The 57,172-nt window shown below is 70.8% G+C and carries 54 protein-coding genes (2 of these 54 only partly in view); 45 read left to right on the plus strand and 9 right to left on the minus strand.

The genetic code is table 11. From position 1 onward, the window contains the following. The 3 genes from alaS to mltG form a co-directional block, all read left to right on the plus strand. Positions 1-1,407: the 3' portion of an alanine--tRNA ligase gene (alaS, locus tag QF037_RS38225; RefSeq protein WP_307033258.1), read on the plus strand. It extends 1,266 nt beyond the left edge of the window; only the last 1,407 of its 2,673 coding nucleotides appear in the window; its start codon lies beyond the left edge, outside the window; the stop codon is at positions 1,405-1,407. A 2-nt stretch (positions 1,408-1,409) separates the two neighbouring features. Then, positions 1,410-1,874, plus strand: a complete 465-nt coding sequence (gene ruvX / locus QF037_RS38230) for a Holliday junction resolvase RuvX (protein ID WP_307037572.1) — start codon at positions 1,410-1,412, stop codon at positions 1,872-1,874. A 122-nt stretch (positions 1,875-1,996) separates the two neighbouring features. Beyond that, a complete protein-coding gene (gene mltG / locus QF037_RS38235; RefSeq protein ID WP_307033260.1) occupies positions 1,997-3,730 on the plus strand; it encodes an endolytic transglycosylase MltG in 1,734 nt (577 codons plus the stop codon). A gap of 58 nt (positions 3,731-3,788) precedes the next feature. Here mltG and QF037_RS38240 read toward each other — a convergent pair whose 3' ends face one another. Next, positions 3,789-4,232, minus strand: a complete 444-nt coding sequence (locus tag QF037_RS38240; RefSeq protein ID WP_307033262.1) for a spore-associated protein A — start codon at positions 4,230-4,232, stop codon at positions 3,789-3,791. Positions 4,233-4,427: 195 nt separating this feature from the next. On the opposite strand from QF037_RS38240, the gene QF037_RS38245 reads away from it, so the two are divergent. The 9 genes from QF037_RS38245 to nusB all read left to right on the plus strand — a co-directional run bounded on the left by QF037_RS38245 (position 4,428) and on the right by nusB (position 11,927). Next, on the plus strand, positions 4,428-5,267 hold the full coding sequence (locus QF037_RS38245) for a shikimate dehydrogenase (RefSeq protein WP_307033264.1): 840 nt from the start codon (positions 4,428-4,430) through the stop codon (positions 5,265-5,267). Between the two features lie 47 nt (positions 5,268-5,314). Further along, positions 5,315-5,665: a hypothetical protein gene (locus QF037_RS38250; RefSeq protein ID WP_307033266.1), complete on the plus strand. Its 351-nt coding sequence runs from the start codon at positions 5,315-5,317 to the stop codon at positions 5,663-5,665. Positions 5,666-5,836: 171 nt separating this feature from the next. Beyond that, a complete protein-coding gene (gene aroC / locus QF037_RS38255; RefSeq protein ID WP_307033268.1) occupies positions 5,837-7,021 on the plus strand; it encodes a chorismate synthase in 1,185 nt (394 codons plus the stop codon). Then, positions 7,018-7,533 (plus strand): shikimate kinase, encoded by a 516-nt coding sequence (locus QF037_RS38260; protein WP_307033270.1) that lies wholly within the window; start codon positions 7,018-7,020, stop codon positions 7,531-7,533. Before aroC ends, QF037_RS38260 begins: the two co-directional genes overlap by 4 nt. Next, entirely contained in the window at positions 7,530-8,621 is a 1,092-nt protein-coding gene (gene aroB / locus QF037_RS38265) for a 3-dehydroquinate synthase (protein WP_307033273.1), read from the plus strand. The genes QF037_RS38260 and aroB overlap by 4 nt, the downstream gene beginning before the upstream one ends. Before the next feature lie 164 nt (positions 8,622-8,785). After that, the gene (locus tag QF037_RS38270; protein ID WP_307033275.1) at positions 8,786-9,628 is read left to right on the plus strand and encodes a Pro-rich N-terminal domain-containing protein; all 843 of its coding nucleotides are present in this window, start codon (positions 8,786-8,788) and stop codon (positions 9,626-9,628) included. Between the two features lie 137 nt (positions 9,629-9,765). Beyond that, positions 9,766-10,872: an aminopeptidase P family protein gene (locus QF037_RS38275; protein ID WP_307033277.1), complete on the plus strand. Its 1,107-nt coding sequence runs from the start codon at positions 9,766-9,768 to the stop codon at positions 10,870-10,872. Between the two features lie 51 nt (positions 10,873-10,923). Further along, positions 10,924-11,490: an elongation factor P gene (gene efp / locus QF037_RS38280; RefSeq protein WP_046260055.1), complete on the plus strand. Its 567-nt coding sequence runs from the start codon at positions 10,924-10,926 to the stop codon at positions 11,488-11,490. Between the two features lie 2 nt (positions 11,491-11,492). Beyond that, positions 11,493-11,927 (plus strand): transcription antitermination factor NusB, encoded by a 435-nt coding sequence (nusB, locus tag QF037_RS38285; protein ID WP_046260054.1) that lies wholly within the window; start codon positions 11,493-11,495, stop codon positions 11,925-11,927. A 179-nt stretch (positions 11,928-12,106) separates the two neighbouring features. On the opposite strand, the gene bldD is transcribed toward nusB, so the two are convergent. Continuing rightward, positions 12,107-12,607: a transcriptional regulator BldD gene (gene bldD / locus QF037_RS38290; RefSeq protein ID WP_067366005.1), complete on the minus strand. Its 501-nt coding sequence runs from the start codon at positions 12,605-12,607 to the stop codon at positions 12,107-12,109. A gap of 253 nt (positions 12,608-12,860) precedes the next feature. Here bldD and pyrR point away from each other — a divergent pair, with 253 nt between their 5' ends. The 14 genes from pyrR (at position 12,861) to QF037_RS38360 (ending at position 29,500) form a co-directional block, all read left to right on the plus strand. Further along, positions 12,861-13,436 carry a bifunctional pyr operon transcriptional regulator/uracil phosphoribosyltransferase PyrR gene (gene pyrR, locus QF037_RS38295; RefSeq protein ID WP_307033280.1) on the plus strand — a complete coding sequence of 192 codons (576 nt, stop codon included), beginning with the start codon at positions 12,861-12,863 and terminating at the stop codon, positions 13,434-13,436. A gap of 79 nt (positions 13,437-13,515) precedes the next feature. After that, positions 13,516-14,493: an aspartate carbamoyltransferase catalytic subunit gene (locus QF037_RS38300; protein ID WP_307033282.1), complete on the plus strand. Its 978-nt coding sequence runs from the start codon at positions 13,516-13,518 to the stop codon at positions 14,491-14,493. A 5-nt stretch (positions 14,494-14,498) separates the two neighbouring features. Next, complete coding sequence (locus QF037_RS38305) at positions 14,499-15,785, plus strand: dihydroorotase (RefSeq protein ID WP_307033284.1); 1,287 nt, start codon at positions 14,499-14,501, stop codon at positions 15,783-15,785. After that, positions 15,782-16,402, plus strand: a complete 621-nt coding sequence (locus QF037_RS38310; RefSeq protein ID WP_307033286.1) for a PH-like domain-containing protein — start codon at positions 15,782-15,784, stop codon at positions 16,400-16,402. Before QF037_RS38305 ends, QF037_RS38310 begins: the two co-directional genes overlap by 4 nt. Beyond that, positions 16,399-17,556, plus strand: a complete 1,158-nt coding sequence (gene carA, locus QF037_RS38315) for a glutamine-hydrolyzing carbamoyl-phosphate synthase small subunit (RefSeq protein WP_307033288.1) — start codon at positions 16,399-16,401, stop codon at positions 17,554-17,556. The genes QF037_RS38310 and carA overlap by 4 nt, the downstream gene beginning before the upstream one ends. Next, positions 17,549-20,857: a carbamoyl-phosphate synthase large subunit gene (gene carB, locus QF037_RS38320; protein WP_307033290.1), complete on the plus strand. Its 3,309-nt coding sequence runs from the start codon at positions 17,549-17,551 to the stop codon at positions 20,855-20,857. The genes carA and carB overlap by 8 nt, the downstream gene beginning before the upstream one ends. A 61-nt stretch (positions 20,858-20,918) precedes the next feature. Further along, a complete protein-coding gene (locus QF037_RS38325) occupies positions 20,919-22,025 on the plus strand; it encodes a quinone-dependent dihydroorotate dehydrogenase (RefSeq protein WP_307037574.1) in 1,107 nt (368 codons plus the stop codon). After that, complete coding sequence (pyrF, locus tag QF037_RS38330) at positions 22,022-22,861, plus strand: orotidine-5'-phosphate decarboxylase (protein ID WP_307033292.1); 840 nt, start codon at positions 22,022-22,024, stop codon at positions 22,859-22,861. The genes QF037_RS38325 and pyrF overlap by 4 nt, the downstream gene beginning before the upstream one ends. A gap of 317 nt (positions 22,862-23,178) precedes the next feature. Beyond that, positions 23,179-23,502 carry an integration host factor gene (locus QF037_RS38335; RefSeq protein WP_003977346.1) on the plus strand — a complete coding sequence of 108 codons (324 nt, stop codon included), beginning with the start codon at positions 23,179-23,181 and terminating at the stop codon, positions 23,500-23,502. A 50-nt stretch (positions 23,503-23,552) separates the two neighbouring features. Beyond that, positions 23,553-24,110, plus strand: a complete 558-nt coding sequence (gmk, locus tag QF037_RS38340; protein ID WP_307033294.1) for a guanylate kinase — start codon at positions 23,553-23,555, stop codon at positions 24,108-24,110. 65 nt (positions 24,111-24,175) lie between these two features. Further along, positions 24,176-24,448 carry a DNA-directed RNA polymerase subunit omega gene (gene rpoZ, locus QF037_RS38345; RefSeq protein WP_003982715.1) on the plus strand — a complete coding sequence of 91 codons (273 nt, stop codon included), beginning with the start codon at positions 24,176-24,178 and terminating at the stop codon, positions 24,446-24,448. A gap of 138 nt (positions 24,449-24,586) precedes the next feature. Beyond that, positions 24,587-25,789 (plus strand): bifunctional phosphopantothenoylcysteine decarboxylase/phosphopantothenate--cysteine ligase CoaBC, encoded by a 1,203-nt coding sequence (gene coaBC, locus QF037_RS38350; protein ID WP_307033306.1) that lies wholly within the window; start codon positions 24,587-24,589, stop codon positions 25,787-25,789. Between the two features lie 240 nt (positions 25,790-26,029). Then, positions 26,030-27,238, plus strand: coding sequence for a methionine adenosyltransferase (metK, locus tag QF037_RS38355; RefSeq protein WP_307033308.1), 1,209 nt, complete (start codon positions 26,030-26,032; stop codon positions 27,236-27,238). A 108-nt stretch (positions 27,239-27,346) separates the two neighbouring features. Beyond that, a complete protein-coding gene (locus tag QF037_RS38360; protein ID WP_307033310.1) occupies positions 27,347-29,500 on the plus strand; it encodes a primosomal protein N' in 2,154 nt (717 codons plus the stop codon). A gap of 223 nt (positions 29,501-29,723) precedes the next feature. Here QF037_RS38360 and QF037_RS38365 read toward each other — a convergent pair whose 3' ends face one another. Beyond that, entirely contained in the window at positions 29,724-30,266 is a 543-nt protein-coding gene (locus QF037_RS38365; protein ID WP_307033312.1) for a hypothetical protein, read from the minus strand. A gap of 253 nt (positions 30,267-30,519) precedes the next feature. Between QF037_RS38365 and fmt the strand changes: the two genes are divergently transcribed. Together fmt and QF037_RS38375 are read left to right on the plus strand one after the other, a co-directional pair. After that, positions 30,520-31,452 carry a methionyl-tRNA formyltransferase gene (fmt, locus tag QF037_RS38370; RefSeq protein ID WP_307033314.1) on the plus strand — a complete coding sequence of 311 codons (933 nt, stop codon included), beginning with the start codon at positions 30,520-30,522 and terminating at the stop codon, positions 31,450-31,452. A 99-nt stretch (positions 31,453-31,551) separates the two neighbouring features. Continuing rightward, positions 31,552-32,979, plus strand: a complete 1,428-nt coding sequence (locus QF037_RS38375) for an RsmB/NOP family class I SAM-dependent RNA methyltransferase (protein WP_307033317.1) — start codon at positions 31,552-31,554, stop codon at positions 32,977-32,979. Positions 32,980-33,061: 82 nt separating this feature from the next. Here QF037_RS38375 and QF037_RS38380 read toward each other — a convergent pair whose 3' ends face one another. Beyond that, entirely contained in the window at positions 33,062-35,203 is a 2,142-nt protein-coding gene (locus QF037_RS38380; protein ID WP_307033319.1) for an MMPL family transporter, read from the minus strand. Between the two features lie 134 nt (positions 35,204-35,337). On the opposite strand from QF037_RS38380, the gene rpe reads away from it, so the two are divergent. From rpe to QF037_RS38415, 7 genes are all read left to right on the plus strand, one after another. Continuing rightward, positions 35,338-36,024, plus strand: a complete 687-nt coding sequence (gene rpe / locus QF037_RS38385; RefSeq protein WP_307033322.1) for a ribulose-phosphate 3-epimerase — start codon at positions 35,338-35,340, stop codon at positions 36,022-36,024. Between the two features lie 78 nt (positions 36,025-36,102). Beyond that, the gene (locus QF037_RS38390) at positions 36,103-37,146 is read left to right on the plus strand and encodes a sugar-binding transcriptional regulator (protein WP_266895071.1); all 1,044 of its coding nucleotides are present in this window, start codon (positions 36,103-36,105) and stop codon (positions 37,144-37,146) included. Positions 37,147-37,305: 159 nt separating this feature from the next. Next, positions 37,306-37,689: a ribonuclease domain-containing protein gene (locus QF037_RS38395; RefSeq protein WP_307037577.1), complete on the plus strand. Its 384-nt coding sequence runs from the start codon at positions 37,306-37,308 to the stop codon at positions 37,687-37,689. Next, entirely contained in the window at positions 37,686-37,985 is a 300-nt protein-coding gene (locus QF037_RS38400) for a barstar family protein (RefSeq protein ID WP_307033324.1), read from the plus strand. Before QF037_RS38395 ends, QF037_RS38400 begins: the two co-directional genes overlap by 4 nt. 131 nt (positions 37,986-38,116) lie before the next feature. Then, a complete protein-coding gene (locus QF037_RS38405; RefSeq protein ID WP_307033327.1) occupies positions 38,117-39,556 on the plus strand; it encodes a GuaB1 family IMP dehydrogenase-related protein in 1,440 nt (479 codons plus the stop codon). 326 nt (positions 39,557-39,882) lie between these two features. Then, a complete protein-coding gene (locus QF037_RS38410; RefSeq protein WP_307033329.1) occupies positions 39,883-41,340 on the plus strand; it encodes an amino acid permease in 1,458 nt (485 codons plus the stop codon). 10 nt (positions 41,341-41,350) lie between these two features. Beyond that, a complete protein-coding gene (locus QF037_RS38415) occupies positions 41,351-41,803 on the plus strand; it encodes an Lrp/AsnC family transcriptional regulator (RefSeq protein WP_046260034.1) in 453 nt (150 codons plus the stop codon). Positions 41,804-41,946: 143 nt separating this feature from the next. On the opposite strand, the gene QF037_RS38420 is transcribed toward QF037_RS38415, so the two are convergent. Continuing rightward, on the minus strand, positions 41,947-42,687 hold the full coding sequence (locus QF037_RS38420) for a GntR family transcriptional regulator (RefSeq protein ID WP_307033332.1): 741 nt from the start codon (positions 42,685-42,687) through the stop codon (positions 41,947-41,949). Positions 42,688-42,945: 258 nt separating this feature from the next. On the opposite strand from QF037_RS38420, the gene QF037_RS38425 reads away from it, so the two are divergent. The 6 genes from QF037_RS38425 (at position 42,946) to QF037_RS38450 (ending at position 49,541) form a co-directional block, all read left to right on the plus strand. Further along, positions 42,946-44,091 (plus strand): ABC transporter substrate-binding protein, encoded by a 1,146-nt coding sequence (locus QF037_RS38425; RefSeq protein WP_307033334.1) that lies wholly within the window; start codon positions 42,946-42,948, stop codon positions 44,089-44,091. After that, positions 44,088-44,972: an ABC transporter permease gene (locus QF037_RS38430; protein ID WP_307033336.1), complete on the plus strand. Its 885-nt coding sequence runs from the start codon at positions 44,088-44,090 to the stop codon at positions 44,970-44,972. The genes QF037_RS38425 and QF037_RS38430 overlap by 4 nt, the downstream gene beginning before the upstream one ends. Continuing rightward, on the plus strand, positions 44,960-45,772 hold the full coding sequence (locus QF037_RS38435) for an ABC transporter permease (protein WP_307033338.1): 813 nt from the start codon (positions 44,960-44,962) through the stop codon (positions 45,770-45,772). Before QF037_RS38430 ends, QF037_RS38435 begins: the two co-directional genes overlap by 13 nt. A 2-nt stretch (positions 45,773-45,774) precedes the next feature. Further along, positions 45,775-46,833, plus strand: coding sequence for an ABC transporter ATP-binding protein (locus QF037_RS38440; RefSeq protein WP_307033340.1), 1,059 nt, complete (start codon positions 45,775-45,777; stop codon positions 46,831-46,833). Next, positions 46,830-48,236, plus strand: a complete 1,407-nt coding sequence (locus tag QF037_RS38445; protein ID WP_307033342.1) for an HAD-IA family hydrolase — start codon at positions 46,830-46,832, stop codon at positions 48,234-48,236. The genes QF037_RS38440 and QF037_RS38445 overlap by 4 nt, the downstream gene beginning before the upstream one ends. 105 nt (positions 48,237-48,341) lie before the next feature. After that, positions 48,342-49,541, plus strand: coding sequence for an MFS transporter (locus QF037_RS38450; protein ID WP_307033344.1), 1,200 nt, complete (start codon positions 48,342-48,344; stop codon positions 49,539-49,541). On the opposite strand, the gene QF037_RS38455 is transcribed toward QF037_RS38450, so the two are convergent. Next, positions 49,510-50,049: a Repetin gene (locus tag QF037_RS38455; RefSeq protein ID WP_307033346.1), complete on the minus strand. Its 540-nt coding sequence runs from the start codon at positions 50,047-50,049 to the stop codon at positions 49,510-49,512. The two genes, QF037_RS38450 and QF037_RS38455, sit on opposite strands and share 32 nt — an antisense overlap. Before the next feature lie 289 nt (positions 50,050-50,338). Between QF037_RS38455 and QF037_RS38460 the strand changes: the two genes are divergently transcribed. Both QF037_RS38460 and QF037_RS38465 read left to right on the plus strand, forming a co-directional pair. Next, positions 50,339-51,127 (plus strand): carbon-nitrogen hydrolase family protein, encoded by a 789-nt coding sequence (locus QF037_RS38460; protein WP_307033348.1) that lies wholly within the window; start codon positions 50,339-50,341, stop codon positions 51,125-51,127. Between the two features lie 43 nt (positions 51,128-51,170). Continuing rightward, on the plus strand, positions 51,171-52,886 hold the full coding sequence (locus QF037_RS38465; RefSeq protein ID WP_307033349.1) for a flavin monoamine oxidase family protein: 1,716 nt from the start codon (positions 51,171-51,173) through the stop codon (positions 52,884-52,886). Here QF037_RS38465 and QF037_RS38470 read toward each other — a convergent pair. Together QF037_RS38470 and QF037_RS38475 are read right to left on the minus strand one after the other, a co-directional pair. Further along, positions 52,847-53,278 carry a hypothetical protein gene (locus QF037_RS38470; RefSeq protein WP_307033351.1) on the minus strand — a complete coding sequence of 144 codons (432 nt, stop codon included), beginning with the start codon at positions 53,276-53,278 and terminating at the stop codon, positions 52,847-52,849. The genes QF037_RS38465 and QF037_RS38470 overlap by 40 nt on opposite strands. Positions 53,279-53,381: 103 nt before the next feature. Continuing rightward, a complete protein-coding gene (locus QF037_RS38475; RefSeq protein ID WP_307033353.1) occupies positions 53,382-54,068 on the minus strand; it encodes a DUF5995 family protein in 687 nt (228 codons plus the stop codon). Positions 54,069-54,240: 172 nt separating this feature from the next. Between QF037_RS38475 and QF037_RS38480 the strand changes: the two genes are divergently transcribed. Beyond that, positions 54,241-55,362, plus strand: a complete 1,122-nt coding sequence (locus QF037_RS38480) for a glycoside hydrolase family 6 protein (protein WP_307037579.1) — start codon at positions 54,241-54,243, stop codon at positions 55,360-55,362. Between the two features lie 10 nt (positions 55,363-55,372). Here QF037_RS38480 and QF037_RS38485 read toward each other — a convergent pair whose 3' ends face one another. Then, positions 55,373-56,584, minus strand: coding sequence for an MFS transporter (locus QF037_RS38485; RefSeq protein ID WP_307033355.1), 1,212 nt, complete (start codon positions 56,582-56,584; stop codon positions 55,373-55,375). Between the two features lie 131 nt (positions 56,585-56,715). Between QF037_RS38485 and QF037_RS38490 the strand changes: the two genes are divergently transcribed. Beyond that, positions 56,716-57,172: the beginning of an ROK family transcriptional regulator gene (locus QF037_RS38490; RefSeq protein ID WP_307033358.1), read on the plus strand. Its footprint extends 716 nt past the window's final position; only the first 457 of its 1,173 coding nucleotides appear in the window; it begins with the start codon at positions 56,716-56,718; its stop codon lies beyond the right edge, outside the window.

Here is a 57,172-nt window from a genome sequence, read left to right on the forward strand (position 1 = left end):
GACGGCTTCCGGCGTCTGATGAAGGAGCAGCGGGAGCGCGCCAAGGCCGACGCGCAGGCCAAGAAGACCGGCCACGCCGGCGCCGGCGCCTACCGCGAGATCGCGGACAAGGTCGGCGAGACCGAGTTCATCGGCTACGCGGACACTGACGGCGAGTCCACGATCGTCGGCATCCTCGTCGACGGCACCTCCTCCCCGGCCGCCACCGAGGGCGACGAGGTCGAGATCGTCCTGGACCGCACCCCGTTCTACGCCGAGGGCGGCGGCCAGATCGGCGACACCGGCAAGATCAAGGTCGACTCCGGTGCCGTCATCGAGATCCGCGACTGCCAGAAGCCGGTCCCGGGCGTCTACGTCCACAAGGGGGTCGTCCAGTTCGGTGAGGTCACCGTCGGTGCCAAGGCCCACGCCTCGATCGACTCCCGCCGCCGTACGGCCATCGCCCGCGCCCACTCGGCCACCCACCTCACCCACCAGGCCCTGCGCGACGCGCTCGGCCCGACGGCCGCCCAGGCCGGTTCCGAGAACCAGCCCGGTCGCTTCCGCTTCGACTTCGGCTCTCCGTCCGCCGTTCCCACGGCCGTCATGACCGACGTCGAGCAGAAGATCAACGAGGTGCTCGCCCGCGACCTCGATGTGCACGCCGAGATCCTGAGCCTCGACGAGGCCAAGAAGCAGGGCGCCATCGCCGAGTTCGGCGAGAAGTACGGCGAGCGCGTCCGCGTCGTGACCATCGGCGACTTCTCCAAGGAGCTGTGCGGCGGCACCCATGTGCACAACACCTCGCAGCTCGGCCTGGTCAAGCTGCTCGGCGAGTCGTCGATCGGCTCGGGTGTGCGCCGTATCGAGGCCCTCGTCGGCGTCGACGCCTACAACTTCCTCGCCCGTGAGCACACGGTCGTCGCCCAGCTCCAGGAGCTGATCAAGGGCCGCCCGGAGGAGCTCCCGGAGAAGGTCTCCGCCATGCTCGGCAAGCTGAAGGACGCCGAGAAGGAGATCGAGAAGTTCCGCGCCGAGAAGGTCCTGCAGGCCGCGGGCGGTCTCGCCGAGTCCGCCAAGGACGTCCGCGGCATCGCCCTCGTCACCGGTCAGGTCCCGGACGGCACCACCGCCGACGACCTGCGCAAGCTGGTCCTCGACGTACGCGGCCGCATCCAGGGCGGCCGGGCCGCCGTCGTGGCGCTGTTCACCACGGTCAACGGCAAGCCGCTCACGGTCATCGCCACCAACGAGGCCGCCCGTGAGCGTGGCCTCAAGGCCGGCGAGCTGGTCCGCGCGGCCGCCAAGACCCTCGGTGGCGGCGGTGGCGGCAAGCCGGACGTCGCCCAGGGCGGCGGCCAGAACCCGGCTGCGATCGGCGAGGCCGTCGAGGCCGTCGAGCGTCTGGTCACGGACACCGCGAAGTGACGATGCGCAGAGGCCGCCGACTCGCCATCGACGTCGGGGACGCCCGCATCGGGGTCGCCTCGTGCGACCCCGACGGGATCCTCGCCACCCCGGTGGAGACGGTCCCAGGCCGGGACGTCCCGGCCGCCCATCGACGGCTGAAGCAGATCGTCGAGGAGTACGAGCCGATCGAGGTCGTCGTCGGACTCCCTCGCTCCCTCAAGGGGGGCGAGGGCCCGGCCGCGGTGAAGGTCAGGGCCTTCGCCCAGGAGCTCGCCAAGGGCATCGCGCCGATACCGGTGAGGCTGCTGGACGAGCGGATGACCACGGTGACGGCCAGCCAGGGACTGCGCGCCTCGGGTGTGAAATCCAAGAAGGGCCGCTCCGTCATCGACCAGGCCGCCGCGGTGATCATCCTCCAGCAGGCGCTCGAATCCGAACGGGTGTCAGGTAAAGCACCCGGAGAGAGCGTCGAAGTGGTCATCTGATCGCGATACGGTAACGTTCCGCGCGACTGCGGCGCTGTTCGAACAGATGCCGCACAGAGAGAGGCGGAACTGATGCCGGGCCACAAGCCGCGCGACCGCCGCCTCGCGGCTCGAGGGGATCGATGACTGAGTATGGCCGGGGCCAGGAAGGCTCCGAACCGTGGCATCCGCAGGACCCGTATTACGGGGACGGCGGATGGGAAGGGCAGCAGGGCCACGCCGGCCAACAAGCTGCCTACGGCGGCCAGCCGCAGCACTATCCGCAGCAGCCGCAGCAGCCGCAGCAGCCGCAGCAGTCGGAGTACGGCGACTGGGGCGCCGGCCAGCAGGGCGATCCCGGTCAGGCGCAGCAGCAGTACCCGCAGCAGTACGACCAGCAGCAGTACGACCCGAATCAGAACTACGACCAGCAGCAGTACGCGCCCCAGCAGCACCAGCAGCCCCAGCAGCAGTACGACAACAACGGCTGGGGCACCGGGACGCACACGCACGTCCAGTACACGGACCCGTCGGACCCCTACGGTCAGCAGGCCGCCGCGTACGGCACCGGGGAGCAGCCGGACTACTACGGCACCCCCGACGCCTACCCGCCGCCGGAGCCGCCGAGTCGCCGGCGCACCGAGCCGGAACCGCAGCGGACGGACTGGGATCCCGGCCCCGACCAGGGCGAACACGCCTTCTTCGCGGGCGGCGGTGACGACGAGGACGATACCGAGGACACCGACGACCAGGGCGGACGCGGCGACCGCAGGGGCCGCGGCGGCAAGAAACCGAAGAAACGGCGCAGCGGCTGCGCGTGCCTGGTGGTCCTGCTGGTGTTCGGCGGCGGGGTCGGTGGCGTGGGCTATTTCGGCTACCAGTTCTACAAGGATCGTTTCTCCTCGGCTCCGGACTTCGCGGGTGACGGAACGAGTTCGACGGTGGCCGTCACCGTCCCGAAGGGTGCCAACGGCGCGGAGATCGGGCGGCTCCTTGAGAAGGCCGGCGTCGTGAAGAGCGTGGACGCGTTCGTGTCCGCGTTCACCCAGAACGACAACTCGGGCAGCATCCAGGCCGGCTCCTACCTCCTGAACAAGGAGATGTCCGCCGAGAGCGCCGTGGCGCTGATGCTCGACCCCAAGAGCAAGAACAACCTGATCGTCACCGAAGGCCAGCGCAATTCAAAGGTCTACGCGGCTATCGACAAGCGCCTCGACCTCGACAAGGGCACCACGGCGAAGGTCGCGAAGCAGAAGTACAAGGAGTTCGGGCTGCCCGACTGGGCGCTGGGCCACTCCGAACTGAAGGACCCGCTCGAAGGGTTCCTCTACCCCTCCGCCTACGCGGCCAGCAAAGGGCAGAAGCCGGAGACCGTCCTCAAGGAGATGGTCTCCCGGGCGAACGACACGTACGAGGAACTCGGCCTGGAGAAGAAGGCGGAGGGCCTGGGCCTCGACGGTCCCTGGGAGCTGCTCACCGTGGCGAGCCTCGCGCAGGCCGAGGGCACCAGCCACGACGACTTCCGCAAGATGGCCGAGGTCGTCTACAACCGGCTCAAGCCCGGGAACCCGCAGACGTACGGCTCCCTGGAGTTCGACTCCACGTACAACTACATCAAGAACCAGAGCAAGATCGATCTGACGGTCGCCGAGCTGAAGCAGTACAACAACCCTTACAACACGTACTACGTCAAGGGACTGCCCCCCGGGCCCATCGACAACCCCGGTGCGGAGGCGCTCAAGGGAGCGCTCAACCCGACGAAGCAGGGCTGGTACTACTTCATCTCGCTGGACGGCAAGACCAGCAAGTTCACCAAGACGCTCGCGGAGCACGACAAACTGGTCCAGCAGTTCAACGCGTCGAGGAACGAGGACTGACAACGGTTGGGCCCCGGGGCGGGAGTCCACCCCGGGGCCCAACGGTTCGGCCGCTCCGTCAGCCGCACCAGCCCAGCGGGCTCGTGTACGTGTCGGTGTACGGAGACGAAGAGCTCCACCAGCGGGTCGACCCCATGTACTGCACGCACTTGCCCGCGGCCTTCACGCGCACGGGGCCTGCGTAGGAGTTGTAGTTGCCGGGGTCGTTGATCCAGGCGCCGCCCTCGGCGCGGATGCCGACGTTGACGGGGTTGCCGATCTGCTCGCCGGTGACGACGGTGACCGCGCAGTTGTAGCCGGTCGAGGAGTTGTAGAGCAGGTACACGATCGCCTGCGGCCCGCCGGTCTCCAGGTACAGGCCAAGCTCGTGGGACGACTGGACGTAGTAGCCCGAACCGCAGACGGTGACCGGGTTGCTCGCCGCCTGTGCCGAGCCCGTGAACGCCAGGGAGATGCCCAGGGCGGCGCAGATCGCCACGACTGCTCTCAGAACGTGTCTCATGGTGGTTGGAGTGTCCTCACTGACAAAGGATCAAGACGCGAGGGACGATACGATCCGGAGGGGTCGTCAGACAGCGGGTTTCCGGACGCCGGGTGGCGATTTTCGGATAATTGGTCGACTGGGGGCCGACGTCGGGAAACGGACCGAATCCGCAGACGCCGCAGGGCGGATTCGCGAGGCTCAAGGACAGGTTCAATGACAGCTCGGGCCACTGACACCCGCCGGGCCGCCGTGCTCGGTTCGCCCATCGACCATTCCCTCTCGCCGGTGCTGCACCGCGCCGCGTACGAGGAACTGGGGCTCACCCACTGGTCGTACGACCGCTTCGACATCGATGAGGCCGCCCTGCCCGGGTTCGTCGCGGACCTGGGCCCGGAGTGGGCCGGGCTGTCGCTGACCATGCCGCTGAAGCGGGCCGTCATCCCGCTGCTCGACGAGGTCAGCGAGACCGCCTCCTCGGTCGGGGCGGTCAACACCCTCGTGTTCACCGAGGACGGCCGCCGCGTCGGCGACAACACCGACATCCCCGGGATGGTCGCCGCCCTGCGTGAACACGGCATTGAACAGGTGGATTCCGCCGCGATCCTCGGTGCGGGCGCCACCGCGTCCTCCGCGCTGGCCGCGCTGGCCCGGGTCTGCGCCGGTGAGGTCGTGGTCTACGTCCGCAGCGAGGCCAGGGCCGCCGAGATGCGGCAGTGGGGCGAGCGACTTGACGTCGAGGTGCGTACCGAGGACTGGGCCGACGCCGCCGACGCGCTGCACCGCCCCCTGGTGATCGCCACCACCCCGGCCGGCACGACGGACGCCCTGGCCGCCGCTGTACCCGAGCGGCCCACCACCCTCTTCGACGTGCTCTACGAGCCGTGGCCCACCGAGCTCGCGGCCCGCTGGTCCATGTTCGGCGGGGCCGTGGTCAGCGGACTCGACCTGCTGGTGCACCAGGCGGTGCTGCAGGTCGAGCAGATGACGGGCTGTGCCCGGGCCCCGCTGGCGGCCATGCGAAAAGCGGGCGAGCGCGCGCTGGCTGCCCGCTAGGATCCTCCGGGTTCCGCAGGGGGCGGAACCGGGAGGGGAGTACAGACGTGTCCGCAGGCGTGCAGCTGGCATCCGGCAAGAGCGAGATATTCGAAGCCGTACTGAAGTTCATGCCCGACTGGGTGCAGATCACGGTGATCGCCCTGGTCGTGCTCGCGGTGTTCGTGTCCTGGGGCGTCAAGCTCAAGCGCAAGATCGACTACCGGCGGGCCGTGCGCAACGGGCAGCCGGTCCACGCGGCGGCGCAGTACGGGCAGCGCAGCGGCGCCGACCATCTCGGTGCGTACGCGCCCCAGCAGGCGCCGATGCTGCCGCAGCCGGCGCCCGCCCAGCAGAGCGGTGCCGACTTCCTGGGGGCCTACGCGCCGCAGAACCGGCAGGGGAACGGTTCCGTCTGAGCCGTTGCGGTGCGCATCCGTCCGCCTGATGGACCAGCGGCGGGAGGAGCGTGCCGGACATGGGAGGATCGAAGGTGGCGGGCCGGGGCCGCGCACCCGGTCGCGCCATTGCCGTACGCGAGGACGCGTGTACGCAGGGCAGTACGAGGGCGCGAGCACTGAGGAGCACCGTTGAGCAGGTTGCGCTGGCTGACCGCGGGGGAGTCCCACGGCCCCGCACTCGTCGCGACGCTGGAGGGTCTTCCCGCCGGCGTGCCGATCACCACGGAGATGGTGGCGGACCACCTTGCCCGGCGCCGCCTCGGTTATGGACGCGGCGCGCGGATGAAGTTCGAGCAGGACCAGGTCACCTTCCTCGGCGGCGTCCGGCACGGCCTCACCCTCGGCTCCCCGGTCGCGATCATGGTGGGCAACACCGAGTGGCCCAAGTGGGAGCAGGTCATGGCTCCCGACCCCATCGACCCGGAGATCCTGGCCGGACTCGCGCGCAACGCGCCGCTGACCCGCCCGCGCCCCGGCCACGCCGACCTCGCCGGCATGCAGAAGTACGGCTTCGACGAGGCCCGCCCGATCCTGGAGCGCGCCTCCGCCCGCGAGACCGCGGCGCGTGTGGCGCTGGGCGCGGTGGCCCGGTCGTACCTCAAGGAGACGGCCGGCATCGAGATCGTCAGCCACGTCGTCGAGCTGTGCTCCGTGAAGGCCCCGCAGGGTGTGTACCCGACCCCGGCCGATGTCGAGAAGCTGGACGCCGACCCGCTGCGCTGCCTGGACGCGGACACGTCGAAGGCGATGGTGGCCGAGGTCGACCAGGCCCACAAGGACGGTGATACCCTCGGCGGCGTGGTCGAGATCCTGGCCTACGGCGTCCCGGTGGGCCTCGGCTCGCATGTGCACTGGGACCGCAAGCTGGACGCCCGCCTGGCCGGTGCGCTCATGGGTATCCAGGCCATCAAGGGCGTCGAGCTCGGTGATGGTTTCGAGCTGGCGCGGGTGCCCGGCTCCAAGGCGCACGACGAGATCGTCAACACGCCCGAGGGCATCCGCCGCGTCTCCGGCCGCTCCGGCGGCACCGAGGGCGGTCTGAGCACGGGCGAGCTGCTGCGCGTACGTGCCGCGATGAAGCCGATCGCGACCGTCCCGCGCGCCCTGCAGACCGTGGACGTCACCACCGGCGAGGCCGCCCAGGCCCACCACCAGCGCTCCGACGTCTCCGCGGTGCCCGCCGCGGGCATCGTCGCCGAGGCCATGGTCGCCCTGGTCCTCGCGGACGCGGTGGCGGAGAAGTTCGGCGGCGACTCGGTGCCCGAGACCCGCCGGAACGTCCGGTCGTACCTCGAGAACCTGGCCATCCGATGACCCGTCCGCAGGTGGTGCTCGTCGGCCCGATGGGCGTGGGCAAGTCCACCGTCGGGCAGCTGCTGGCCGCGCGGCTGGGCGTCGGCTACCGGGACACGGACGACGACATCGTCGCCGAGCAGGGCCGGACCATCGCCGAGATCTTCGTCGACGAGGGTGAGCCGGTCTTCCGGGCGATCGAGAAGGCCGCCGTGCGCCGGGCGCTCACCGAGCACGACGGTGTCCTCGCCCTCGGCGGCGGCTCGATCCTCGACGAGGACACCCGCGCGCTCCTCGCCGGACAGCGGGTCGTCTACCTCTCGATGGACGTCGAGGAGGCGGTCCAGCGCACCGGACTCAACGCCGCCCGTCCGCTGCTCGCGGTCAACCCGCGCAAGCAGTGGCGCGAGCTGATGGAGGCCCGGCGGCACCTGTACGAGGGGATCGCCACGGCGGTCGTCGCCACGGACGGCCGTACGCCCGAAGAAGTCACCCAAGCCGCCCTGGACGCACTGGAGTTGAAGGAAGCATGAGCGAGGCAGCGACGCGGATCCAGGTCGGCGGCACCGCGGGCAGCGAGCCGTACGAGGTCCTGGTGGGCCGTCAACTCCTGGGCGAGCTCGGCGCGTTGATCGGTCCCAAGGCCAAGCGGGTCGCGGTCGTCCACCCCGAGGCGCTCGCCGAGACCGGTGAGGCGCTGCGGGCCGACCTCGCCGAGCAGGGCTTCGAGACGGTCGCCATCCAGGTGCCCAACGCCGAGGAGGCCAAGACCGCCGAGGTCGCCGCCTACTGCTGGAAGGCGCTGGGCCAGTCCGGCTTCACCCGCACCGACGTCGTCGTGGGCGTCGGCGGCGGCGCGACCACCGACCTGGCCGGTTTCGTGGCCGCGACCTGGCTGCGCGGCGTGCGCTGGATCGCGATCCCCACCACCGTCCTGGCGATGGTGGACGCGGCCGTCGGCGGCAAGACCGGCATCAACACCGCCGAGGGCAAGAACCTCGTCGGGGCCTTCCACCCGCCGGCCGGTGTGCTGTGCGACCTGGCCGCGCTGGAGTCCCTGCCGGTCAACGACTACGTCTCCGGACTCGCGGAGATCATCAAGGCGGGCTTCATCGCCGATCCGGTGATCCTGGACCTCATCGAGTCCGACCCCGAGGCCGCGCGCACCCCGGCGGGCCCGCACACGTCCGAGCTGATCGAGCGGGCCATCCGGGTCAAGGCCGAGGTCGTCTCCGCGGACCTGAAGGAGTCGGGGCTGCGGGAGATCCTCAACTACGGCCACACGCTGGCCCACGCCATCGAGAAGAACGAGCGGTACAAGTGGCGGCACGGCGCCGCCGTCGCCGTGGGCATGCACTTCGCGGCCGAACTCGGCCGTGTCGCGGGCCGGTTGGACGACGCCACGGCGGACCGTCACCGCACGGTCCTGGAGTCGGTCGGCCTGCCGCTGCACTACCGCTACGACCAGTGGCCCAAGCTGCTGGAGAACATGAAGGTCGACAAGAAGTCCCGCGGCGACCTGCTGCGCTTCATCGTCCTGGACGGACTGGGCAAGCCCACCGTCCTGGAGGGCCCCGACCCGGCCGTGCTGCTCGCCGCGTACGGCGAGGTGGGCGAGTAGTCCGTACAGGCGCCATCCGTCCGATTTGCCTTACGGGCACGGGCACTTAGGGCCGTCCCCGGCCGTTCACCAAACGGCGGCCGGGGACGGTACCGTTCGGTAAGGAGCGGGGTTCGTGCCCTGCTGCCAGCGCCAATTGCCTGTACGAGACGGAGTGGCACCGGATGCAGCACGCAGTGGGTTCTCCGCTGCCGCCGCCCCACCAGCCGGGGCACGGACCGGCCGTCGGCTGGTCGCCGGCCGCACACCACCCGGGTGCCCCCCACCCGGGTGCACACCAGGCATCCGCCTCGGTGCCCCCGCCGCCCCCGGCACCGGGCTTCGCCCCACAGCCTCCCCATCCGCCGGTTCCTCCGGCCCCGGACACCACCGGCCATGTGCCGCTGCCCCCCGGCGGCCCCGTCGCCGTCCCCGCGACCCCGTCCGCCGCGGTCGCGCCCGACCCGGCCGGCACGACCCTCGCGGTGCTGCTGATCGGCCCGGCGGGCGCCGGCAAGACGAGCGTCGCCAAGTACTGGGCGGACCACCGCAGGGTCCCCACCGCCCACATCAGCCTCGACGACGTCCGCGAATGGGTCCGCTCGGGCTTCGCCGACCCCCAGTCCGGCTGGAACGACCACTCCGAGGCCCAGTACCGCCTCGCCCGCCGCACCTGTGGCTTCGCCGCCCGCAACTTCCTCGCCAACGGCATCTCCTGCATCCTCGACGACGCCGTCTTCCCGGACCGGCCGGTCGTGGGCCTCGGCGGCTGGAAGCGGCACGTGGGTCCGGGGCTGCTGCCGGTGGTCCTGCTGCCGGGCCTGGAGATCGTCCTGGAACGCAACGCGGAACGCTCCGGCAACCGCCGCCTCACGGACGAGGAGGTCGCCCGCATCCACGGCCGCATGGCGGGCTGGTACGGCTCCGGCTTGCCGATCATCGACAATTCCCAGTTGGACGTCCCCCAGACGGCGCGGGTACTGGACGACGTATTGGCCCGGTCCATTGCAAGCCCGCCTAGCTGGTGACACCTAAGGAGCGCGGGGAACTGCGCGACCAGCCCCCACCCGCCGTCAGTCGGCATGCAACCTTCTAGAGGCACCCCGTCCCCCGAACGGCACCCTCCCAACCAGCACAACTCGGACACCGCTCCTACGCTCGTGTCATGTCAGAGGTCTACGCAGCCCGCCGCACAAGGCTGAGGGAACGCTGCAACGCGGTCGGCAGCACGTCGGCCCTCATCTCCCGCCCCGCCAACGTGCGCTACCTCGCGGGCGCAGCCCCGCTCGGCGCCGTCCTGCTCCTCGGCAAGACCGAGGACCTGCTGGTGTGCTCCGGCCCACCGGACGACCGTCCCTCGGAGGGCCGCCCGGACGAGGCGCTGAGAGTGCACATCCTCCCCGGCGCCGGAGGCGACCCCGCCGTCGCCGCCGGTGACCTCGCCGCCGCACAGGGCGGCGATTCCGTCGCGGTGGAGGAGCACCATCTCACCGTCGCCCGGCACAGAGCCCTCCGCTCGGTCGTCCCGCGGCTGCGGCTCACCGACCTCGGCGGAGCCGTCGAGCAGCTCCGGATCATCAAGGACGAGGAGGAGATCTCCTGCCTCCGGATCGGCGCGGAGATCGCCGACCAGGCCCTGGGGGAGCTCCTGGAGTCCATCCTCGTCGGCCGCACCGAACGGCACCTTGCTCTGGAGCTGGAGCGGCGCCTCGTGGATCACGGCGCCGACGGCCCCGCCTTCCCCACCTCCGTCGCCACCGGCCCGTATTCCGGCCGGCGGGCCCACCGCCCCACCGACCGCCGAGTCGAGGAGGGCGACTTTCTCTCCGTGTGCCTCGGGGCGACGTACCGCGGCTACCGCTGTGAGATCGGCCGTACGTTCGTGATCGGTACGTCGCCGGCGGACTGGCAGATCGAGCTGTACGACCTCGTCTTCGCTGCCCAGCGGGCCGGACGGGAGGCTCTCGCACCGGGCGCGGCCTACCGTGACGTGGACCGTGCGGCCCGGCAGGTACTGGACTCCGCGGGGTACGCGGAGGCCCTTCCGGTGCTGACCGGACACGGCGTGGGACTCGAAATCGAGGAGGACCCGCAGCTGGCCCCCGCAGCCATGGGTAAACTGGACGCTTGCGTGCCGGTCACCGTCGAACCGGGGGTCCACCTCCCGGGCCGGGGCGGTGTCCGGATCGATGACACGCTCGTCGTACGCCCCGAGGCGGACGGCGGACCCGAGCTACTCACCATCACGACCAAGGAGCTGCTCGCCCTCTAGTCAGGTGCGTGCGCCGGGGTCGTCCACGTCAGTCCAGGAGATTCCGCAACCGTGGCTTCCACGAACGACCTCAAGAACGGCCTTGTGCTCAAGCTCGAAGGCGGCCAGCTCTGGTCCGTCGTCGAGTTCCAGCACGTCAAGCCCGGCAAGGGCCCGGCCTTCGTGCGCACCAAGCTCAAGAACGTGCTGTCCGGCAAGGTCGTCGACAAGACGTTCAACGCCGGCGTCAAGGTCGAGACGGCCACTGTCGACAAGCGCGACATGCAGTTCTCGTACATGGACGGCGAGTACTTCGTCTTCATGGACATGGAGACCTACGACCAGCTGATGATCGACCGCAAGACGGTCGCCGACGCCGCGAACTTCCTCATCGAGGGCTTCACGGCCACCGTCGCGCAGCACGAGGGCGAGGTGCTCTTCGTCGAGCTGCCGGCCGCCGTCGAGCTCGTGGTCCAGGAGACCGAGCCGGGCCTGCAGGGCGACCGCTCCACCGGTGGCACCAAGCCCGCCACCCTGGAGACCGGTCACCAGATCAACGTGCCGCTCTTCATCACCACCGGTGAGAAGATCAAGGTCGACACCCGCACGAGCGACTACCTCGGCCGGGTGAACAGCTAACCGTGGCTGCCCGCAACACGGCCCGCAAGCGCGCCTTCCAGATCCTCTTCGAGGGCGACCAGCGCGGCGTCGATGTCCTGACGGTCCTGGCGGACTGGATCCGGCTGTCCCGGGACGACACCCGGCAGCCGCCGGTCAGCGAGTACACGATGCAGTTGGTCGAGGGCTACGCGGAGCACGCGAAGCGCATCGACGAGCTGATCGCGCAGTACTCGGTCGGCTGGACGCTCGACCGGATGCCGGTCGTGGACCGCAACATCCTGCGTCTCGGCGCGCACGAGCTGATCTGGGTCGACGCGACCCCCGACGCCGTCGTGCTGGACGAGATGGTGCAGCTGGCGAAGGAGTTCTCCACGGACGAGTCGCCGGCGTTCGTGAACGGCCTGCTGGGCCGTTTCAAGGACCTGAAGCCGTCTCTGCGTCGCGACGAGGCGTAGGAGGCCGCCAGGTCGCCAGAGGTACGACATGCCAGAGGGCCCGCAGCGTGACTGCTGCGGGCCCTCTGGCATCCCGGTGCCCCTGGGGCCCCCGAGGGCCGCAGAAAGCCGCCGGGGTGGCCGGAACCGTGAAGTTCCGGCCACCCCGGCGGCACGTTTCTGCTGAGGCGGGAAGCGGCTCAGCCCTCGTCGTGGGAGACCGCGCGACGCGCGTCGGCGTCCAGGACGCCCCAGCTGATCAGCTGCTCGGTGAGGACCGAGGGCGACTGGTCGTAGATGACGGCGAGTGTGCGCAGGTCGTCCTGGCGGATCGAGAGCACCTTGCCGTTGTAGTCACCGCGCTGCGACTGGATCGTCGCGGCGTAGCGCTGCAGGGGGCCCGCCTTCTCGGCCGGCACATGGGCCAGCCGCTCCAGGTCGAGGACCAGCTTCGGCGGCGGCTCGGCGGCTCCGCCCGGCGTGGTGCCCGGCAGCAGCTCCTGGACGGGTACGCCGTAGAAATCCGCCAACTCGGCGAGACGCTGTACGGTCACGGCGCGGTCGCCACGCTCGTACGAACCGACCACGACCGCCTTCCAGCGTCCCTGGGACTTCTCCTCGACACCGTGGAGGGAAAGGCCCTGCTGGGTGCGGATGGCCCGGAGCTTGGCCCCGAGCTGTTTGGCGTATTCGCTGGACATATAGCTCCCCGGACACTGGATCAACGCGACTGGGGTTGTTTCCTGCCGCGCGTCTGGTAACTCACTGTGAGGTTACGCAGCGTGACTCTTGTGCGTCAAGCCGAATGGTCCACACCGACTCTTCCGTGCCCGCGGTGGCTGATTGGGCCAAGGGGGTGAACGGGGTGGTCGTCCGGGCCTGCTAACGTGGATGGCGCAATTCCGACGTCCTTTAAGGTCCGTCCCGTGAGGCGGAGAAGGAGGTCCGTTTCATATGGACAAGCAGGACAACCAGCAGGACGCACCGTCCGATGCCCGGCCCGTTCTCGAAGGCCCCGACATCGCACGCGTGCTGACCCGCATCGCCCACGAGATCGTCGAGCGCGCCAAGGGCGCCGACGACGTGGTGCTCCTCGGCATCCCGACCCGCGGCGTCTTCCTCGCCCAGCGGCTCGCCACCAAGCTCGAGGAGATCACCGAGCGCAAGATTCCGGTCGGTTCGCTCGACATCACCATGTACCGGGACGATCTGCGCATGCACCCGCCGCGTGCGCTGGCCCGCACCGACATCCCCGGTGACGGCATCGACGGCCGTCTCGTCGTCCTCGTCGACGACGTGCTCTTCTCCGGCCGCACCATCCGCGCCGCCCTCGACGCCCTGAACGACATCGGGCGTCCGCGCGCGGTGCAGCTCGCGGTCCTCGTCGACCGCGGCCACCGCGAACTGCCCATCCGCGCCGACTACGTCGGCAAGAACCTCCCCACGTCGTTGCGGGAGACGGTCAAGGTCCTGCTCGCCGAGGAGGACGGTCGCGACACCGTGCTGCTCGGCGCCAAGCAGACCCCGTAGCGAGACGGCGAGGGACGCCTGACTTCGGCGTGCCCGCACTTGCCCGTAATCTCCCGAACTTCCCTACGGAGCCTGACAGATGCAGCGTCATCTCATCTCGGCCGCCGACCTCACCCGCGACGACGCCGTCCTGATCCTCGACACCGCCGAGGAGATGGCCCGGGTCGCCGACCGGCCGATCAAGAAGCTGCCGACCCTGCGCGGCCGCACGATCGTCAACCTCTTCTTCGAGGACTCCACGCGCACGCGTATCTCCTTCGAGGCCGCGGAGAAGCGCCTCTCCGCGGACGTCATCAACTTCACGGCCAAGGGGTCGAGCGTGTCCAAGGGCGAGTCCCTCAAGGACACCGCCCAGACCCTGGAGGCCATGGGCGTCGACGCCGTCGTCATCCGGCACGGCGCCTCCGGAGCCCCCTACCGGCTCGCCACCTCCGGCTGGATCGACGCCGTCGTGATCAATGCCGGTGACGGCACCCACCAGCACCCCACCCAGGCCCTGTTGGACGCCTTCACCATGCGCCGCCGCCTCATCGGCAGGGACGCCGGCCTCGGGCAGGACCTGTCCGGCAAGCGCATCACGCTCGTCGGCGACGTCCTGCACAGCCGGGTCGCCCGCTCCAACGTCGACCTGCTGCACACCCTCGGCGCCGAGGTCACCCTCGTCGCCCCGCCCACCCTGGTGCCGGTCGGCGTCGAGTCCTGGCCGTGCGAGGTGTCGTACGACCTGGACAGCACGCTCTCCAAGTCCGACGCGGTGATGATGCTGCGCGTCCAGCGCGAGCGCATGAACGCCGCGTTCTTCCCGACCGAGCGCGAGTACTCGCGGCGCTACGGCCTCGACGGCGAGCGCATGGCGAAGATGCCCGAGCACGCCATCGTGATGCACCCCGGACCGATGGTCCGCGGCATGGAGATCACCGCCGAGGTCGCCGACTCCGACCGCTGCACCGTCGTCGAGCAGGTCGCAAACGGAGTCTCCATCCGGATGGCCGTTCTGTACCTGCTGCTGGGTGGCAACGAGCCCGCCGTCAGCCACACCCGTATCGAGGAGAAGTAAGAGACATGAGCAAGATCCTGATCCGTGGTGCGAAGGTGCTCGGCGGCGAGCCGCAGGACGTCCTGATCGACGCCGGCGTCATCGCCGAGGTGGGCACCGGTCTGCCGGACGAGGGCGCCGAGGTCGTCGAGGCGGGCGGCAAGGTCCTCCTCCCTGGCCTCGTCGACCTGCACACCCATCTGCGCGAGCCCGGTCGCGAGGACTCCGAGACCGTCCTGACCGGCACGCGCGCGGCGGCCTCCGGTGGCTACACGGCCGTCTTCGCCATGGCCAACACCTTCCCGGTCGCCGACACCGCCGGTGTGGTCGAGCAGGTCTACCGGCTCGGCCAGGAGCACGGGCACTGCGATGTGCAGCCCATCGGTGCCGTCACCGTCGGCCTGGAGGGCCGCAAGCTCGCCGAGCTGGGGGCCATGCACGAGTCGGCGGCCGGTGTGACCGTGTTCTCCGACGACGGCAAGTGCGTGGACGACGCGGTGATCATGCGCCGGGCGCTGGAGTACGTGAAGGCCTTCGGCGGGGTCGTCGCCCAGCACGCGCAGGAGCCGCGGCTGACCGAGGGCGCCCAGATGAACGAGGGCGTCGTCTCGGCCGAGCTGGGTCTCGGCGGCTGGCCCGCGGTGGCCGAAGAATCGATCATCGCCCGGGATGTCCTGCTCGCCGAGCACGTCGGTTCCCGCGTCCACATCTGCCACCTGTCGACCGCCGGCTCCGTCGAGATCGTCCGCTGGGCCAAGTCCCGCGGCATCGACGTCACCGCCGAGGTCACCCCGCACCACCTGCTCCTCACCGACGAACTGGTGCGCACGTACAACCCGGTCTACAAGGTCAACCCGCCGCTGCGCACCGAGCGCGACGTGTTCGCCCTGCGCGAGGCGCTGGCCGACGGCACGATCGACATCGTCGCCACCGACCACGCCCCGCACCCGCACGAGGACAAGGACTGCGAGTGGGCCGCGGCCGCCATGGGGATGGTCGGCCTGGAGACCGCGTTGTCAGTGGTGCAGGAGACCATGGTGGACACCGGACTCCTCACCTGGGCCGGGGTCGCCGACCGCATGTCCTTCAAGCCCGCGCAGATCGGGCGGGCCACCGGTCACGGCCGCCCCGTCTCGGCAGGTGAGCCCGCCAACCTCACGCTCGTCGACACGGAATACCGTGGGGACGTGGACCCCGCGGGCTTCGCCTCGCGCAGCCGGAACACCCCGTACGAGGGGCGTGAGCTGCCGGGCCGTGTGACGCACACCTGGCTGCGGGGCAAGGCCACGCTCGTCGACGGGAAGCTCACGTGACACCTGTAATCCTGCTGGCCGCCGAGCAGAAATCGGCTGAGGTCACCGACTGGGCCGCCCGAGTCGGGTGGCTCGTCGGACTCGCGCTGTTCGTCGCGCTCATCTACTGGCTGATGCGCGAGGGCTGGAAGTGGCGCGGCACGCTCCAGGGCGACCTGCCCGAGCTGCCCGCCCGCCCGTCTCCCACCACCACCCTCAACGGAGGCGGCAAGCCGCCCCTGCTTGGAATGCCGTCCGAGCCCGGTGCGGCGAGACTGACGATGAGCGGCCGCTACCACGGCTCCACCACCGCCGGGCAGTGGCTCGACCGCATCGTGGCGCACGGCCTCGGTACCCGCAGCCGGGTCGAGCTCACGCTGACGGACGCGGGACTGGACGTCGTACGCCCCGGCGCGGCCGACTTCTTCGTCCCCGCCGCCGCACTGCGCGAGGCCCGGCTCGACAAGGGCATCGCCGGCAAGGTCCTCACCGAGGGCGGGCTGCTGGTCGTGACCTGGGAGCACGGCGACCGGCTGCTCGACTCCGGGTTCCGCTCCGACCGCGCGGCCGAGCACAACGAGTGGGTCGACGCCATTAACTCCATGATCAACAAGACGGAAACGGAAGGCGCACGATGACGACCTCCACTAAGGGGAACGCCTCGCAGAGGAAAGGGGCGCTTCCCGCGGTACTCGTCCTGGAGGACGGCCGGATCTTCCGCGGCCGTGCCTACGGGGCCGTGGGGGAGACCTTCGGCGAGGCGGTGTTCTCCACCGGCATGACCGGCTACCAGGAGACCCTCACCGACCCGTCCTATCACCGCCAGGTCGTCGTGATGACCGCCCCGCACGTCGGCAACACCGGCGTCAACGACGAGGACGCCGAGTCGCAGCGGATCTGGGTCGCCGGCTACGTCGTGCGCGACCCCGCGCGCGTGCCCTCCAACTGGCGCTCGCGCCGCTCCCTGGACGAGGAGCTCACCCGGCAGGGGGTCGTCGGGATCTCCGGCATCGACACGCGCGCGTTGACCCGCCACCTGCGTGAGCGCGGCGCCATGCGCGTCGGCATCTTCTCCGGCGACACGCTGCCCGACGACGCCACCATGCTCGCCGAGGTCCGCCGGGCCCCCGAGATGAAGGGCGCGAACCTCTCCGCCGAGGTCGCCACCAAGGAGACGTACGTCGTCCCCGCGATCGGCGAGAAGAAGTTCACCGTCGCCGCCGTCGACCTCGGCATCAAGGGCATGACCCCGCACCGCATGGCCGAGCGCGGCATCGAGGTGCATGTGCTGCCCGCCACGGCGACCGTCGAGGACGTGTACGCCGTGAACCCGGACGGCGTGTTCTTCTCCAACGGCCCCGGCGACCCGGCCACCGCCGACCACCCGGTCTCCGTCATGCAGGCGGTCCTGGAGCGCAGGACGCCGCTCTTCGGCATCTGCTTCGGCAACCAGATCCTGGGCCGCGCCCTCGGCTTCGGCACGTACAAGCTGAAGTACGGCCACCGCGGCATCAACCAGCCCGTGCAGGACCGTACGACCGGCAAGGTCGAGGTCACCGCGCACAACCACGGCTTCGCCGTCGACGCCCCGCTCGACAAGGTGTCCGACACCCCCTACGGCCGCGCTGAGGTCTCCCACGTCTGCCTCAACGACAACGTGGTGGAGGGCCTCCAGCTGCTCGACCAGCCGGCCTTCAGCGTCCAGTACCACCCCGAAGCGGCAGCGGGCCCGCACGACGCCGCCTACCTGTTCGACCGCTTCGTATCTCTGTTGGAGGGCCAGCGTGCCTAAGCGCACCGATATCCAGTCCGTCCTGGTCATCGGCTCCGGCCCGATCGTCATCGGCCAGGCCGCCGAGTTCGACTACTCCGGCACCCAGGCGTGCCGCATCCTGCGCGCCGAGGGGATCAGGGTCATCCTGGTCAACTCCAACCCGGCGACGATCATGACCGACCCGGAGATCGCCGACGCCACCTACGTCGAGCCGATCACCCCGGAGTTCGTCGAGAAGATCATCGCCAAGGAGCGCCCCGACGCCCTGCTGCCCACCCTGGGCGGTCAGACGGCCCTCAACACGGCGATCTCGCTGCACGAGGCCGGGACGCTGGAGAAGTACGGCGTCGAGCTGATCGGCGCCAACGTCGAGGCCATCAACAAGGGCGAGGACCGCGACCTCTTCAAGGGCGTCGTCGAAGCGGTGAACGCGAAGATCGGGCACGGCGAGTCCGCCCGCTCGGTCATCTGCCACTCCATGGACGACGTCCTCAAGGGCGTCGAGACGCTCGGTGGCTACCCGGTCGTCGTCCGCCCGTCCTTCACCATGGGCGGCGCCGGCTCCGGCTTCGCCCACGACGAGGAGGAGCTGCGCCGCATCGCGGGCCAGGGCCTCACGCTCTCCCCGACCACCGAGGTGCTCCTGGAGGAGTCCATCCTCGGCTGGAAGGAGTACGAGCTGGAGCTGATGCGCGACAAGAACGACAACGTCGTGGTCGTCTGCTCCATCGAGAACTTCGACCCCATGGGCGTCCACACCGGCGACTCGATCACCGTCGCGCCCGCGATGACGCTGACCGACCGCGAGTACCAGCGCCTTCGTGACGTCGGCATCGCGATCATCCGCGAGGTCGGCGTCGACACCGGCGGCTGCAACATCCAGTTCGCCATCGACCCGGCCGACGGCCGCGTCATCGTCATCGAGATGAACCCGCGCGTGTCGCGCTCCTCGGCCCTCGCCTCCAAGGCGACCGGCTTCCCGATCGCCAAGATCGCGGCCAAGCTCGCCGTCGGCTACACCCTCGACGAGATCCCCAACGACATCACCCAGGAGACCCCGGCCTCCTTCGAGCCGACGCTCGACTACGTGGTCGTGAAGGCCCCGCGCTTCGCCTTCGAGAAGTTCCCGCAGGCCGACTCCACGCTGACCACCACCATGAAGTCGGTCGGCGAGGCCATGGCCATCGGCCGCAACTTCACCGAGGCCTTCCAGAAGGCGCTGCGCTCGCTGGAGAAGAAGGGCAGCCAGTTCACCTTCGTCGGCGAGCCCGGCGACAAGGAGGTGCTGCTGACGGAGGCCGCCCGTCCCACCGACGGCCGGATCAACACCGTCATGCAGGCCATCCGCGCGGGCGCCACGCCGGAGGAGGTCTTCGAGTACACGAAGATCGACCCCTGGTTCGTCGACCAGCTCTTCCTCATCAAGGAGATCGCCGACGAGCTCGCCGCGGCGCCCAAGCTGGACCCCGACCTGCTGGCCGAGGCCAAGCGGCACGGCTTCTCCGACCAGCAGGTCGGCGAGATCCGCGGCCTGCGCGAGGACGTCGTCCGCGAGGTCCGGCACGCGCTCGGCATCCGCCCGGTCTACAAGACGGTCGACACCTGCGCCGCCGAGTTCGCCGCGAAGACGCCGTACTTCTACTCCTCCTACGACGAGGAGACGGAGGTCGCCCCCCGCGAGAAGCCGGCCGTCATCATCCTCGGCTCCGGCCCCAACCGCATCGGCCAGGGCATCGAGTTCGACTACTCCTGCGTCCACGCCTCCTTCGCGCTGAGCGAGGCCGGGTACGAGACCGTGATGGTCAACTGCAACCCCGAGACCGTCTCCACGGACTACGACACCTCCGACCGCCTGTACTTCGAGCCGCTGACGCTGGAAGACGTGCTGGAGATCGTCCACGCGGAGTCCCTCGCGGGCCCGATCGCCGGTGTCGTCGTCCAGCTGGGCGGCCAGACCCCGCTGGGCCTGGCCCAGGCGCTGAAGGACAACGGCGTCCCGATCGTGGGCACCCCGCCGGAGGCCATCCACGCCGCCGAGGACCGCGGCGCCTTCGGCCGCGTGCTCGCCGAGGCGGGCCTCCCGGCCCCCAAGCACGGCACCGCGACCACCTTCGCCGAGGCCAAGGCCATCGCCGACGAGATCGGCTACCCGGTCCTGGTGCGGCCGTCGTACGTCCTCGGCGGACGCGGCATGGAGATCGTCTACGACGAGACCCGCCTCGCGTCCTACATCGCCGAGTCGACCGAGATCAGCCCCTCCCGGCCGGTCCTGGTCGACCGCTTCCTCGACGACGCCATCGAGATCGACGTCGACGCCCTCTACGACGGCGAGGAGCTCTACCTCGGCGGCGTCATGGAGCACATCGAGGAGGCCGGCATCCACTCCGGCGACTCGGCGTGCGCGCTGCCCCCGATCACCCTGGGCGGCTTCGACATCAAGCGCCTGCGGGCCTCCACCGAGGCGATCGCCAAGGGCGTCGGCGTCCGCGGCCTGATCAACATCCAGTTCGCGATGGCCGGCGACATCCTCTACGTCCTGGAGGCCAACCCGCGCGCGTCCCGCACCGTCCCCTTCACCTCGAAGGCGACCGCGGTACCGCTGGCCAAGGCCGCCGCCCGCATCTCGCTCGGCGCGACCGTCGCCGAACTGCGGGCCGAGGGACTGCTGCCGGCCAAGGGCGACGGCGGCGAGCTGCCGTTCGACGCGCCGATCTCCGTCAAGGAGGCCGTCATGCCGTGGTCGCGCTTCCGCGACATCCACGGACGCGGCGTCGACACCGTCCTCGGCCCGGAGATGCGCTCCACCGGCGAGGTCATGGGCATCGACTCCGTCTTCGGCACGGCGTACGCCAAGTCGCAGGCAGGTGCGTACGGCCCGCTGCCCACCAAGGGCCGCGCGTTCATCTCGGTCGCCAACCGCGACAAGCGCTCGATGATCTTCCCGGCACGCGAGCTGGTCGCCCACGGCTTCGAGCTGCTCGCCACCTCCGGCACCGCCGAGGTCCTCAAGCGCAACGGCATCAACGCCAGGATCGTGCGCAAGCAGTCCGAGGGCACCGGCCCGAACGGCGAGAAGACCATCGTCCAGCTCATCCACGACGGCGAGGTCGACCTCATCGTCAACACCCCGTACGGCACCGGTGGCCGCCTCGACGGCTACGAGATCCGTACGGCGGCCGTGGCCCGGTCGGTCCCGTGCCTGACGACGGTCCAGGCGCTCGCCGCCGCCGTCCAGGGCATCGACGCCCTCAACCACGGTGATGTGGGCGTCCGCTCACTGCAGGAACACGCGGAACACCTGACCGCCGCCCGCGACTAGCAGCCCTGAGGGGGACACCGGAAACGGTGTCCCCCTCTTCATGAGGCTTCATGAGGACACCATGTACAAGATCTTCTTCAAGCTCGTCTTCACCCGCATGGACCCCGAGAAGGCCCACTACCTCGCCTTCCGCTGGATCCGCCTCGCCGTCCGCATCCCCGTGCTCCGCACCTTCGTCGCCGCCGCGCTCGCCCCCCGCCACGAGGAGCTGCGCACCGAGGCGTTCGGGCTGCGCATGCACGGTCCCTTCGGGCTCGCCGCCGGCTTCGACAAGAACGCGGTCGCCGTCGACGGCATGTCGATGCTCGGCTTCGACCATGTCGAGATCGGCACGGTCACCGGGGAGGCACAGCCCGGCAACCCCAAGCAGCGGCTGTTCCGGCTCGTGAAGGACCGCGCGCTGATCAACCGCATGGGCTTCAACAACGAGGGCTCGCTGGCCGTGGCGGCCCGCCTGGCGTCCCGTACGCCCGTCTTCAGCACCGTCGTGGGCGTCAACATCGGCAAGACCAAGGTCGTACCGGAGGCCGAGGCCACCGCAGACTACGTGAAGTCGACCGAGCGGCTCGCGCCGTACGCCGACTACCTGGTCGTCAACGTGTCGTCGCCGAACACGCCCGGGCTGCGCAATCTGCAGGCCACCGAGGCGCTGCGGCCGCTCCTGAGCGCCGTGCGCGAGGCCGCCGACCGTACGGTCACCGGTCGCCGCGTCCCGCTCCTGGTGAAGATCGCGCCCGACCTCGCCGACGATGACGTCGACGCCGTCGCCGACCTGGCCGTGGAGCTCGGCCTGGACGGGATCATCGCCACGAACACCACCATCGCGCGCGACGGGCTCGGCCTGACATCCGAACCCTCACTGGTGAAGGAGACCGGCGGCCTGTCCGGCGCTCCGCTGAAGGCACGCTCCCTGGAGGTCCTCAGGCGCCTCTACGCGCGCGTGGGCGACCGCATCACCCTCGTGGGCGTCGGCGGCATCGAGGACGCCGAGGACGCCTGGCAGCGCATTCTCGCCGGTGCGACGCTCGTCCAGGGCTACAGCGCGTTCGTCTACGAGGGTCCCTTCTGGGGCAGGGCCATCCACAAGGGGCTCGCCGCCCGCCTCCGTACGAGCCCGTACGCCACCCTCGCCGACGCGGTCGGCGCCGACGTAAGGAAGCCGGCATGAGCGCTCTCGCACCCTTCGGCGCACGTCTTCGCCAGGTCATGGACGAGCGCGGCCCGCTGTGCGTCGGCATCGACCCGCACGCGTCCCTGCTCGCCGAGTGGGGCCTGAACGACGACGTGGCCGGACTGGAGCGGTTCAGCCGCACGGTCGTCGAGGCTGTCGCCGACCGGGTCGCCGTCCTCAAGCCGCAGAGTGCTTTCTTCGAGCGCTTCGGGTCGCGCGGTGTCGCCGTCCTGGAGAAGTCGGTCGAGCAGGCGCGGGCCGCCGGTGCGCTGGTCGTCATGGACGCCAAGCGCGGCGACATCGGCTCGACCATGGCCGCCTACGCGGAGGCGTTCCTGCACAAGGACTCCCCGCTGTTCTCCGACGCGCTCACCGTCTCGCCGTACCTCGGCTACGGCTCGCTCTCGCCGGCGGTCGCGCTGGCGCGGGAGAGCGGCGCCGGCCTGTTCGTGCTGGCGCTGACGTCCAACCCCGAGGGCGGCGAGGTCCAGCACGCGATCCGTGCGGACGGCCGTGACGTCGGCGCGACGATGCTGGCGCATCTGGCGGCCGAGAACACGGGGGAGGAGCCCCTGGGGTCCTTCGGCGCCGTCGTGGGCGCCACGCTCGGCGATCTGTCGTCCTACGACCTGGACATCAACGGTCCGCTCCTCGCGCCCGGCATCGGCGCCCAGGGGGCCACTCCGGCCGACCTTCCCACGGTGTTCGGCTCCGTGGTGCGCAATGTCGTCCCCAACGTCAGCCGGGGGGTCCTGCGGCACGGTCCCGACGTCGGGGCGCTGCGGGCGGCCGCGGAGCGGTTCGCGGAGGAGACCAGGGCCGCCGTGGCGTGAGACCGGCGGTGCCATGGCGGTCGTATGACCGCCGTCCGAGGCGTTCGAGACGTTCGGATGAGACCTCCGATGAGTGCTTCCAGGACGACTTGAGGCTGAATACATTCTCAAATCCGGGGCAGTATGCCTGAAATGTCCGGCCTGACGGAGGCTGACCAGGACTTTTCCGCTGTTCTCGCTGACTCTGGCGGAGTTGGCCGCTAGTCTCCGACGCAGAGTGAACGGGCAAGCGTGTTGCTCGTGGCTCCCCAGGTGTGGGGCGACTAGGTTCCTCACCGGTCCGTATCCGACAGTTCAACATCCGAGGTGACGTAGGCGTGGCTCTTCCGCCCCTTACCCCTGAACAGCGCGCAGCCGCGCTCGAAAAGGCCGCCGCGGCTCGCCGGGAGCGGGCCGAGGTCAAGAATCGACTCAAGCACTCCGGCGCCTCTCTTCACGAGGTCATCAAGCAGGGCCAGGAGAACGACGTCATCGGCAAGATGAAGGTCTCCGCCCTGCTCGAGTCGCTACCGGGCGTGGGCAAGGTCCGCGCCAAGCAGATCATGGAGCGTCTGGGCATCTCCGAGAGCCGCCGTGTGCGTGGTCTCGGTTCGAACCAGATCGCTTCTCTGGAGCGTGAGTTCGGCAGTACCGGTTCCTGAGTCCGGACCGGGAGTCCCGGGCACCCCGGGATTGCTGGAATAATCGCTGCATGAGTGAACGTCCGCGGCTGACCGTGCTCTCCGGCCCCTCAGGGGTCGGCAAGAGCACGGTCGTCGCCCATATGCGCAAGGAACACCCCGAGGTCTGGCTCTCGGTGTCGGCGACGACCCGCAAGCCCCGCCCCGGCGAGAAGCACGGTGTCCACTACTTCTTCGTCACCGACGAGGAGATGGACAAGCTGATCGCCAACGGTGAGCTGCTGGAGTGGGCCGAGTTCGCCGGCAATCGCTACGGCACCCCGCGCAACGCGGTGCTGGAGCGGCTGGAGGCGGGCGAGCCGGTTCTTCTGGAGATCGATCTCCAGGGCGCCCGGCAGGTCCGCGAGTCCATGTCGGAGGCCCAGCTGGTGTTCCTGGCCCCTCCCTCCTGGGAGGAGCTCGTGCGCAGGCTCACCGGGCGTGGCACCGAGCCGCCCGCTGTGATCGAACGCCGTCTTGAGGCGGCGAAGGTCGAACTGGCGGCCGAGCCCGAGTTCGATGTGACCTTGGTCAACACCTCCGTCGAGGACGTGGCGCGTGAGCTGCTAGGCTTGATGGATGTTGTGTGATCGTGCCTGATCGTTGAGGCTTGATCATTTACACTGATTCTTTCCCACCCATCGGAAGGCAGAGCGTGTCCTCTTCCATCACCGCGCCCGAGGGCATCATCAACCCTCCGATCGACGAGCTCCTCGAGGCCACCGACTCGAAGTACAGCCTCGTGATCTACGCGGCCAAGCGTGCGCGGCAGATCAACGCGTACTACTCGCAGCTCGGCGAGGGCCTCCTCGAGTACGTCGGTCCGCTCGTCGACACCCACGTGCACGAGAAGCCGCTCTCGATCGCGCTCCGCGAGATCAACGCGGGTCTGCTGACGTCCGAGGCCGTCGAGGGCCCCGCGCAGTAACCAGTATTTTCGGCTTTGAGCTGGCTTTCCACAGGCCCGGCAGCGCGACTGTCGGGCCTGTGGTCTGCTCGGGGGCGCGGGGGTCTTCCTCCGCTGTGATGCAGCATGGAGTCGTCGGTTCGAGGGATGGGAGACCTGGTGGACAAGCCGAGGGTCGTGCTGGGGGTCAGCGGTGGCATCGCCGCGTACAAGGCCTGTGAGCTGTTGCGCAGACTGACGGAGTCGGGCCACGACGTACGCGTGGTGCCCACCGCCTCCGCCCTGCACTTCGTCGGTGCCGCCACCTGGTCCGCCCTCTCTGGCCACCCCGTCTCGACCGAGGTGTGGGACGACGTCCACGAGGTGCCGCACGTCCGCATCGGGCAGCACGCCGACCTCGTGATCGTCGCCCCGGCCACGGCCGACATGCTCGCGAAGGCGGCCCACGGCCTCGCGGACGACCTGCTCACCAACACACTCCTGACCGCCCGCTGTCCGGTCGTCTTCGCCCCCGCAATGCACACCGAGATGTGGGAGCACCCGGCCACCCAGGAGAACGTGGCGACCCTGCGCCGCCGGGGCGCGGTCGTCGTCGAGCCGGCCGTCGGGCGCCTCACCGGCGTCGACACCGGCAAGGGCCGGCTGCCCGACCCGGGTGAGATCTTCGAGGTCTGCCGCCGCGTCCTCGCCCGGGGCGTCACCGAGCCGGACCTGAAGGGACGGCACGTCGTCGTCAGCGCCGGCGGCACCCGTGAGCCCCTCGACCCGGTCCGCTTCCTCGGCAACCGCTCCTCCGGCAAGCAGGGTTACGCCCTCGCCCGCACCGCCGCCGCCCGCGGCGCGCGCGTCACGCTCATCGCCGCGAACACCGGGCTGCCGGACCCGGCGGGGGTGGACATCGTCCCGGTCGGCACGGCCGTACAACTGCGTGAAGCCGTCCTGAAGGCGGCCGAGGACGCCGACGCGGTCGTCATGGCCGCCGCGGTCGCGGACTTCCGGCCGGAGACATACGCGGCCGGGAAGATCAAGAAGAAGGACGGCCAGGATCCGGAACCCATCGTTCTGGTGCGGAATCCGGACATCCTGGCGGAGGTCTCGGCCGACCGGGCCCGCCCCGGACAGGTGGTCGTCGGGTTCGCCGCCGAGACGGACGACGTGCTGGCCAACGGCCGTACGAAGCTCGCCCGCAAGGGGTGCGACCTTCTCGTCGTCAACGAGGTGGGGGAGCGCAAGACTTTCGGGGCGGAAGAGAACGAGGCGGTGGTGCTGGGCGCCGACGGCACCGAGACGCCGGTCCCGCACGGACCGAAGGAAGCATTGGCCGAAATCGTATGGGATCTGGTGGCCCGGCGCATGAAGTGAATGTTTCATTCGCTCCACTGCGCTCTGTCACCTCGGTAATAGAGGCGTGGCGGGCCTGGCCAAGCCCGCTCGGGATTGGGCAGAATGCCCGTGCCGCAGGTCACAGGGCTCCCGACCAGCGAGACGGGTGAGCCTGTGACGGAGCACGACCGATAAACTGTTCTCGGACGATGCCGGGCGCAGCCCCCGAGCCCGTCCGCCCATGATCAGCCAGCAGCCGCTGCAACCCCAGGGAGCGTTGTGTCCCGTCGTCTGTTCACCTCGGAGTCTGTGACCGAGGGTCACCCCGACAAGATCGCTGACCAGATCAGCGACACCATTCTCGACGCGCTCCTGCGCGAGGACCCGACCTCCCGGGTCGCGGTCGAGACCCTGATCACGACCGGCCTGGTGCACGTGGCCGGTGAGGTCACCACCAAGGCCTACGCCCCGATCCCCCAGCTCGTACGGGACAAGATCCTCGCGATCGGTTACGACTCCTCGAAGAAGGGCTTCGACGGCGCCTCCTGCGGCGTCTCGGTGTCCATCGGCTCGCAGTCCCCGGACATCGCGCAGGGTGTCGACACCGCCTACGAGAAGCGGGTCGAGGGCGACGAGGACGAGCTCGACAAGCAGGGCGCCGGCGACCAGGGCCTGATGTTCGGCTACGCGACGGACGAGACGCCGACGCTGATGCCGCTGCCGATCTTCCTGGCGCACCGGCTGTCGAGCCGTCTGTCCGAGGTCCGCAAGAACGGGACGATCCCCTACCTGCGCCCCGACGGCAAGACGCAGGTCACCATCGAGTACGACGGTGACAAGGCCGTCCGCCTCGACACCGTCGTGGTCTCCTCGCAGCACGCCTCCGACATCGACCTGGAGTCGCTGCTCGCCCCCGACATCCGCGAGTTCGTCGTGGAGCCGGAGCTGAAGGCGCTGCTCGACGAGGGCATCAAGCTGGAGACCGAGGGCTACCGCCTCCTGGTCAACCCGACCGGCCGCTTCGAGATCGGCGGTCCGATGGGTGACGCGGGCCTGACCGGCCGCAAGATCATCATCGACACGTACGGCGGCATGGCCCGCCACGGCGGCGGTGCCTTCTCCGGCAAGGACCCGTCCAAGGTGGACCGTTCGGCGGCGTACGCGATGCGCTGGGTCGCCAAGAACGTCGTCGCCGCGGGCCTCGCCTCCCGCTGCGAGGTGCAGGTCGCGTACGCGATCGGCAAGGCCGAGCCCGTCGGCCTGTTCGTCGAGACCTTCGGCACCGCCAAGGTCGACGCCGAGAAGATCGAGAAGGCCATCGACGAGGTCTTCGACCTGCGTCCGGCCGCGATCATCCGCGACCTCGACCTGCTGCGCCCGATCTACGCCCAGACCGCCGCCTACGGCCACTTCGGCCGTGAGCTGCCCGACTTCACCTGGGAGCGCACCGACCGCGTGGACGCGCTGCGCAAGGCGGCGGGGCTGTAAGGCCCGGCTCCACGGTTCTTCCCGAAGCCCGGCGTCCCTTGGGGGATGCCGGGCCTCGGTGCGTTCGGGCGGCGTCGGATGTCAGTGGGGTTTGGTAAGAATGCAAGCGTGAGCAGCGAGGATGAGCAGGTCGGCGGGGGCGGCGAGGGGGCGCCGCCCGAGCAGCTCGCGTTCATTCGGGAGAGTGTGCGGAAGGCGAAGGTGCCGCGGGCGAAGCCGCGGACCTGGCGGGGGGCCGCGCTGGCCAAGGAGCTGCCCGTCGCGCGGGTGCTCGTGGACAAGGGCGTGCTCCACCTTGACCGGTACTTCGACTACGCCGTGCCCGAGGAGCTCGATGCCGAGGCGCAGCCCGGGGTGCGGGTCCGGGTGCGGTTCGGGGCCGGGCGTGGCCGGGTGCGGGACGGGCGGCGTGAGGGCGGCGGGCTGATCGACGGGTTCCTCGTCGAGCGGCTGGCCGAGTCCGACTACTCCGGGCCGTTGGCCGCGCTGGCTCAGGTCGTGTCGCCCGAACCGGTGCTGGGCCAGGAGCTGTTGGCGCTCACCCGGGCTGTGGCCGATCGGTATGCCGGGAGCCTTGCCGATGTGCTGCAGCTCGCCGTGCCGCCGCGGAGCGCTCGGGCCGAGCAGCGGGCTTCGGCGGAGCCGCTTCCACCGCCCGGGGCGCCTGAGACCGGGTCCTGGAGCCGGTACGAGCGGGGGGCCGGGTTTCTGGAGGCGCTCGCCTCGGGCGGGGCGCCGAGGGCTGTCTGGAACGCGTTGCCCGGGCCCGAGTGGTGTGACGAACTGGCGCGGGCCGTCGCCGCCACGCTGGCCTCCGGGCGCGGGGCGCTGGTCGTGGTGCCGGACGGGCGGGCCGTCGCGCGTGTCGATGCCGCGCTGACCTCCTTGCTGGGGGAGGGGCGGCATGCCGTGCTCACCGCCGACGCGGGGCCCGAGAAGCGGTACCGGGAGTGGCTGGCCGTGCGGCGGGGGGCCGTGCGGGCCGTGGTGGGGACTCGGGCGGCCATGTTCGCGCCGGTGCGGGATCTCGGGCTGGTCGCCATCTGGGACGACGGGGACGACAGCCACAGCGAGCCGCACGCGCCGCAGCCGCATGCCCGTGAGGTGCTGTTGCTGCGGGCCGCCCAGGACAAGTGCGGCTTCCTGCTGGGGAGCTGGAGCTGCACCGTGGAGGCCGCGCAACTCGTCGAGAGCGGGTGGGCAGCGCCGATCGTCGCCGCGCGTGAGCAGGTGCGGGGTGCCGCGCCGCTCGTACGGACCGTGGGGGACGGGGATCTGGCCAGGGACGAGGCCGCGCGGGCCGCCCGGCTGCCGACCCTTGCCTGGCAGGCCGTCAGGGAGGGGCTGAAGCAGGGACCCGTGCTCGTGCAGGTTCCGCGGCGCGGGTATGTGCCTCGGATGGCGTGTGCCAACTGCCGGGCGCCCGCGCGGTGCCGGCACTGTTCCGGGCCGCTGGAGGCCCAGGAGGGCGTGGATGCCCTGCGCTGCGGATGGTGTGCGCGTGAGGAGGGCGCCTGGCTCTGTCCGGAGTGCGGCGGCTTTCGGCTGCGGGCCCAGGTCGTGGGTGCCCGGCGGACCGCGGAGGAGTTGGGGCGGGCGTTTCCCGCCGTACCGGTGCGGACCTCCGGGCGGGAGCATGTGCTGGACACCGTGCCGGGGGCGCCCGCGCTCGTCGTGAGTACGCCGGGGGCCGAGCCGGTGGCCGAGGGCGGGTATGCGGCCGCGCTGTTGCTGGACGGCTGGGCCATGCTCGGGCGGCCCGATCTGCGGGCCGGTGAGGATGCGTTGCGCAGGTGGATCGCCGCCGCGGCGCTCGTGCGGCCGCAGGGGGCGGGGGGCACCGTGGTCGTCGTCGCCGAGCCGACGTTGCGGCCCGTGCAGGCGCTGGTGCGGTGGGATCCCGTGGGGCATGCGGTGCGGGAGCTTTCCGAGCGGGCCGAGTTGGGGTTTCCGCCGGTGTCGCGGATGGCGGCCGTGTCGGGGGTGGGGGAGGCGGTCGCGGCGTTTCTCGCGGCCGTGGAACTGCCGGGGGAGGCGGAGGTGTTGGGGCCGGTGCCGATGGCTGTCACGGCGGTGCAGGGGCCGCGACGGGTGGGGGCGCCGCCGCCGGGGGAGCAGTGGGAGCGGGTGCTGATTCGAGTGCCGCCGGGGAAGGGGGCGGTGCTCGCGTCCGCGCTCAAGGCCGCGCAGGCCGCGCGGATGGCTCGGGGGAGTGGGGAGCCGGTGGTGCGGGTGCGGATCGATCCGCCCGACATCGGGTGACGGGTTTGTGGTCGGGTGCGGGTGCGTTGTGGGGTGCCCGGCCTTCGGCCGGGTTTTGATTTCCCGCACCACCCGTGCGGCTTTCGTCGTCGGGTGCGGGTGGCCCCTGTGGGGGCTGAGCGCCGTCGGCGGCCTGCGGCTGCCTTGGCCGGGTGGTGCGGGGCCGTCCACGCATGCGGCTGCCCTCCCAGGGGGTCCCGGGAGGGCATCAGGTGGGTGTGGGTCAGCCGTTGCGGGGGCCGGGGAAGGCGGTGGGGCGTACCTCTTCGCGGAGGACCGGGCTGCCCGCCGTCGGCTGGGTCGGCATGGAGCGGGCCGCGGGGACCGTCGGCACCGCGGCGATACCGGTGTTGACGTTGACCGTGTGGGTGACCGGCGCCTCGGTGGTGCGCTCGGCCTCGGCGGCCGCCTGGGCCACGGCACGGCGTGCGCCGTAGCGACGGTGGACCGCCTGCTTGGTGACCCCGAGCGCGGAGCCCACCGCGTCCCACGAGAAGCCGAGCGAGCGGTCGAAGTCGACCGCGGCCGTCACCAGTGTCTCGACGCTGTCCCGCAGCTCCTGCGCGAGGCGGACCGTCGGCGCGGGGGCACGTCCGTAGACGACGAAGCCCGTGGAGGGACCGGAGCGGCGCGGGCGGTAGACGTTCCCCAACTGGGCGGTGAGCGTGCGCAGTGCGTCCACCTGCCGGCGGACCCGCTCGATGTCCCGCACCAGCAAGTGCAGGCTGGCCCGAGCCTGGGCGTCGTGGGTTGCGTGGTCGGCCATGAACAAGCCTCTCGAACCGGCGATGAAAAGGATCGGGCCGCTGCAGCGGCCCGTAGTGGTCAACTCTCTCTTGACCAACGCGTGGACGCTCCGCTGGTCACGCAGTGGGGGCGTGGCGGCATATGCGTGCGCCCCGGGAGGGGTGTTCGCGCCTCGATCCCCGCGCGGTCCACTCCGTCGGCGGTATGTCTTTCCGAGGTCATAGACTTGTGCGTCGCCCGCACACCCCCGCCCGAGAGGCCCGAACCCACCCATGAAGCTCGTCTTCGCCGGTACCCCCGAGGTCGCCGTTCCCGCTCTGGACGCACTCATCGCCTCCGGGCGGCACGAGGTGGCCGCCGTCGTCACGCGGCCCGACGCGCCGGCCGGGCGTGGGCGCAGGCTCGTCGCGAGCCCGGTGGCCGAGCGGGCCGTGGAGGCGGGCATCGAGGTGCTGAAGCCCCTCAAGCCGCGGGACCCGGAGTTTCTGGAGCGGCTGCGGGAGATCGCCCCCGACTGCTGTCCTGTCGTCGCCTACGGGGCGCTGCTGCCCCGCGTCGCCCTCGACATCCCCGCCCACGGCTGGGTCAACCTGCACTTCTCGCTGCTGCCCGCCTGGCGTGGGGCCGCACCCGTGCAGCACTCCATCATGGCGGGCGACGAGATCACCGGGGCCTCCACCTTCCTCATCGAGGAAGGCCTCGACTCCGGGCCCGTCTACGGCACCGTCACCGAGGAGATCCGGCACACCGACACCAGCGGCGACCTGCTGACCCGGCTCGCCTTCGCCGGCTCGGGACTGCTCGCCGCGACGATGGACGGGATCGAGGACGGCACCCTGAAGGCCGTACCGCAGCCCGCCGAGGGCATCACCCTCGCTCCGAAGATCACCGTCGAGGACGCACAGGTCGACTGGCGCACCCCGGCCCTGCGGGTCGACCGGGTCGTGCGCGGCTGCACGCCCGCGCCGGGCGCCTGGACGGTCTTCCGCGGCGAGCGGCTCAAGCTCATCCAGGTGCAGCCCGCGCCCGAGCGCACCGACCTCGCCCCCGGACAGCTCGCCGTCGGCAAGAACAACGTTCACGTGGGCACCGGCTCCCACGGCGTGGAGCTGCTGTGGGTGCAGGCCCAGGGCAAGAAGCCGATGCGGGCCGCCGACTGGGCGCGCGGAGTGCGGATCGGTGAGAGCGAGAGCCTCGGCGAGTAGTACGGGTGCCGACGGCGAGGCCCCTCGGCGGGTAACGCGCGCGCAGGTGGGACGTACGCTTGGTGCGTATCCCGCCAACACATCCGGAGCACCTTTTTCGTGAGCGACCAGTCCCGTGGGCCCCGCCCGTCCGGCAAGCCCTACCGTCGGCCCAAGAAGGACCCCGTCCGCTTCCTCGCCTTCGAGGCCCTGCGGGCCGTGGACGAGCGGGACGCGTACGCCAACCTCGTGCTCCCGCCGCTGCTGCGCAAGGCGCGGGAGAAGGAGGGGCCCGACAAGTTCGACGGACGGGACGCCGCACTGGCCACCGAACTCGTCTACGGGACGCTCCGGCGCCAGGGGACGTACGACGCCGTCATCTCCGCCTGTGTCGACCGGCCGCTCCGGGAGGTCGACCCGCCGGTCCTCGATGTGCTGAGCCTCGGGGTCCATCAGCTGCTCGGGACGCGGATCCCCACGCATGCCGCCGTGTCCGCCTCCGTCGAGCTCGCGCGTGTGGTGCTCGGGGACGGGCGGGCCAAGTTCGTGAACGCCGTGCTGCGGAAGGTCGCGCAGGACGATCTGGACGGATGGATCGCGCGCGTGGCTCCGCCGTACGAGGACGACCCCGAGGAGCATCTCGCCGTCGTGCACTCGCACCCCCGCTGGGTCGTCTCGGCGCTGTGGGACTCGCTCGGCGGACCGCGGGCCGGCATCGAGGAGCTGCTGGCGGCGGACAACGAGCGGCCCGAGGTGACGCTGGTCGCCCGGCCCGGCCGGTCCGGCACCGACGAACTGCTGCGGGAGGAGGCCGCCGTCGCCGGGCGCTGGTCGCCGTACGCCGTGCGGCTGACCGAGGGCGGCGAGCCCGGGGCCATCGAGGCCGTACGGGAGGGTCGTGCGGGCGTGCAGGACGAGGGCAGCCAGCTGGTGGCCCTGGCGCTCGCCAACGCGCCTCTGGAGGGGCCGGACGGGAAGTGGCTCGACGGGTGTGCGGGGCCCGGTGGCAAGGCCGCGCTGCTCGCCGCGCTGGCCGCGGAGCGGGGTGCCGTGCTGCTGGCCTCCGAGAAGCAGCCGCATCGGGCCGGGCTCGTGGCGAAGGCGCTGCGCGGGAATCCGGGGCCGTATCAGGTGATCGCCGCGGACGGGATCAAGCCGCCGTGGCGGTCGGGCAGTTTCGACCGGGTGCTGATGGATGTGCCGTGTACCGGGCTGGGGGCGCTGCGGCGGAGGCCCGAGGCGCGGTGGCGGCGGCGGCCGGAGGATCTTGAGGGGTTCGGGCCGTTGCAGCGGGGGCTGCTGAAGACCGCGCTGGACTCCGTCCGGGTCGGCGGGGTCGTGGGGTACGCGACCTGTTCGCCGCATCTCGCCGAGACGCGGGCGGTTGTCGAGGACGTGCTCAAGCAGTGGCCGGAGGCCGAGTTGATCGACGCGCGGCCGTTGCTGCCCGGCGTGCCGGCGCTCGGTGAGGGTCCGGATGTGCAGTTGTGGCCGCATGTGCATGGGACGGACGCGATGTATCTGGCGTTGATCCGTCGGACGGGGTGAGGTTCGCCTTCGCGCCGTAGGGGTGTGGGTTGTCGTGCATGTGCGGGTCCGTTGTGGCTTGTCGCGCAGTTCCCCGCGCCCCTCAGGGCGTTTGGCTCACCCTTTCCGACTCGGTCGCCGCGGGAGCGTTACCGTCCTCCCGCGCCAGCTTGTGCGGCCACCACATCTTCGGGCCCACGTCCAGGAACAGGGCCGGCACCAGTACCGACCGGACGATGAACGTGTCCAGGAGTACGCCCAGCGCCACCGCGAAGCCGATCTCGGCGAAGGCGACCATCGGCAGTGTGCCGAGGGCGGCGAAGGTGCCGGCCAGCACCAGGCCCGCGGACGTGATGACCGCGCCCGTCGCCGCCAGGCCCATGACCACGCCGGGCCGGGTGCCCTGGCGGGCCGCCTCCTCGCGGATGCGGGTGGTCAGGAAGATGTTGTAGTCGATACCGAGGGCCACCAGGAAGACGAAGACGAAGAGGGGGAAGTCCGTCGTCTCTCCCGCGTAGTCGAACAGGTACCTGAACGCGAGCGCGCTGATTCCCAGTGCCGCCGCGAACGACAGGATCACCGTCCCGATCAGCAGCAGCGGCGCGATCAGGGCGCGCAGCAGGGCGCACAGGATCAGCATGACGACGATCAGGACCAGCGGGATGATCAGTATGTTGTCGTGCGTGGTCGCCTCGTCCATGTCGAGCAGGGAGGCCGTACCGCCGCCGACCCGGGCGTCGGCGTCCGGTACCGCGTGGACCGCGTCCCGGACCCGTTCGACCGTCTGCTTGGCCGCCTCGCTGTCGGCCGGATCGGTCATGGTCGCCTCGAAGAGGACCTTGCCCTCGTACGACGGTTTCGTGCCCGGCGGCAGGCCCAGCGAGCCGGGCGCGACGCCGTCGGTGGCGGCCACCGCCTCGCCCACCTGCCGCGCCTGCGCCTGGTTGCTGATGATGACCAGGGGATCGCCGCTGCCCGCCGGGAAGTAGCGTGCGGAGACCTCCTGGCCGACGATCGAGTCCGGTTTCCCGGTGAAGGCGTCCGCGTTGCTGATGCCCTCGGCGCGCAGCTGGATCAGGCCCAGCGAGCAGATGGCGAGGATCAGTGCGGTGGCGCTCCACACCATGCGCGGGCGGCGGGCGATACGGCGGCCCATCCGGGCCCAGAGGCCCCGCTCGATGCGGTCGGGGTCGCCGAAGCGCGGGATCACGGGCCAGAAGATCCAGCGGCCGCAGATCACCAGCAGAGCCGGGAAGAGGGTCATCATCGCCAGCAGGGCCACCGCCACGCCGATCGCCGCCACCGGGCCGAGGCCGCTCGTCGAGTTCATCTCCGCGGCCAGCAGCACCAGCATGCTCAGGACCACGGTCGCGCCGGACGCGATCACGGCCGGGCCCGCGCGGTGCAGGGCCAGGGCCATCGCCTCGTGCCGGTCCTCGTGGTGGTGCAGTTCCTCGCGGTAGCGGGCGACGAGGAGCAGGGCGTAGTCCGTCCCCGCGCCGAAGACGAGGACCGTGAGGATGCCCGCGCTCTGGCCGTTGACCGTGAGGCCGGCGTGCTCCGCGAGCAGGTAGATGAGGGCCTGCGCGGTGAACAGGGCGGCGATGACCGAGAGCAGGGGGACCAGGATGAGGGTGGGGCTGCGATAGGTGAGCAGCAGCATCACGATGACGACGCCCATCGCGGAGATCAGCAGGGTCGAGTCGATGCCTTCGAAGGCCTCGGAGAAGTCGGCGGAGGTGCCGCCCGGGCCGGTGATGTGCACGGCGAGGCCGTCGCTGCCCTCGCCGACACCGTCCCGGATGGTGTCGACCGCCGGAGAGATCTCCTCCCAGCCCTGCTCGTCCATCGTGATCGGTACGAGGATCTGGGCCGCGCGCGGATCCGTTTCGCGGTCGAAGACCGGGCCGCGGGTCTCCGCGCCGCGGATGCCGTGGTCGCGCAGTTCTTTGAGCTGCCGTGCGTCCTCCGCGATCTGCGCCCGGTCCTGGGCGGTCAGACCGTCGGGACGGGCGTAGACGACGACCGCGGGGATCTGCTCGGGCCTGAAGTCCTCGGAGACCTTGAGGACTTGGGTGGACTCGGCGGAGCCGGGCAGCCAGGAGGCGGCGTCGTTGTCCTGGGCGTCGGTGAGTTTCTGGGCGAAGGGCGCGGTCAGGAACAGCGCGACGACCCACAGCGCCAGAACGACCCACTTGGCGCGCCGTCCGCACACCAGATGCCCGATGCCTTGCTTCCCCGTCATGGCCACCCCCGCAGCCCCGATGCCTCACGGTCGGCCGCCCAATATGGCACGTACCGTCCCGGAACAACATCCGATGAACGGCTGAGGTCTGGACCGGCGCGAACATTCGTGGCCGGACATGGCAGGCTTGGGCTATGGCCGCGCAGATCAACCCCAGCATTCTGTCCGCAGACTTCGCTCGCCTCGCGGACGAGGCGAAGGCGGTGGAGGGAGCCGACTGGCTCCACGTCGACGTCATGGACAACCATTTCGTCCCGAACCTCACGCTCGGTGTGCCGGTCGTAGAGTCCCTCGCCCGGGCGACGGACACCCCGCTGGACTGCCATCTGATGATCGAGGCCCCCGATCGGTGGGCGCCTCAGTACGTAGAGGCGGGGGCCGGTTCCGTCACCTTCCACGTCGAGGCGGCCGCCGCTCCGGTCCGGCTCGCCCGGGAGATCCGGGCCAAGGGCGCCCGTGCGTCCATGGCGCTCAGGCCCGCGACGCCCATCGAACCGTACGAGGATCTGCTCCCCGAGCTCGACATGCTCCTGATCATGACGGTCGAGCCGGGCTTCGGGGGACAGGCGTTCCTCGACATCATGCTCCCCAAGATTCGCCGCACCCGCGAGTTGATCAGCAAGCACGGCCTCGAACTCTGGCTCCAGGTCGACGGCGGGGTCTCGGCCTCCACCATCGAGCGGTGCGCCGACGCCGGAGCCGATGTGTTCGTCGCCGGCTCGGCCGTGTACGGGGCGTCCGACCCGGCCGAGGCGGTGCGTGCATTGCGCACCCAAGCTGAGGGGGCGACCGCCAAGGCGAGCTGGGCATGCGGCCACTGAGCCACAGGAACGTGAACGGCTCCCATCAGGGCTGATCAAGTCCGCCGGATCTGCAAGGATGAACGGCGAATCCAGAGTGTGAACAGCAGTGAGGAGATGGCCGTGTCGGGTATGTCGGCGGGCCGGTCAGCCATGCGGATGGGACCCGCTGAGCTGGTGCAGGCGGCGGCCATGGCCCGCCGCTTCTACCTCGAGGGCAAGTCCAAGATCCAGATCGCCGAGGAGTTCGGCGTGAGCCGCTTCAAGGTGGCCCGGGTTCTGGAGACCGCCCTCGAGCGGGATCTCGTACGCATCGAGATCCGTGTGCCTGCCGAACTGGACGCCGAGCGCTCGGACGCGCTGCGCGCCCGGTACGGACTGAGGCATGCCGTCGTGGTGGAGTCACCGGCCGAGGCGGAGGACTCGCCCGACCCCGAGAACCTCGGGGAGACGGCCGCCGACCTGCTCGGCGAACTCGTCAACGAGGGCGACGTCCTGGGCCTGGCCTGGGGCCGGTCCACCATTCACATGGCGGCGGCCCTCGACCGGCTGCCGCCGTGCACGGTGGTGCAACTGACGGGGGTGTACGACGCCGGGACCGCCGAGCGCGGTTCGGTGGAGGCGGTACGGCGGGCCGCGCAGGTCTCGGGCGGCGACGCCCACCCGATCTACGCCCCGATGCTGCTGCCGGACGCGGCCACCGCGGCGGCGCTGCGCAACCAGACGGGGATCGCCCGGGCCTTCGAGTACTTCGACAAGGTCACGGTCGCCTGTGTCTCCATCGGCTCCTGGGGGCCGGGTGTCTCCACGGTGTACGACATGCTCAGCGAAGAGGAGCGGGCGCACTACTCCACCCTCGGCGTCGCCGCGGAGACCTCCGCGCACCTCTTCGACGCCGACGGGCGCCGCGTGGGCCGGGACCTGGGCGAGCGGTGCATCACGGTCAAGGCGGACCAGCTCCGCCGTATCCCCGAGGTCGTCGCGATCGCGGGCGGGGCGCGCAAGGCGATGGCCATCGACGCCGTGCTGCGGTCCGGGCTCGTCACCAGCCTGGTGACGGACACCTCGGCGGCGGACGTGCTGCTGACGGCAGGTCAGACGCCGAAGCCGGCGCTGAACCGATCTGACCCGGACGGCCCCTGACCGAAGGTCATGGCGCGTGAGCCGTAGGCGCGCGCCGGTGTCGACAGGTCGAGCGCGCGGAGGCCCGAAGGGCTGAGCACGGTCGGGCTGTCGACACCGGCTGGGGCGCGCCGGAGGCGAACAAAGGAAAAGGCGTGCGGCCGTGGCAGCGTGGACAGCATGCTGCTGCGGTTCGTCCCCCGGGTGCTGGCCTGTCTTCTCGTCGTCCTGCTGACGGGGTGCACGTCGAGTGAGGCCGGTGAGGCCACTCCGTCCTGGGCCGAGGGCATGGCCACCGTCCAGGAGTCACGGCTGCCCGCCCAGGCCCGCCGGACGCTCGCTCTCATCGACGCCGGTGGCCCCTTCCCGTACGAGAAGGACGGCAGTGTCTTCGGGAACTTCGAGCGGCGGCTGCCCGCCCACACGCGCGGTTACTACCACGAATACACCGTCCCCACGCCGGGCTCGCGCGATCGCGGGGCCCGGCGCATTGTCACCGGGCAGGACGACGAGATCTACTACACCGATGATCACTACGACTCGTTCAGGGCGGTACTGAGATGACGGCGGTCGTGGCCACACTGGACCTCGACGGGGTCACGGACAAGGCGAGCCTGATGGAACGCTGTGCCCGGGACCTGCGGCTGCCGGACTACTTCGGGCGCAACTGGGACGCGCTGGCCGACGTCCTCTCCGACCCGGAACTGTGGCCCGAGGACACCGTCGGGGACAGAATCGTCGTCGTACGCAACTGGGAGCGGTACGCCGAGGCGCGGCCGGACGAGTGGGCGACCGCCCGTGAGGTGTTCGCGCAGGCGTCCGCGCTCACCGTGACGCTCGCGCTCGGAGGATCCTCCTAACGCGCCTCTGACCAGCCTGGATGATCTGCCCGGGCATCGCATTCCGGTGGACATGGGACAATGAAGTACGTGCTCTTCCCCCTGGCTGTCCTGTCCGGGGGCCACCTCTGATCGACTGGGATGTGCAGCACGTGCGTTTCCTCAATGGCATCCAGCCCGCGTACGACCTGACGTACGACGACGTCTTCATGGTCCCGAGCCGCAGCGCGGTCGGCTCGCGTCAGGGTGTGGACCTCAGCGCCCCCGACGGCACGGGCACCACGATCCCGCTGGTCGTCGCCAACATGACCGCCATCGCCGGGCGCCGGATGGCCGAGACGATGGCCCGGCGCGGTGGCCTGGTGGTCATTCCGCAGGACATCCCGATCGAGGTCGTCACCGAGGTCGTCGCCTGGGTGAAGAGCCGCCACCACGTCCTGGACACCCCGATCGTGCTGGCCCCGCACCAGACCGCCGCCGACGCGCTGGCCCTGCTGCCCAAGCGGGCGCACAACGCCGGTGTGGTCGTCGACGAGGACGGTCGGCCCGTCGGTGTCGTCACCGACCGCGACCTGACCGGCGTCGACCGCTTCACGCAGCTCGAGGTCGTCATGTCCAAGGACCTGCTGCTGATCGACGCGGACATCGACCCGCGCGAGGCCTTCAACCGGCTCGACGCCGCCAACCGCCGTTACGCCCCCGCCGTGGACAAGGAAGGCCGGCTCGCCGGCATCCTCACCCGCAAGGGCGCCCTGCGCGCCACGCTGTACACGCCGGCCGTGGATGCGAACGGCAGGCTGCGCATCGCGGCCGCCGTCGGTATCAACGGCGATGTCGCGGGCAAGGCCAAGCAGCTGCTCGACGCGGGCGTGGACACGCTCGTCATCGACACGGCGCACGGCCACCAGGAGTCGATGATCAGCGCGATCAAGGTCGTGCGGGCGCTCGACCCGCAGGTGCCGATCGTCGCCGGCAACATCGTGGCCGCCGAGGGTGTGCGGGATCTGATCGAGGCCGGTGCCGACATCATCAAGGTCGGTGTGGGTCCCGGTGCCATGTGCACCACCCGCATGATGACCGGTGTGGGCCGGCCGCAGTTCTCGGCCGTGCTGGAGTGCGCCGCCGAGGCGAAGAAGTACGGCAAGCACGTCTGGGCCGACGGCGGTGTCCGGCACCCGCGTGACGTCGCCATGGCGCTGGCGGCCGGTGCGTCCAACGTCATGGTCGGCTCGTGGTTCGCGGGCACGTACGAGTCCCCGGGCGACCTCCAGCAGGACGCCGACGGGCGGCTCTACAAGGAGTCGTTCGGCATGGCGTCCGCGCGGGCCGTGGCCAACCGTACGTCCGACGAGTCGTCGTACGACCGGGCCCGCAAGGCGCTGTTCGAGGAGGGCATCTCCACCTCCCGGATGTTCCTCGACCCGACCCGGCCCGGTGTCGAGGACCTGATCGACTCGATCATCGCGGGCCTCCGCTCCTCCTGCACCTACGCCGGTGCGGGCTCCCTGGAGGAGTTCGCGGAGAAGGCGGTCGTGGGCATCCAGAGCGCGGCCGGCTACGCGGAGGGCAAGCCGCTGCACGCCAGCTGGTAGCTCCGCGGGGCGATGCTCGTCGCGGGTGCCGGGCGTGGGTCCGTTGTGGCGGGTCGCGCCCGCGCGGCGGAGCCGCATAGTCAACACAGCCCGCGTCCCTTCGGGGGCGCGGCCGGCCGCCCTGCAACGAATGCGCGCCCTCGTTCGATGAACGCAAGGATCTTGCGTGTATGCGCAAGATTGCAGCATTACGAGTGCTATGGCCCTGCTCGTAGGGTCATGCGCTGTACGCGGCGTGGCGGGGACCCCGCTCGGTGGGTTCCTGTTCGCGCAGGTGCGCCGCCGGTCCCCGCCGCGCCGAGAGGCAGCGACGAAGGAGTCAGCGCGTGCTCGACCAAGGCGCACCCCCGCAACAGCGCACATCACGGTCCCCGGGAGTCGGTGCGCGTCTTGTGCGGCGCAAGCCGGTGGAACGCCTGGTCGCCGAGGGCGGCCAGGGGGAGGGCGGCAGTCTGCGGCGCTCCCTCGGGCTCTGGCAGCTGACCATGATCAGCATCGGTGCCACGCTCGGCACCGGCATCTTCGTCGTCCTCGGCGAGGCCGTGCCCAAGGCCGGTCCGGCCGTCACCCTGTCCTTCGTGATCGCGGGCCTGACGGCACTGTTCTCGGCCCTGTCCTACGCCGAACTCGCGGGCACGATCCCGGTCGCCGGGTCCTCGTACTCGTATGCGTACGCGACGATGGGCGAGCTGGTCGCCTGGGTCTGCGGCTGGTGTCTGATCCTGGAGTACGGCGTCTCGGTCGCGGCCGTCGCCGTCGGCTGGGGCGAGTACCTCAACGAACTGCTCGACGGGACCATCGGCGTCACCATCCCGGACGCCCTGTCCGCCCCGCCCGGCGACGGCGGCATCTTCAACCTGCCCGCGCTGATCGTCGTCCTCCTGGCCATGGCCTTCCTGCTCGGCGGCGCGAAGGACTCCGCGCGGGCCAACACCGTCATGGTCGTCGTGAAGATCGCCGCGCTGGTGCTGTTCTGCGCCATCGGAGTCCAGGGCTTCCGCTCCGGCAACTACGAGAACTTCATGCCGCTCGGCATGGCGGGTGTGAGCGCGGCCGGGGCGACGCTGTTCTTCTCGTACATCGGCTTCGACGCCGCCTCCACCGCCGGTGAGGAGGCCAAGAACGCGCAGCGTGACCTGCCGCGCGCGATCATGCTGTCACTGGTCATCGTGACGGCCCTCTACGTCCTCGTCGCGGCCGTCGCCGTCGGCGCGAAGCCCTGGGAGCGCTTCGGTGACTCGGAGGCGGCGCTGGCCCAGATCATGCGCGAGGTGACCGGACAGACCTTCTGGGGGACCCTGCTGGCCGCCTGCGCCGTCATCGCCATCGCGAGCGTCGTGCTGACCGTGCTCTACGGCCAGACGCGCATCCTCTTCGCGATGTCCCGGGACGGGCTCGTGCCGAAGGTGTTCTCGCGCGTGCATCCCAAGACCGGCGCGCCCCGTGCCAACACGGTCATCGTGTCCCTGTTCTGCGGTGTCCTCGCCGCCGCCATCCCGCTGGGCCAGCTCGCCGACGCCACCAGCATCGGCACGCTCTTCGCCTTCGCGCTGGTCAACATCGCCGTCGTGCTGCTGCGCCGGACCCGTCCGGACATGCCGCGCACTTTCCGGGTGCCGCTGTCCCCGGTGCTGCCCGCGCTGGGGCTCGGATTCTGTCTGTGGATGATGGGCAGCCTGTCCGCCGTCACCTGGGTGGTCTTCGGGGTCTGGATGGCCGCCGGGCTCGTGTTCTACTTCGTATACGGCTATCGCCGCTCCCGACTCGCAACACCTGAGAGCTGATCCGCCCACCGTGCTCAACGATCTCGACGAACGCATCGTCCACGCCCTCGCCGAGGACGCCCGCCGCTCCTACGCGGACATCGGGCAGATCGTCGGCCTCTCCGCGCCCGCCGTGAAACGGCGTGTGGACCGGCTCCGCGCCACCGGAGCGATCACCGGCTTCACCGTACGGGTCGACCCGTCGGCCCTCGGCTGGGAGACCGAGGGGTTCGTCGAGATCTACTGCCGGCACAACACCTCGCCGGACACCATCCGGCGGGGCCTGGAGCGCTACCAGGAGGTCGTCGCCGCGTCCACCGTCACCGGGGACGCGGACGCGGTCGTCCAGGTCTTCGCCTCCGACATGCGGCACTTCGAACGGGTCCTGGAGCGAATCGCGGGGGAGCCGTTCGTGGAGCGCACCAAGTCGGTGCTGGTGCTGTCGCCGCTGCTGCGGAGGTTCTCCTCGGGGGCGCCCGGGTGAGGGTGGTGCGGTCGTGGGGCGGGTGCGGATGCGTCGGGGCTTGTCGCGCCCACGCGGTGGAGCCGCATATCGATACAGCCCCGCGCCCCTGAAGGCACGTCACCTGGTCCCACCTCAGGGGCAACGGCCCGCATCCCCGAGCTCTACTCCGCCGTCTTCCGGGCCAGCGCGTTGTTGTCCATCGAGTTGTGCACGCTGAAGCTCACCGCGTCCGAGCGGTAGCGGTCGTCCGACCACTCCACCGGGCGCCCTTCGCGGGTCGTCGTCACCCGGCGTACGCGCAGCAGCGGACTGGTGCGGCGCACGAGCAGCAGCTCCGCGTCCTGCGCGCCCGCCGCGACCGCGTCGATGACGTGCTCGCCGTACGCGAAGACCAACCCCGTGTCGTCGTACAGGCGTTGCGTCACCGACGGACAGTCCGGCTCGATGGGCTCGACGGCGGGGGAGATCCAGTCGGCGTACACGGTCCGCTCCAGCAACACCGGTTCGCCGTCCAGGCCGCGCACCCGCAGGACGTGCAACACCTGCGTGCCGGCACGTAGTTGGAGACGTATCGCGTCCTCCTGGGTCGCCGGCCGGTACTCCTGTGCGACCACCCGCCCCGTCGCCTGGCGGCCCATCGCCCGCGCCCACTGCGCGAAGCTGCGCAGTTCGGCGAAACTCTGGCTGCGACGGCTGGCGAGGACCACGCGCCGGGCGCCCTGGCGCGAGCCGATGAGGCCCTCGGCGGTCAGGGCGGCGACCGCCTGGCGGACCGTGCCGCGCGAGACGTCGTACTGGGCCGCGAGGTCCGTCTCGGCGGGGAGCCGACTGCCGACTGTGTACTCCTCGCGGTCGATCGCCCGGCGCAGTGCGTCGGCGATCTCCTCGTGTCGCGCCGGCATGCTTCCCCTCCGAGTCGACTGCTGTGCACAGCGTGACCAGCCTAGACGACATCCGGTGGGGATCCGAGGGGCGCGTGATCGTCAGGGAACACAGGGGTCACTGTTTCGCCAGTGTTTACGGAATCGATACCGCCAGCAGCCTTACTGAGGCCAACTTGTTCAGACAAGTTATCTGACACAAGTTCTCTCGCTCCTTCGCTGCTTTGCCTTCTTCTCTCCGTTCGACTCCTGCACCCTCGCGCGTCCCCTGGAGAAGCCGTGACCGTGTCCCTGCCGAGAACCGCCGCCCTCGGCGTCCTCGCCGCCCTCGCCCTGAGCGCCTGTGGCGCCGCCCCCGAGAACTCCTCGACCACCGCCGACGGCAAGAACGCCGCCACCGCCACCTCCGCCGCCGACTTCGGCGGAATCGACGCCCTGGTGAAGGCGGCCAAGAAGGAGGGCACGCTCAACGCCATCGCGCTGCCCCGCGACTGGGCCAACTACGGCGCCCTCATCGACGGCTTCGAGAAGAAGTACGGCATCAAGGTCGCCGTCGAGAACCCCGACGGTGCCAGCCAGGACGAGATCAACGCCGTCACCTCCCGCAAGGGGCAGGACCGGGCCCCCGATGTGCTCGACCTCGGCAGCTCCTTCGCCATCAGCGCGGCCGAGCAGGGGCTGCTCGCCCCGTACAAGGTGGCGTCCTTCGCCGACATCCCCGGCGAGCAGAAGGACGCAAAGGCGCGCTGGTACAACGACTACGGCGGCTACATCTCCATCGGCTGCGACGCCAAGCGCGTCAAGACCTGCCCGACCACCTTCGCCGATCTCCTCAAGCCCCAGTACAAGGGCCAGGTCGCCCTCAACGGCAACCCCACCAAGTCCGGTTCGGCCTTCGGCGGCGTGTGGGCGGCCTCGCTCGCGAGCGGCGGCTCCTTCGACGACATCCAGCCCGGCCTCGACTTCTTCAAGAAGCTGAAGAGCAACGGCAACTACACGCCCGTCGAGTCGACCCCGGCCACCGTCGAGAAGGGCGAGACGCCCATCAGCATCGACTGGGACTACCTGAACGCCGGGTACGCCGAGGAGTTCAAGTCCAAGGGCGTCGACTGGACGGTGTCGGTCCCCAGCGACGGCAAGTTCTCGCAGTACTACTCCCAGGCGATCAACAAGGACGCCCCGCACCCGGCGACCGCCCGCCTGTGGCAGGAGTACCTCTACAGCGCCGAGGGCCAGAACCTGTGGCTCAAGGGGTACGCCCGCCCGGCCCTGATGACTGCCATGGAGAAGGCCGGCACCCTCGACAAGAGCGCCGCGGCCAAGCTGCCCGAGGTCTCCGGCACGCCGAGTTTCCCGACCGAGGCCCAGCAGAACAAGGCCAAGACGGTGCTCGGGCAGGGCTGGGCGAAGGCCGTCTCCGGATGACGGCCACCGCCGTACGAGTGGACTCGGCGTCGGCCGTCGCGGTGAAGCGGCGGCGCCGGTCCCTCGGCTGGCTCGCCGTGGTCCCGCTGCTCGCCTTCACCGCGGTGGCCTTCGGGCTGCCGGCCTGGGCCATCCTGGACGGGGCGTTCACGGTGAAGACGACCGGCGGGTTCGGCACGGCCAACCTGACCGCCTCGTTGCAGGGCGCCTACCTCACCGCTCTCGTCGGCAGCGTCAAACTGTCCGCGGTGTCGGCTGTGCTGGCGGCCCTGTTCGGGCTGCCGCTCGCCCAGGCCGTGGTGACATCCCGGCACCGGGCGCTGCGCGAAGCCGTCCTCACCGCCTCCGGCGTCCTCGCCAACTTCGGCGGTGTCCCGCTGGCCTTCGCCTTCGTCGCCACCCTCGGCAACGCCGGTGTCCTGACCCGGCACCTGGGCCTCACGGACAAGGGCTGGGACCTCTACAGCTTCTGGGGACTGGTGATCGTCTACCTGTACTTCCTGATCCCGCTGATGATCCTCACCATCACCCCCGCCCTGGAGGGGCTGCGCGTCCAGTGGCGCGAGGCCGCGCAGAACAACGGGGCGACGACCACGCAGTACTGGCGTCATGTCGCCCTGCCCGTTCTCGCGCCCTCACTGCTCGGCGGGCTCGTGCTGCTCTTCGGCACCGCCTTCGCCGCGTACGCCACCGCCGCCGCGATCGTGGGCAGCTCCATCCCGCTGATCACCCTGCAGATAGCCGACGCCCTCTCCGGCAATGTGCTCGTGGGCCAGGAGAACGTGGCGCTCGCCCTCAGCCTCGACATGGTCCTCATCGCGGGCCTGGTCATGGCCGTGTACCTGCCCCTGCAACGACGGAGCGCGCGATGGCTCGCCTGAACCTGTGGCGGTGGGGCGTCTACGGCCTCGCCGGGCTGTACTTCCTGGTGCCGCTCGCCGCGTCGATCGTCTTCACCGTCGACGTGCCCGGGCAGGGTCTCACCTTCGACGCCTACACCCAGATCTTCTCCACCGACGGCTTCGTCACCAGCCTGCTGCTCTCGCTGGAACTGGCCCTCGCGACGATCGTCATCGTGCTGCTCCTGATGGTGCCCGCGACGGTGGCGCTGCGGCTGGGGTCGCCCCGGCTGCGGCCGGTCGTCGAGGTGGTGTGCCAACTGCCGTTGGTGGTACCGCCGATCGCGCTCGTCGCCGGCATCATCACGGTCCTGAAGTGGGGGCCCGAACACCTCTCCCACACCCCGCTGTTCCAGACGTTCGTGGCGATCCAGAACCCCGACTTCCCCGTCGTCCTCGTCCTCGCGTACGTCGTGATGGCCCTGCCGTTCGTGCATCGCGCCCTGGACGCCGGGCTGCGCGCGGTCGACGTCCGCACCCTCGTCGAGGCCGCCCGCAGCTGCGGGGCGAGCTGGCCGCAGGCGCTGGTCCGGGCCGTACTGCCCAATCTGCGGGGCGCCCTCCTCAACTCCTCCTTCCTCACGCTGGCGTTGGTGCTCGGTGAGTTCACGGTCGCCCAGCTGCTCGGCTTCCAGCCCTTCGCCGTGTGGATCGTGAACGTCAGCGGCTCGCAGGCCCAGCTCTCCGTCGCCGTGTCCGTGCTCAGCCTGCTCGTGACGTGGGTGCTGCTCCTCGTCCTGGCCGGTTTCGGCGGACGCGCCCGTACTACTTCCCGGGGATGACCATGAAGACGCTCGAGAAAGCGGCCACCGTCGAATTCCGGGGCCTGCGCAGGGAGTTCGGTCCGACCGTCGCCCTCGACGGACTCGACCTGACCGTCCGGCCCGGTGAGCTCCTCGCCCTGCTCGGCCCGTCCGGCTGCGGCAAGACCACCGCGCTGCGCATGCTCGCGGGCTTCGAACACCCCGACTCCGGCGAGGTGCTGGTGGACGGCGAGGACGTCACCCGGGTGCCGGCCCACCGCCGTGACGCGGGGATGGTCTTCCAGTCGTACAGCCTCTTCCCGCATCTCGACGCGGTCGACAACGTGGCCTTCGGGCTGCGGATGCGGAAGGTACGTCCGGCCGAACGACGGTCGCGTGCCGCCGAGTTGCTGGAGCTGGTCGGTCTCGCCGACAAGGGCGGGCGCTTCCCGCACGAGCTCTCCGGCGGCCAGCAGCAGCGCGTCGCCCTGGCCCGTGCGCTCGCCCTGCGGCCACGGGTGCTGCTCCTCGACGAGCCGCTGTCGGCACTCGACGCCAAGGTGCGCCTCTCCCTGCGCGAGGAGATCCGCCGACTCCAGCAGGAGCTCGGGATCACCACGCTCTTCGTGACCCACGACCAGGAGGAGGCCCTGTCGATGGCGGACCGGGTCGCGGTGATGCACGCCGGACGCCTCGAACAGTGCGCGGCCCCTGCCGAGTTGTACGGCCGTCCGGCCACCGCCTTCGTCGCCGAGTTCGTCGGGACGATGAGCCGGATACCGGGACGGCTGGCCGACGGATCCGTGGATGTGCTCGGGCAGCGGCTCCCCGTGGACGGCCCGGTGCCCTCGGCGGCCGAGGTGGACGTGCTGGTGCGGCCCGAGGCCGTACGCGTGCGGGCCGACGACGAGGGAAAGGCGAGCGTCGTCGCCACCTCCTTCCTGGGCGCCGCCGTCCGTGTCACCGTCCGGCTCGCCGACGGCACCGACGTGAAGGCCGACCTGCCCGCCCACGAGGCCGCCGGGCTCGGCGCGGGAGCCGCGGTGAGCGTGGCCTTGCCGCAGCGGCCGGTGCTCGTCGCCGAGCGGAGCGCGCCGTGAGCCGACTCCCGCTCCAGGCCGTCCTGTTCGACATGGACGGCACGCTCGTCGACACCGAGCGGCTGTGGTGGGAGGCGGTGGAAGAGGTGGCAGGGCGGACCCTGACCGAGGCGGACCAGCCGGAGGTGCTCGGCCGCGCGGTCGAGGACACGGCCGCCTGGCTGTCCGCGGCCACGGGCACCCCGGCCGGCGATCTGGCCGACGCGCTCCACCGGGAGTTCGCCGACCGCGTCCGCACCGGCATCGTGCCCCGCCCCGGCGCGCTCGACCTGCTGGGCGCCCTGGCCCGCGAGGGAGTGCCCACGGCCCTGGTGACCGCGTCCCCCAGGGCGGTCGCCGACACGGTGCTCGCAGCGCTCGGCGCCGAGCGCTTCGCCGTCTCCGTGACCGCCGACGACACACCCCGCACCAAGCCGGCCCCCGATCCCTACCTCGCCGCCTGCCGGGCCCTGGGCGTCGACCCCGCCGCCTGCGTGGCCGTCGAGGACACGGAGACCGGGGTCGCCTCCGCCGAGGCCGCCGGGTGCGTGGTGCTCGCCGTGCCCTCCCTCGCGCCGATCGAGGCCGCGCCGGGCCGGACCGTCCTGGCCGGTCTGGAGGGGGTCACCGTCGACCGGCTCCGCTCCCTGCTGCCGTACCGGCTCCGCGTCATGACCTGGAACCTCTGGTACGGCGGCACCGAGGTCAATGACCACCGGGCCAAACAGCTCAAGGTCATCGCCGAGACCGAGGTGGACGTGGTCGGTCTCCAGGAGACGTATGGCACCGCCGCGCAGGAGCTCGCCGAGGCCCTCGGCTGGCACCACCACCGGGCCGGGGTGAACCTCGGCATCATCAGCCGCCACCCGATCACGGACACCTTCGGGGACCCGGCGGTCGGCTTCTACGGCGCGGCGGGTGTCCGGGTCCGGGTCGCCGAGGGCGCCGAGGCGGACGTGTGGACGGTCCATCTGGACTACGAGTCGTACGGGCCCTACGTGCCGTCGGCCGCCCACGAGGGGGTGCGGCTCGCGCAGATGAGAGACGCGCTGGGCAGGATCGACGAGGCCGTGCCCGTCGCCCTCGTCGGTGACTTCAACACTCCCTCGCACCTCGACTGGCCGGACATCCAGTGGCCGGTCACGAAGGCGGCCGAGGAAGCGGGCTTCGCCGACTCCTACCGTCAGGCCCACCCCGACCCCGTGGCCGACCCCGGTCACACCTGGTCGCCGGTCCAGGCCGCGCCGGAGCCGCAGGATCGGATCGACTTCGTTCTGCACCGGGGGCTGCGGGTGCTCGACTCCCGGACGTACGTCAGCGGCACCCCCCGGAGCTGGCCGGATGTCAAGGACAACGACTGGCCGTCCGACCACGCGGCGGTGATCACCACTTTTTCGCTGGGCAGCGGGGCCGGGACTGTCTAGCATCGGTGTCATGACCTGGCGACATTGATCCACCAGCCGTGCCTCCCGAGGGCCGCCTCGGACGCCGTACCCACGACGTCCGAACCGCCCTTCCGGGAAGGCCTCATGACACTCTCACCCACACGTGTGTCCACCACGACCGGCATCCGCCGGCTGACGACCACGTTGTACGGCTACGCGTTCCTCGACGACTTCGTCCTGCTCTACCCGGTGTACGCGCTGCTCTTCGCCGACACCGGGATGTCGCTGTGGCAGATCTCCTCCCTGTTCGCCCTGTGGTCGGTCACCGCCGTCGTGCTGGAGGTCCCCTCCGGCGCCCTGGCCGACGCGGTCTCCCGACGGCTGCTGCTGTGGACCGGCCCGTTGTTCAACGCGGCCGGCTTCGCCCTGTGGGTGATCGTCCCCGCGTACTGGGCCTTCGCGCTCGGATTCGTCCTGTGGGGCATCGGCGGAGCACTCTGCTCCGGCTCCTTCGAGGCGCTGGCCTACGACGAGCTGGACCGGCTCGGCGCCGCCGACCGGTACGCGCGCGTGATGGGACGGGTACGCGCGGCGCGGCTGGCGGCCACCATGGCGGCGATCGGTCTCGCCGGGCCGGTGTTCGCGCTGGGCGGCTACCCGCTGGTGGGCGCGGGCAGTGTGCTGGCCTGTCTGCTGGCCGCCGCGGTGGCGGCCCGGCTGCCGGAGCACCGGACGCGGCCGGAGACCGGGGGCGACGGCTGGTGGACGACCCTGCGGACCGGACTTGCCGTGGTCCGCGAGGACCGTTCCGTACGCGGCGCCCTGCTGCTGGTCCCCGCCGTCGCCGCGGTGTGGGGCGCGCTCGACGAGTACACGCCCCTGCTGGCCCGGGACACCGGTGTGGCGGAGGCGACGGTGCCCTACTTGATCCTGCTCGTGTGGACGCTCGTCACGGCGGCGAGCCTGCTGACCGGGCCGGCCGAACGCCTCGGCACCACCGGGACGGCATGGCTGCTGGCGGGCTCCGCGCTCGCGATGGCCGCCGGCGCCGCGTCCGGGACCCCGGCCGGCATCGCGCTCGTCGGCCTCGCCTTCGGCGGGTTCCAGCTGGCCGAGGTGCTCGCCGACGTCCGCCTCCAGCACCGTATCGACGAGTCCCGCCGGGCCACCCTCACCTCCGTCGCGAGCCTGGGCACGGAGCTGGTCACGGTCGCCACCTTCGGCGCGTACGCGCTGCTGGGCACGACCGCGGCCCACGGCACGGTCTTCGCGGTGCTGGCGGTGCCGTACCTGGTGACGGCGCTGGTGCTGGCTAGAAGTCGGGCTGCCACGGCACGACCGTGAAGTCCCCCGTCCCCTTCTCGACCTTCTCGAACGGGGCGGAGCTGACGCACTTCGGCAGGTCCTTGGGGCCCAGGTCCTCGGTCGTCGCCCAGCTGTACCCGAGCCGGTCGCGGTGGCCGAGGTCGTGCACCGTGACGCCGACCCGGGTGCCCTTCGCGCCCGGCAGGTCCGAGTCGGTGACGATGCCGGACACGACGGCCACTTTGCCGCCGGTGACCAGACAGTCGACCTTCGCCTTCGCCCAGGCGCCGTCGCCCCTCAGGTAGTGGCTCCACTCGAAGGTGCCGGTCGCCCTCATCGGGTCGGCCTTGTCCCCGGCGGCGAGGTGCGCGTCGAAGGAGAAGGTGATGTCGTCGCCGGCGGAGCGGTGCAGCTTGGCGGTGCCGGTGAGGGCGGCGCCCTCGCGGGGTTTCGGAGGGGAGGCGGGCGCGGAGGCCGCGGCGCCGGTGAGTCCGGCGGTGAGGAGGAGCGTGGCGCCGAGCACGACGATCTTTGTACGACGGTTCATGACGGTCCTTTCCGCGGGCGAACGGGACGGTCACCACTGTCCCGAGGCCCCGCTCCCGCCGCGTCGCGCCAGGGTCGGCATCCCGGCTACGCCGCCAGGCTGGTCCGCCCCGCACCGTGTACGTCTCCAGGTGGACGGAAGGGGCGCGCAACGAATCGCCGCCCCGCCCCGCACGGACGCAACGAATCGCTTACCGGCACGCAACGGCTCCTTCTTGTCCGCCCTGGTCAGCCCGCCGTACCGTCTACATGGCCCCCACATCCACCCTTTCGCCCCGGTGAGGACACGCATGCGTACCGCCCTGCTCCAGAGCTCCGGTCGCCCCGGCTCGGTCGTCGAGAACCTCAAGGTCCTCGACGAGGCCGCGGGCCGTGCCGCCGCCGCGGGCGCCGGGCTGCTGGCCGCGCCGGAGATGTTCCTCACCGGGTACGCGATCGGCGACGACATCGCCCGCCTCGCGGAGCCGGCCGACGGGGACAGCGCGGACGCGGTCGCGGAGATCGCGTCGAGGCACTCTCTCGCCATCGCGTACGGCTATCCGGAACGCTCCGGGGACGCGGTCTTCAACTCCGCCCAGCTGATCTCGGCCACGGGCGACCGCCGGGCCAACTACCGCAAGACCCACCTCTTCGGCTGCTTCGAGCGCGACCACTTCACCCCGGGGGAGCAGCCGGTCGTCCAGGCCGAGCTCGGCGGACTGACCGTCGGCCTCATGATCTGTTACGACGTCGAGTTCCCGGAGAACGTCCGCGCCCACGCCCTCGCCGGCACCGACCTCCTGGTCGTGCCGACCGCGCAGATGCACCCCTTCCAGTTCGTCGCCGAGTCGATGATCCCGGTGCGGGCCTTCGAGAACCAGATGTACGTCGCCTACGTCAACAGGGTCGGCCAGGAAGGGGAGTTCGAGTTCGTCGGGCTCTCCACCCTCGCCGGTCCCGACGGGATCGCCCGCACCCGCGCCGGACGCGGCGAGGAGCTGGTGTTCGCGGACGCCGACCCGGTCTCCCTCGCCGCCTCCCGCGAGGCGAACCCGTATCTGCACGACCGCCGCCCCGGGCTCTACGGGTCCCTGGTCTGAGCCTCCCCCTCTTTCTTTCGCAGTCGCTAGGAGTCCGTACCCCATGACGTCCACGGTGCCCAACGCCGTCCAGCACGCCGACGAGCAGCAGCCGCCGATCACCATGTTCGGCCCGGACTTCCCGTACGCCTACGACGACTTCCTCGCCCACCCGGCGGGTCTCGGCCAGATACCGGCGACCGAGCACGGCGCCGAGGTCGCGGTGATCGGCGGCGGGCTGTCCGGCCTCGTGGCCGCGTACGAGCTGATGAAGATGGGCCTCAAGCCGGTCGTGTACGAGGCCGACCAGATCGGCGGACGGCTGCGCACCGTGGGCTTCGACGGCCCGGGCACCGACGGCCTCACCGCCGAGATGGGCGCGATGCGTTTCCCGCCGTCCTCCACGGCGCTCCAGCACTACATCGACCTGGTGGGCCTGAAGACGCAGCCCTTCCCCAACCCCCTTGCGGAGGCGACCCCTTCGACGGTCGTCGACCTCAAGGGCGAGTCGCACTACGCCGAGACGATCGACGACCTGCCCCAGGTCTACCGTGATGTCGCCGCGGCCTGGAACAAGTGCCTCGAAGAGGGCGCCGACTTCTCCGACATGAACCAGGCCATGCGGGAGCGGGACGTGCCGCGCATCCGCGAGATCTGGGCGAAGCTCGTCGAGAAGCTCGACAACCAGACCTTTTACGGCTTCCTCTGCGAATCCGAGTCCTTCAGGTCCTTCCGGCACCGCGAGATCTTCGGCCAGGTCGGCTTCGGCACCGGCGGCTGGGACACCGACTTCCCCAACTCCATCCTGGAGATCCTGCGGGTCGTCTACACCGAGGCCGACGACCACCACCGCGGCATCGTCGGCGGCTCCCAGCAACTGCCGCTCAGGCTCTGGGACCGGGCGCCCGAGAAGATCGTCCACTGGCCCTACGGCACCTCCCTGGCGCAGCTGCACGTGAACGGCGAGCCGCGTCCCGCGGTCACCCGTCTGCACCGCACCGCCGGCAACCGGATCACGGTGACCGACGCCGACGGCGACATCCGCACCTACCGGGCGGCGATCTTCACCGCCCAGTCCTGGATGCTGCTGTCGAAGATCGCCTGCGACGACTCGCTCTTCCCGATCGACCACTGGACGGCGATCGAGCGCACCCACTACATGGAGTCCTCGAAGCTGTTCGTGCCCGTGGACCGGCCGTTCTGGCTGGACAAGGCCGTCGACGACAGGGGAAACCCGACCGGCCGGGACGTCATGTCGATGACCCTCACCGACCGTATGACGCGCGGGACCTACCTCCTCGACGACGGTCCCGACAAACCGGCCGTCATCTGCCTCTCGTACACCTGGTGCGACGACAGCCTGAAGTGGCTGCCGCTGTCCGCGAACGAGCGGATGGAGGTCATGCTGAAGTCGCTCGGCGAGATCTACCCGAAGGTCGACATCAGGAAGCACATCATCGGCAACCCGGTGACGGTGTCGTGGGAGAACGAGCCCTATTTCATGGGCGCGTTCAAGGCCAACCTGCCCGGCCACTACCGCTACCAGCGGCGCCTGTTCACGCACTTCATGCAGGACCGGCTGCCCGAGGACAAGCGGGGCATCTTCCTCGCGGGCGACGACATCTCCTGGACGGCCGGCTGGGCCGAGGGCGCGGTCCAGACCGCGCTGAACGCGGTGTGGGGGGTCATGCACCACTTCGGCGGGGCGACCGACGCGACGAACCCGGGCCCGGGGGATGTCTACGACGAGATCGCGCCGGTGGAACTGCCGGAGGACTGAGCCGTTCGACGGCGCAGGCCCGAGGAGACCGCCGTCCCGAGGGCCAGTACGCACAGCGCGAGGCCGCCGTACACGACCGGGTTCACCCAGCCCGGCACCAGCTCGGTTCCCTCGCCCTTCCACGTGACGCACTGCACGCTGACCGGCAGGGCCGGCCGGGTGACCACGTGGTCGCCGCGCGCACCGGCGGCCGCGCACATCTGGTCCGGGTCCAGGATGTAGAAGCCGCTCGTCACGCCGTACGCGTACGCGCCCAAGGCGGCCGCGCCGGCGAGCACCGCCACCAGCACGCACGACATGGCATCGGGCAGCCGCAGCCCGCTGCCGAGTTCCCGGTCGTAGGCTCGCTTGGCCAGCACCAGGGCGGCGCCCGCGACCACGAACGGCGTCACGAGCGGTGCGAAGGTCAGGGTAAGGAGGAGGAAAACCGCCACGTGTGTCCAGACAGACTCAGGGGACGTTCGGTTCCTCGGCTGTCGGCGCGGGTCGGCCGGATCAGTCCGGCAGCGGTGTCAGCAGCATCCGTCCCGCGAACCCCACCGCCGTGTCCAGCCGCTCCCTGAACTCCCCGGCGACATCGGGCAGTCCGCGCAGCGCCCACAGTGCGCGAGCCGCCGTCCAGGTGGCGTCCCGGGCCCGCTCCAGACTCCACGCGCCGAGCAGATGGGTCAGCGGGTCGGCGATCTGGAGGAGGTCGGGGCCCGGCATCAGATCCTCGCGGATGCGCTCCTCCAGCGAGACGAGGAGATCGCCCACGCGGTCGAACTCGTCCTCCACGTCGACGGGTTCGCAGCCGAGCGTACGACAGGTGTCCACGACGGCCAGCGCCAGATCGTGCCCGATATGCGCGTTGATGCCCGCGAGCGCGAACTGCAGGGGGCGTACTCCGGGATGGCGGCGGTACTGGAACAGGGGCCGCCAGCACGCGGGTGGGCGGCGCTCGTCGGTCACCGTCTCGACCGCCCGCAGGTACCGCTCGGCGAACCGCACGTCCAGCGTGATCGCGGCGCGCGCGTCCGTGAACCGGCCCGCGTCGATGTCCCGGTCGACGGCCTCCGTGACGGCGAGGTAGACACGGTTGAAGACCGCGATCCCGTCCCGTTCCGGAAGCGCCTCGTCCAGGGCGCGCATCCGTGAGACGACGGCGTCGACGGGAGTGACGAACTGTTCCAACTGCGGCATGGAGGCAGGGTCCCAGGCCTAGGCTGGCCGAAGTGTCGGCGGGCCCGGTGCTTCCCCAGAACGGGGGAACGCCGCCGCCGAAGGGGGAGGGGATCAGCAGGTGCCAGGCCAACGTGCCCATCGCCTGGCCGAACGCAGGGCCGAGCGCCGGCGTGCCGCCCGGCGGAGCGGCATGGTCGCGGCGGCCTCCGTCGTGGTCGCCGTGGGCACCGCGACCGGGATGATGTCCGCGCTCGACGACGGGCGGGGCTCCGACGAGGCCCGCCCCGAGGTGACGGACTCCCCGACCCTGGATCCGCGGCCTCCCGCACCCTCGCCGTCCCCCTCGGTCACCGAGTCGCCTTCTCCGTCCGCCTCTCCGAAGAAGAAGGCGGCGAGCCCGGCGCCCTCGCCGACGAGGACCGAGAAGAAGCAGCAGACCGCGGCCGTCTCCACCCGCCTCTACCGTCACTCCGAGTCACAGGTCCTCGGCTGGGTCCGCGACAACCCCGGCGACGCACGCCAGGACGTCATTCGGTCCCGTATCGCCGACCAGCCGGCTGCCGTCTGGTTCGCCGACTACACGCCGGCCACCATCACGGCACGCGTGCGTGCGGTCACCTCCGGGGGCGCGGCGCAGGGCCGGGTGCCGGTGGTCGTGGCGTACGGGATCCCGGACCGCGACTGCGGCGGGGCCTCCCAGGGCGGGGCGCCGGACCTCGACGCCTACGACGCCTGGATCGACAGGTTCGCCGCCGGGCTCGGCTCCGGCGAGGTCGTCGTGATCCTGGAGCCCGACTCGATAGCGCAGACCGACTGTCTCTCCGCCGGCCAACGGGCCGACCGTTTCGCCTCGTTGGCCCGTGCCGGGCGGACCTTCAAGGACGCGAACCCGAAGGCCCGGGTCTACTTCGACGCCGGCCACTCCGGCTGGCACCCGGCGGCCAAACAGGCCGATCTGCTGCGGCAGGCGGGCGCCGGCTCGGCCGCCTCCTCGGACGGCGTCTTCAGCAACGTCTCCAACTTCCACCGCACCGCCGACGAGATCGCCTACGACCGACGGGTCCTCGACGCCCTGGGCGGCCCGGCGAGCCTCGGCGCCGTCATCGACACCAGCCGCAACGGCAACGGCGCTCCGCCGGACGGCGAGTGGTGCGACCCCGACGGCCGCAAGCTCGGCCGGGCCCCGACCCTGAACACCGGCGAGGCCCGCATCGACGGCTATCTGTGGGTGAAGCTGCCGGGGGAGTCGGACGGCTGCAAGGGCTCGCCCGGCACGTTCACACCGTCGTACGCCTACGACTTGGCGCGCTGAGCGACCGGGTTCACGGCCGCCGGTCGGGAACCGCCGCGGCCGGCCGGCTGACCTTCGGACGGTCGCGGTCCCCGGCGCGCAGCACACCCGCGAAGGCCACGAGCCCGCTCGCCAGCACGGTCACCAGGACGAACGACACCAGCAGGCTGGTCGCCTGGGCGATGGTGCCGATCGCGCTGGGGGCGACCAGACCGGAGGTGTACGTGATGGTCGCGACACCCGCGATGGCCAGACTGGGGTTGGACCCGCTGCGGCCCGCGGCGGCGAAGCACAGCGGCACGACCACCGCGATCCCCAGCCCCATCAGCGCGAACCCGGCCATCGCCACCGCCGGATGGTTCGCCACGACGATGAGCAGCCCGCCGAGCACGGCGAGGACACCGCTGGCCCGGACCGTGCGCACCGAGCCGAACCGGTCCACGATCCGGTCACCGGCGAGCCGCGCGACGGCCATGGTGAACGTGAAGCCCGTCGTGCAGGCGGCCGCGAGCCCCGCCGAGGTCTCCAACTGGTCCCGCAGATACACCGCCGACCAGTCCAGGCTGGCGCCCTCCGCGAACACCGCGCAGAAGCCGACGGCACCGATGAGCAGGGCCGACTTCGGGGGCAGCGCGAACCGCGGTGGCGGCTCCTCGTCCTCGGTGGGCTGCAGGTCCAGCACCCAACGGCAGGCCAGCAGGCCGAGGAAGGTGAGCACGGCCGCGGCCAGCGCATGGTGCACGCGCGCGTCCGAGCCCAGATGCGCGGCGAGTGTGCCCGCCGCCGAGCCGACCAGGGCGCCCGCGCTCCACATGCCGTGCAGGCCGGACATGATCGACCGGTTGAGCCGGTTCTCGACCTCGACACCGAGCGCGTTCATCGCCACGTCCGCCATGCCGGCGGTGGCGCCGTAGACGAAGAGGGACAGGCACAGGGTCAGCAGATTCGGGGACAGGGCTGGCAGCACCAGGGCCAGCGTCCACAGGGAGATGAGGCCGCGCAGCGCGTTCCGCGCGCCGAAGCGGTGGCTGATGCTCCCGGCCAGCGGCATGGCCACGGACGCGCCGAGCGCGGGGAACGCGAGGGCGAGGCCCAACTGGCCCGCGCTCACCGAGGCGTGGTCCTGGATCCACGGCACCCGGGTGGCGAACGACCCGGTCACGGCGCCGTGCACGGCGAAGACCGCGGCCACGGCGTACCGGGCGCGCTTCACCTGGCCCTGGTCGTACTCCACTGCGCTCATTCGCCCGCCCCTTCGCGGTCTCCGGTCCCCATCGGCGACGTAAACTATCAGGGTCCCTGCCTGATAGATAGTCGATGGAAGGCCGCCCTCGCACCGACCTGAGGGCCCGGCCGATCTGGAAGGATCCCGGCATGCCCGCATCCCCCAGCACCGCCCGGGCCATCAACGACCGGCTCGCCCTGCGACTGCTCCAGCAGGAGGGCCCGTTGACGGCAGGACAGCTGAAGCAGCTGACCGGTCTGTCCCGCCCCACCGTCGCCGACCTGGTGGAACGCCTCAGCGCCGCCGATCTGATCGAGGTGGTGGGGGAGTCGGGCGAGCAGCGCCGCGGACCGAACGCGAAGCTGTACGGCATCGTCGCGGACCTCGCCCATCTGGCGGCGCTCGACGTCCGCACGGAAGGCGTCGCCGTCCTCGTCTCCGACCTGCTGGGGCGGGTGCTGGCCGAGGCGTCCGTGCCGATCGGCGACGACACGGGGACGGGCCCCGCGGTCGAGCAGGCGGTGACGCTGGTCGAGCGCACGGCCAAGGAGGCGGGCGCGGACCGGCTGCACACCGTGGGTATCGGCGCGCCCGGCCTGGTCGACC

This window comes from Streptomyces canus, assembly GCF_030815415.1.
Lineage (GTDB): Bacteria > Actinomycetota > Actinomycetes > Streptomycetales > Streptomycetaceae > Streptomyces > Streptomyces canus_F.

Coding starts and splice junctions, on each gene's coding strand:
- ruvX (WP_307037572.1), top strand. CDS start 1,410: ATGCGCAGAGGCCGCCGACTCGCCATCGACGTCGGGGACGCCCGCATC.
- mltG (WP_307033260.1), top strand. CDS start 1,997: ATGACTGAGTATGGCCGGGGCCAGGAAGGCTCCGAACCGTGGCATCCG.
- QF037_RS38240 (WP_307033262.1), bottom strand. CDS start 4,232: ATGAGACACGTTCTGAGAGCAGTCGTGGCGATCTGCGCCGCCCTGGGC.
- QF037_RS38245 (WP_307033264.1), top strand. CDS start 4,428: ATGACAGCTCGGGCCACTGACACCCGCCGGGCCGCCGTGCTCGGTTCG.
- QF037_RS38260 (WP_307033270.1), top strand. CDS start 7,018: ATGACCCGTCCGCAGGTGGTGCTCGTCGGCCCGATGGGCGTGGGCAAG.
- aroB (WP_307033273.1), top strand. CDS start 7,530: ATGAGCGAGGCAGCGACGCGGATCCAGGTCGGCGGCACCGCGGGCAGC.
- QF037_RS38270 (WP_307033275.1), top strand. CDS start 8,786: ATGCAGCACGCAGTGGGTTCTCCGCTGCCGCCGCCCCACCAGCCGGGG.
- QF037_RS38275 (WP_307033277.1), top strand. CDS start 9,766: ATGTCAGAGGTCTACGCAGCCCGCCGCACAAGGCTGAGGGAACGCTGC.
- bldD (WP_067366005.1), bottom strand. CDS start 12,607: ATGTCCAGCGAATACGCCAAACAGCTCGGGGCCAAGCTCCGGGCCATC.
- pyrR (WP_307033280.1), top strand. CDS start 12,861: ATGGACAAGCAGGACAACCAGCAGGACGCACCGTCCGATGCCCGGCCC.
- QF037_RS38300 (WP_307033282.1), top strand. CDS start 13,516: ATGCAGCGTCATCTCATCTCGGCCGCCGACCTCACCCGCGACGACGCC.
- QF037_RS38305 (WP_307033284.1), top strand. CDS start 14,499: ATGAGCAAGATCCTGATCCGTGGTGCGAAGGTGCTCGGCGGCGAGCCG.
- carA (WP_307033288.1), top strand. CDS start 16,399: ATGACGACCTCCACTAAGGGGAACGCCTCGCAGAGGAAAGGGGCGCTT.
- QF037_RS38325 (WP_307037574.1), top strand. CDS start 20,919: ATGTACAAGATCTTCTTCAAGCTCGTCTTCACCCGCATGGACCCCGAG.
- pyrF (WP_307033292.1), top strand. CDS start 22,022: ATGAGCGCTCTCGCACCCTTCGGCGCACGTCTTCGCCAGGTCATGGAC.
- gmk (WP_307033294.1), top strand. CDS start 23,553: ATGAGTGAACGTCCGCGGCTGACCGTGCTCTCCGGCCCCTCAGGGGTC.
- QF037_RS38365 (WP_307033312.1), bottom strand. CDS start 30,266: ATGGCCGACCACGCAACCCACGACGCCCAGGCTCGGGCCAGCCTGCAC.
- fmt (WP_307033314.1), top strand. CDS start 30,520: ATGAAGCTCGTCTTCGCCGGTACCCCCGAGGTCGCCGTTCCCGCTCTG.
- QF037_RS38380 (WP_307033319.1), bottom strand. CDS start 35,203: ATGACGGGGAAGCAAGGCATCGGGCATCTGGTGTGCGGACGGCGCGCC.
- rpe (WP_307033322.1), top strand. CDS start 35,338: ATGGCCGCGCAGATCAACCCCAGCATTCTGTCCGCAGACTTCGCTCGC.
- QF037_RS38395 (WP_307037577.1), top strand. CDS start 37,306: ATGCTGCTGCGGTTCGTCCCCCGGGTGCTGGCCTGTCTTCTCGTCGTC.
- QF037_RS38400 (WP_307033324.1), top strand. CDS start 37,686: ATGACGGCGGTCGTGGCCACACTGGACCTCGACGGGGTCACGGACAAG.
- QF037_RS38420 (WP_307033332.1), bottom strand. CDS start 42,687: ATGCCGGCGCGACACGAGGAGATCGCCGACGCACTGCGCCGGGCGATC.
- QF037_RS38430 (WP_307033336.1), top strand. CDS start 44,088: ATGACGGCCACCGCCGTACGAGTGGACTCGGCGTCGGCCGTCGCGGTG.
- QF037_RS38435 (WP_307033338.1), top strand. CDS start 44,960: ATGGCTCGCCTGAACCTGTGGCGGTGGGGCGTCTACGGCCTCGCCGGG.
- QF037_RS38440 (WP_307033340.1), top strand. CDS start 45,775: ATGAAGACGCTCGAGAAAGCGGCCACCGTCGAATTCCGGGGCCTGCGC.
- QF037_RS38450 (WP_307033344.1), top strand. CDS start 48,342: ATGACACTCTCACCCACACGTGTGTCCACCACGACCGGCATCCGCCGG.
- QF037_RS38455 (WP_307033346.1), bottom strand. CDS start 50,049: ATGAACCGTCGTACAAAGATCGTCGTGCTCGGCGCCACGCTCCTCCTC.
- QF037_RS38460 (WP_307033348.1), top strand. CDS start 50,339: ATGCGTACCGCCCTGCTCCAGAGCTCCGGTCGCCCCGGCTCGGTCGTC.
- QF037_RS38465 (WP_307033349.1), top strand. CDS start 51,171: ATGACGTCCACGGTGCCCAACGCCGTCCAGCACGCCGACGAGCAGCAG.
- QF037_RS38475 (WP_307033353.1), bottom strand. CDS start 54,068: ATGCCGCAGTTGGAACAGTTCGTCACTCCCGTCGACGCCGTCGTCTCA.
- QF037_RS38480 (WP_307037579.1), top strand. CDS start 54,241: ATGGTCGCGGCGGCCTCCGTCGTGGTCGCCGTGGGCACCGCGACCGGG.
- QF037_RS38485 (WP_307033355.1), bottom strand. CDS start 56,584: ATGAGCGCAGTGGAGTACGACCAGGGCCAGGTGAAGCGCGCCCGGTAC.